Annotated in this window: 56 protein-coding genes and 2 other annotated features (2 of these 58 running past the window's edge); of the genes, 44 read left to right on the top strand and 12 right to left on the bottom strand. The window is 45.3% G+C overall.

Annotated elements, in window-relative coordinates:
• The 16 genes from sufU to ACOV1R_RS04820 all read left to right on the top strand — a co-directional run.
• Nucleotides 1–251, top strand: the 3' portion of a protein-coding gene (gene sufU, locus ACOV1R_RS04895) for a Fe-S cluster assembly sulfur transfer protein SufU (RefSeq protein WP_003640266.1). Its footprint begins 217 nt before the window's first position; 251 of the gene's 468 nt are visible here — the last part of the coding sequence; its start codon lies beyond the left edge, outside the window; it ends in the stop codon at nt 249–251.
• The gene (gene sufB / locus ACOV1R_RS04890; RefSeq protein WP_003640267.1) at nt 248–1,654 is read left to right on the top strand and encodes a Fe-S cluster assembly protein SufB; all 1,407 of its coding nucleotides are present in this window, start codon (nt 248–250) and stop codon (nt 1,652–1,654) included. Before sufU ends, sufB begins: the two co-directional genes overlap by 4 nt.
• A gap of 293 nt (nt 1,655–1,947) precedes the next feature.
• Nucleotides 1,948–2,286: a metal-sulfur cluster assembly factor gene (locus ACOV1R_RS04885; protein WP_003640268.1), complete on the top strand. Its 339-nt coding sequence runs from the start codon at nt 1,948–1,950 to the stop codon at nt 2,284–2,286.
• 23 nt (nt 2,287–2,309) lie between these two features.
• Nucleotides 2,310–3,197, top strand: coding sequence for a helix-turn-helix domain-containing protein (locus ACOV1R_RS04880; protein ID WP_015380237.1), 888 nt, complete (start codon nt 2,310–2,312; stop codon nt 3,195–3,197).
• Between the two features lie 539 nt (nt 3,198–3,736).
• Nucleotides 3,737–4,453: a Bax inhibitor-1/YccA family protein gene (locus ACOV1R_RS04875; RefSeq protein ID WP_003640270.1), complete on the top strand. Its 717-nt coding sequence runs from the start codon at nt 3,737–3,739 to the stop codon at nt 4,451–4,453.
• 262 nt (nt 4,454–4,715) lie between these two features.
• Nucleotides 4,716–7,364 carry a DNA polymerase I gene (gene polA, locus ACOV1R_RS04870; RefSeq protein WP_003645196.1) on the top strand — a complete coding sequence of 883 codons (2,649 nt, stop codon included), beginning with the start codon at nt 4,716–4,718 and terminating at the stop codon, nt 7,362–7,364.
• Between the two features lie 11 nt (nt 7,365–7,375).
• Complete coding sequence (gene mutM, locus ACOV1R_RS04865) at nt 7,376–8,200, top strand: bifunctional DNA-formamidopyrimidine glycosylase/DNA-(apurinic or apyrimidinic site) lyase (protein WP_003640272.1); 825 nt, start codon at nt 7,376–7,378, stop codon at nt 8,198–8,200.
• A gap of 9 nt (nt 8,201–8,209) precedes the next feature.
• Nucleotides 8,210–8,803 (top strand): dephospho-CoA kinase, encoded by a 594-nt coding sequence (coaE, locus tag ACOV1R_RS04860; protein ID WP_003645195.1) that lies wholly within the window; start codon nt 8,210–8,212, stop codon nt 8,801–8,803.
• Nucleotides 8,804–8,844: 41 nt separating this feature from the next.
• Nucleotides 8,845–9,360, top strand: a complete 516-nt coding sequence (gene nrdR, locus ACOV1R_RS04855) for a transcriptional regulator NrdR (protein WP_003640274.1) — start codon at nt 8,845–8,847, stop codon at nt 9,358–9,360.
• A gap of 21 nt (nt 9,361–9,381) precedes the next feature.
• The gene (locus tag ACOV1R_RS04850; RefSeq protein WP_054519084.1) at nt 9,382–10,785 is read left to right on the top strand and encodes a replication initiation and membrane attachment family protein; all 1,404 of its coding nucleotides are present in this window, start codon (nt 9,382–9,384) and stop codon (nt 10,783–10,785) included.
• Nucleotides 10,786–10,788: 3 nt separating this feature from the next.
• Nucleotides 10,789–11,724 (top strand): primosomal protein DnaI, encoded by a 936-nt coding sequence (gene dnaI / locus ACOV1R_RS04845; RefSeq protein ID WP_003645194.1) that lies wholly within the window; start codon nt 10,789–10,791, stop codon nt 11,722–11,724.
• Between the two features lie 332 nt (nt 11,725–12,056).
• Nucleotides 12,057–14,021 carry a threonine--tRNA ligase gene (thrS, locus tag ACOV1R_RS04840; protein ID WP_003645193.1) on the top strand — a complete coding sequence of 655 codons (1,965 nt, stop codon included), beginning with the start codon at nt 12,057–12,059 and terminating at the stop codon, nt 14,019–14,021.
• Between the two features lie 74 nt (nt 14,022–14,095).
• Nucleotides 14,096–14,219 (top strand) — a sequence feature (ribosomal protein L20 leader region).
• 44 nt (nt 14,220–14,263) lie between these two features.
• The gene (gene infC / locus ACOV1R_RS04835) at nt 14,264–14,764 is read left to right on the top strand and encodes a translation initiation factor IF-3 (RefSeq protein WP_003640278.1); all 501 of its coding nucleotides are present in this window, start codon (nt 14,264–14,266) and stop codon (nt 14,762–14,764) included.
• Between the two features lie 21 nt (nt 14,765–14,785).
• Nucleotides 14,786–14,980: a 50S ribosomal protein L35 gene (rpmI, locus tag ACOV1R_RS04830; RefSeq protein WP_003638526.1), complete on the top strand. Its 195-nt coding sequence runs from the start codon at nt 14,786–14,788 to the stop codon at nt 14,978–14,980.
• Nucleotides 14,981–15,016: 36 nt separating this feature from the next.
• A complete protein-coding gene (gene rplT, locus ACOV1R_RS04825) occupies nt 15,017–15,373 on the top strand; it encodes a 50S ribosomal protein L20 (protein ID WP_003640279.1) in 357 nt (118 codons plus the stop codon).
• 243 nt (nt 15,374–15,616) lie between these two features.
• A complete protein-coding gene (locus ACOV1R_RS04820; RefSeq protein WP_003645192.1) occupies nt 15,617–15,928 on the top strand; it encodes a hypothetical protein in 312 nt (103 codons plus the stop codon).
• A gap of 171 nt (nt 15,929–16,099) precedes the next feature.
• Here ACOV1R_RS04820 and ACOV1R_RS04815 read toward each other — a convergent pair whose 3' ends face one another.
• Nucleotides 16,100–17,362, bottom strand: a complete 1,263-nt coding sequence (locus ACOV1R_RS04815) for a replication-associated recombination protein A (RefSeq protein ID WP_003645191.1) — start codon at nt 17,360–17,362, stop codon at nt 16,100–16,102.
• Between the two features lie 408 nt (nt 17,363–17,770).
• Complete coding sequence (locus tag ACOV1R_RS04810; RefSeq protein WP_003645190.1) at nt 17,771–18,802, bottom strand: zinc-binding alcohol dehydrogenase family protein; 1,032 nt, start codon at nt 18,800–18,802, stop codon at nt 17,771–17,773.
• Between the two features lie 146 nt (nt 18,803–18,948).
• Between ACOV1R_RS04810 and ACOV1R_RS04805 the strand changes: the two genes are divergently transcribed.
• Both ACOV1R_RS04805 and ACOV1R_RS04800 read left to right on the top strand, forming a co-directional pair.
• Nucleotides 18,949–19,296 carry a winged helix-turn-helix transcriptional regulator gene (locus ACOV1R_RS04805; RefSeq protein WP_003644291.1) on the top strand — a complete coding sequence of 116 codons (348 nt, stop codon included), beginning with the start codon at nt 18,949–18,951 and terminating at the stop codon, nt 19,294–19,296.
• 375 nt (nt 19,297–19,671) lie between these two features.
• Entirely contained in the window at nt 19,672–20,418 is a 747-nt protein-coding gene (locus tag ACOV1R_RS04800) for an aspartate/glutamate racemase family protein (protein WP_003640284.1), read from the top strand.
• 224 nt (nt 20,419–20,642) lie between these two features.
• On the opposite strand, the gene ACOV1R_RS04795 is transcribed toward ACOV1R_RS04800, so the two are convergent.
• Both ACOV1R_RS04795 and ACOV1R_RS04790 read right to left on the bottom strand, forming a co-directional pair.
• A complete protein-coding gene (locus ACOV1R_RS04795) occupies nt 20,643–21,956 on the bottom strand; it encodes a glycosyltransferase family 2 protein (RefSeq protein ID WP_217203119.1) in 1,314 nt (437 codons plus the stop codon).
• A gap of 3 nt (nt 21,957–21,959) precedes the next feature.
• Nucleotides 21,960–22,442, bottom strand: coding sequence for a hypothetical protein (locus ACOV1R_RS04790; RefSeq protein WP_016511318.1), 483 nt, complete (start codon nt 22,440–22,442; stop codon nt 21,960–21,962).
• Nucleotides 22,443–23,134: 692 nt separating this feature from the next.
• Here ACOV1R_RS04790 and ACOV1R_RS04785 point away from each other — a divergent pair.
• From ACOV1R_RS04785 to ACOV1R_RS04735, 11 genes are all read left to right on the top strand, one after another.
• Nucleotides 23,135–23,665, top strand: a complete 531-nt coding sequence (locus ACOV1R_RS04785; protein ID WP_021357547.1) for a YqeG family HAD IIIA-type phosphatase — start codon at nt 23,135–23,137, stop codon at nt 23,663–23,665.
• A complete protein-coding gene (yqeH, locus tag ACOV1R_RS04780) occupies nt 23,662–24,798 on the top strand; it encodes a ribosome biogenesis GTPase YqeH (RefSeq protein WP_003640288.1) in 1,137 nt (378 codons plus the stop codon). Before ACOV1R_RS04785 ends, yqeH begins: the two co-directional genes overlap by 4 nt.
• 70 nt (nt 24,799–24,868) lie before the next feature.
• Complete coding sequence (yhbY, locus tag ACOV1R_RS04775) at nt 24,869–25,183, top strand: ribosome assembly RNA-binding protein YhbY (protein ID WP_003640289.1); 315 nt, start codon at nt 24,869–24,871, stop codon at nt 25,181–25,183.
• Nucleotides 25,184–25,195: 12 nt separating this feature from the next.
• Nucleotides 25,196–25,831, top strand: coding sequence for a nicotinate-nucleotide adenylyltransferase (locus ACOV1R_RS04770; RefSeq protein WP_003640290.1), 636 nt, complete (start codon nt 25,196–25,198; stop codon nt 25,829–25,831).
• The gene (gene yqeK / locus ACOV1R_RS04765; RefSeq protein WP_003640291.1) at nt 25,815–26,432 is read left to right on the top strand and encodes a bis(5'-nucleosyl)-tetraphosphatase (symmetrical) YqeK; all 618 of its coding nucleotides are present in this window, start codon (nt 25,815–25,817) and stop codon (nt 26,430–26,432) included. Before ACOV1R_RS04770 ends, yqeK begins: the two co-directional genes overlap by 17 nt.
• A 17-nt stretch (nt 26,433–26,449) precedes the next feature.
• Nucleotides 26,450–26,806 carry a ribosome silencing factor gene (gene rsfS, locus ACOV1R_RS04760; protein ID WP_003645187.1) on the top strand — a complete coding sequence of 119 codons (357 nt, stop codon included), beginning with the start codon at nt 26,450–26,452 and terminating at the stop codon, nt 26,804–26,806.
• The gene (locus ACOV1R_RS04755) at nt 26,803–27,537 is read left to right on the top strand and encodes a class I SAM-dependent DNA methyltransferase (protein WP_003645186.1); all 735 of its coding nucleotides are present in this window, start codon (nt 26,803–26,805) and stop codon (nt 27,535–27,537) included. Before rsfS ends, ACOV1R_RS04755 begins: the two co-directional genes overlap by 4 nt.
• Nucleotides 27,538–27,551: 14 nt before the next feature.
• A complete protein-coding gene (locus ACOV1R_RS04750; protein ID WP_011101458.1) occupies nt 27,552–28,703 on the top strand; it encodes a nucleotidyltransferase in 1,152 nt (383 codons plus the stop codon).
• Between the two features lie 124 nt (nt 28,704–28,827).
• A complete protein-coding gene (locus tag ACOV1R_RS04745; protein WP_003640295.1) occupies nt 28,828–29,382 on the top strand; it encodes a YceD family protein in 555 nt (184 codons plus the stop codon).
• 59 nt (nt 29,383–29,441) lie between these two features.
• Nucleotides 29,442–29,621, top strand: coding sequence for a 50S ribosomal protein L32 (gene rpmF, locus ACOV1R_RS04740; protein ID WP_003638547.1), 180 nt, complete (start codon nt 29,442–29,444; stop codon nt 29,619–29,621).
• A gap of 289 nt (nt 29,622–29,910) precedes the next feature.
• Nucleotides 29,911–30,495, top strand: a complete 585-nt coding sequence (locus tag ACOV1R_RS04735) for a PepSY domain-containing protein (protein WP_016511319.1) — start codon at nt 29,911–29,913, stop codon at nt 30,493–30,495.
• Nucleotides 30,496–30,609: 114 nt separating this feature from the next.
• Here the strand turns inward: ACOV1R_RS04735 and ACOV1R_RS04730 are convergent, their stop codons facing one another.
• Complete coding sequence (locus ACOV1R_RS04730; protein ID WP_003645184.1) at nt 30,610–31,572, bottom strand: cation diffusion facilitator family transporter; 963 nt, start codon at nt 31,570–31,572, stop codon at nt 30,610–30,612.
• A gap of 394 nt (nt 31,573–31,966) precedes the next feature.
• Between ACOV1R_RS04730 and gndA the strand changes: the two genes are divergently transcribed.
• The 5 genes from gndA to ACOV1R_RS04705 all read left to right on the top strand — a co-directional run bounded on the left by gndA (nt 31,967) and on the right by ACOV1R_RS04705 (nt 38,780).
• Complete coding sequence (gene gndA / locus ACOV1R_RS04725; protein WP_003645183.1) at nt 31,967–33,403, top strand: NADP-dependent phosphogluconate dehydrogenase; 1,437 nt, start codon at nt 31,967–31,969, stop codon at nt 33,401–33,403.
• 168 nt (nt 33,404–33,571) lie between these two features.
• The gene (locus ACOV1R_RS04720) at nt 33,572–34,921 is read left to right on the top strand and encodes a replication-associated recombination protein A (protein ID WP_003640299.1); all 1,350 of its coding nucleotides are present in this window, start codon (nt 33,572–33,574) and stop codon (nt 34,919–34,921) included.
• Nucleotides 34,922–35,111: 190 nt separating this feature from the next.
• Nucleotides 35,112–35,798 carry a response regulator transcription factor gene (locus tag ACOV1R_RS04715; protein ID WP_003638551.1) on the top strand — a complete coding sequence of 229 codons (687 nt, stop codon included), beginning with the start codon at nt 35,112–35,114 and terminating at the stop codon, nt 35,796–35,798.
• A complete protein-coding gene (locus tag ACOV1R_RS04710; RefSeq protein WP_003645182.1) occupies nt 35,798–37,441 on the top strand; it encodes a HAMP domain-containing sensor histidine kinase in 1,644 nt (547 codons plus the stop codon). The genes ACOV1R_RS04715 and ACOV1R_RS04710 overlap by 1 nt, the downstream gene beginning before the upstream one ends.
• Nucleotides 37,442–37,811: 370 nt before the next feature.
• Nucleotides 37,812–38,780 carry a UbiA family prenyltransferase gene (locus ACOV1R_RS04705; protein ID WP_003640302.1) on the top strand — a complete coding sequence of 323 codons (969 nt, stop codon included), beginning with the start codon at nt 37,812–37,814 and terminating at the stop codon, nt 38,778–38,780.
• A gap of 134 nt (nt 38,781–38,914) precedes the next feature.
• On the opposite strand, the gene ACOV1R_RS04700 is transcribed toward ACOV1R_RS04705, so the two are convergent.
• On the bottom strand, nt 38,915–42,100 hold the full coding sequence (locus tag ACOV1R_RS04700; RefSeq protein ID WP_016511349.1) for an AAA family ATPase: 3,186 nt from the start codon (nt 42,098–42,100) through the stop codon (nt 38,915–38,917).
• 2 nt (nt 42,101–42,102) lie between these two features.
• A complete protein-coding gene (locus ACOV1R_RS04695; protein WP_015380256.1) occupies nt 42,103–43,284 on the bottom strand; it encodes an exonuclease SbcCD subunit D in 1,182 nt (393 codons plus the stop codon).
• 363 nt (nt 43,285–43,647) lie between these two features.
• Between ACOV1R_RS04695 and ACOV1R_RS04690 the strand changes: the two genes are divergently transcribed.
• Nucleotides 43,648–44,226 (top strand): SdpI family protein, encoded by a 579-nt coding sequence (locus ACOV1R_RS04690; protein ID WP_015380257.1) that lies wholly within the window; start codon nt 43,648–43,650, stop codon nt 44,224–44,226.
• A 146-nt stretch (nt 44,227–44,372) separates the two neighbouring features.
• Here the strand turns inward: ACOV1R_RS04690 and yidC are convergent, their stop codons facing one another.
• The gene (gene yidC, locus ACOV1R_RS04685) at nt 44,373–45,296 is read right to left on the bottom strand and encodes a membrane protein insertase YidC (RefSeq protein ID WP_217203117.1); all 924 of its coding nucleotides are present in this window, start codon (nt 45,294–45,296) and stop codon (nt 44,373–44,375) included.
• A 64-nt stretch (nt 45,297–45,360) separates the two neighbouring features.
• Nucleotides 45,361–45,633: an acylphosphatase gene (locus tag ACOV1R_RS04680; protein WP_003640307.1), complete on the bottom strand. Its 273-nt coding sequence runs from the start codon at nt 45,631–45,633 to the stop codon at nt 45,361–45,363.
• 254 nt (nt 45,634–45,887) lie between these two features.
• Here ACOV1R_RS04680 and ACOV1R_RS04675 point away from each other — a divergent pair, with 254 nt between their 5' ends.
• The 8 genes from ACOV1R_RS04675 to greA all read left to right on the top strand — a co-directional run bounded on the left by ACOV1R_RS04675 (nt 45,888) and on the right by greA (nt 54,040).
• Nucleotides 45,888–46,655: a TrmH family RNA methyltransferase gene (locus ACOV1R_RS04675; RefSeq protein WP_054519088.1), complete on the top strand. Its 768-nt coding sequence runs from the start codon at nt 45,888–45,890 to the stop codon at nt 46,653–46,655.
• 100 nt (nt 46,656–46,755) lie between these two features.
• Nucleotides 46,756–47,265, top strand: a complete 510-nt coding sequence (locus ACOV1R_RS04670; protein ID WP_003640309.1) for an HD domain-containing protein — start codon at nt 46,756–46,758, stop codon at nt 47,263–47,265.
• Between the two features lie 22 nt (nt 47,266–47,287).
• Nucleotides 47,288–47,647: a winged helix-turn-helix transcriptional regulator gene (locus tag ACOV1R_RS04665; RefSeq protein ID WP_021357385.1), complete on the top strand. Its 360-nt coding sequence runs from the start codon at nt 47,288–47,290 to the stop codon at nt 47,645–47,647.
• Nucleotides 47,648–47,693: 46 nt separating this feature from the next.
• Nucleotides 47,694–47,921: a binding site (T-box leader), on the top strand.
• Between the two features lie 53 nt (nt 47,922–47,974).
• Complete coding sequence (locus ACOV1R_RS04660) at nt 47,975–49,021, top strand: phenylalanine--tRNA ligase subunit alpha (protein ID WP_003644299.1); 1,047 nt, start codon at nt 47,975–47,977, stop codon at nt 49,019–49,021.
• 8 nt (nt 49,022–49,029) lie between these two features.
• Nucleotides 49,030–51,447 carry a phenylalanine--tRNA ligase subunit beta gene (gene pheT / locus ACOV1R_RS04655; protein WP_003644300.1) on the top strand — a complete coding sequence of 806 codons (2,418 nt, stop codon included), beginning with the start codon at nt 49,030–49,032 and terminating at the stop codon, nt 51,445–51,447.
• Nucleotides 51,448–51,593: 146 nt separating this feature from the next.
• A complete protein-coding gene (gene mltG, locus ACOV1R_RS04650; protein ID WP_003640312.1) occupies nt 51,594–52,799 on the top strand; it encodes an endolytic transglycosylase MltG in 1,206 nt (401 codons plus the stop codon).
• 18 nt (nt 52,800–52,817) lie between these two features.
• Nucleotides 52,818–53,447 (top strand): uridine kinase, encoded by a 630-nt coding sequence (udk, locus tag ACOV1R_RS04645; RefSeq protein WP_003640313.1) that lies wholly within the window; start codon nt 52,818–52,820, stop codon nt 53,445–53,447.
• Between the two features lie 110 nt (nt 53,448–53,557).
• Nucleotides 53,558–54,040 (top strand): transcription elongation factor GreA, encoded by a 483-nt coding sequence (greA, locus tag ACOV1R_RS04640; RefSeq protein WP_003640314.1) that lies wholly within the window; start codon nt 53,558–53,560, stop codon nt 54,038–54,040.
• Nucleotides 54,041–54,682: 642 nt separating this feature from the next.
• Here the strand turns inward: greA and ACOV1R_RS04635 are convergent.
• Nucleotides 54,683–55,405, bottom strand: coding sequence for a LiaF transmembrane domain-containing protein (locus tag ACOV1R_RS04635; RefSeq protein WP_016511352.1), 723 nt, complete (start codon nt 55,403–55,405; stop codon nt 54,683–54,685).
• On the bottom strand, nt 55,406–55,861 hold the full coding sequence (locus ACOV1R_RS04630) for a LytTR family DNA-binding domain-containing protein (RefSeq protein ID WP_015380261.1): 456 nt from the start codon (nt 55,859–55,861) through the stop codon (nt 55,406–55,408). It lies immediately after the preceding gene.
• A gap of 184 nt (nt 55,862–56,045) precedes the next feature.
• Here ACOV1R_RS04630 and ACOV1R_RS04625 point away from each other — a divergent pair, with 184 nt between their 5' ends.
• The gene (locus ACOV1R_RS04625) at nt 56,046–56,348 is read left to right on the top strand and encodes a HesB/YadR/YfhF family protein (protein WP_016511353.1); all 303 of its coding nucleotides are present in this window, start codon (nt 56,046–56,048) and stop codon (nt 56,346–56,348) included.
• Between the two features lie 116 nt (nt 56,349–56,464).
• On the opposite strand, the gene ACOV1R_RS04620 is transcribed toward ACOV1R_RS04625, so the two are convergent.
• Nucleotides 56,465–57,671, bottom strand: the end of a protein-coding gene (locus ACOV1R_RS04620; protein ID WP_054519028.1) for a YfhO family protein. It continues 1,439 nt past the right edge of the window; the window shows 1,207 of its 2,646 coding nt (coding positions 1,440–2,646); its start codon lies beyond the right edge, outside the window; it ends in the stop codon at nt 56,465–56,467.

The raw sequence follows: 57,671 nt of genomic DNA, 5'->3' as shown, positions 1-57,671 counted from the left end.
CGGCCAGTATGATGACGGATGCGGTGATGGGTAAGTCGAAAGAACAGGCATTGGCAATGGCTAAGACATTTTCGGATATGGCGATTGGCAAGCAACACCCGCAGGCCGATATGGATGCCTTAGAAGACGCCGCAATTTTATCGAATATTATGCAATTTCCGGCACGAATCAAATGTGCCACGCTAGCTTGGTGGGCTTTGCAACGGGCATTGCTTGCTGAAAATGGCAATGAGGAGGAATCAGAAGTATGAGTGAAGTACCTGACGTGGTCAAAAATGACCGTGATTATGAATATGGATTTCATGACGATGTCAAACCAGCATATTCAACTGGGCGAGGATTAACGGAAGCCACGGTGCGCGAAATTTCCGCGGCAAAACATGAGCCACAATGGATGTTGGATTATCGGTTAAATGCCTATCATGAGTATTTAAAGATGCCGATGCCTAAGTTTGGCCCGGATCTCACGAAACTCGACTTGAAGGACATGCTGTATTATCAGAAGATGACCGATAAAAAGTTCCGTGACTGGAAAGAAGTCCCAGCTGACTTGAAGCGGACGTTCGACCGGTTAGGTGTGCCTGAAGCTGAACGGAAATACTTAGCCGGTTCATCGGCGCAGTATGAATCTGAAGTCGTTTATCACAATATGCGTAAAGATTTTGAAAAGTTAGGTATTATTTTTACCGATACCGATACGGCGCTTCACGATTATCCAGAACTGTTCAAGAAGTGGTTTGGGAAACTCGTCAAACCAACCGATAACAAGTTTGCGGCTTTAAACGCGGCGGTCTGGTCAGGTGGGTCCTTCATTTACGTGCCTAAGGGTGTCCAGACGAAGACGCCAATTCAGTCATATTTCCGGTTAAATGCTGAAAACTCGGGTCAGTTTGAGCGGACTTTGATTATCGTGGAAGATGGTGCCAGTGTCGACTATGTCGAAGGGTGTACGGCCCCTAATTATTCTTCAGATAGTTTGCACGCGGCCGTTGTTGAAGTCAATGTTGAGCCCAACGCTTACTGCCGTTATACAACGATTCAAAACTGGTCTGACAATGTTTATAGCCTGGAAACTAAGCGAGCTGCAGCGGCCGAAAATGCCACGATGGAATGGGTCGATGGGAATTTAGGTTCGAAGGTTACGATGAAGTACCCAAGCGTTTATTTGAATGGGGAAGGTGCCCGCGGGACCATGTTATCGATCGCGGTTGCCAGCAATGGCATCCACCAAGATTCTGGTGCTCGGATGATTCATAATGCTAAGAATACCTCCAGTTCGATTGTTTCGAAGTCCATCGCTAAGACTGGTGGTGCGACTGATTACCGTGGAACCGTGCGTTTTGCCAAGCATTCAGACGGTTCCAAAGCGCATGTTGAGTGTGATACGATCATCATGGATGACCAGTCGTCTTCCAACACGATTCCGTATAATGAAATCGACAGTGCTAACGTCGCGATGGAACACGAAGCTAAGGTGTCCAAAATCTCAGAAGAACAGCTCTACTACTTGATGAGCCGAGGGATTTCAGAAGCTAAGGCAACCGAAATGATTATCATGGGATTCGTAGAACCATTTACGAAGCAATTACCGATGGAATATGCTGTTGAATTAAACCGGTTAATCAGCTTTGAGATGGAAGGTTCAATCGGGTAGTAAGGGGGATTGGTTAAGCTGATGTTAAAATAAAACTTGAGTGGCATGCGAGATTGCGATTCGAGTTTTTTGGTTAAATGATTGTTGATGAATGTTAGCCATTATAATCGTGCCAGCTAGGATGGTTGATAATTGTAGTAATTTAAAATTGTATCTCGGTTAGTGTTTTTATCATGCTGATTCGCCTTTTCGTTAATATTGGCGACGTACTTTATTATAAATTAGGATTATTAACGTATATTCTAACAATGGTATAATTAAAAACAGTTTTAAACAGACAGGAGTGTGGCAGAATGGCAGACGAACTTGGCGAGGATAAGGCCCTCTCACCCGTTGAAGACGCGGTCATGAAGTCGTTAGAGCAGGTGATTGATCCAGAACTGGGCGTTGACATGGTTAACCTTGGTTTGATCTATGGTGTTGACGTAGACGATAATGGTAGCTGCACGGTAACGATGACGCTGACGACGATGGGGTGCCCATTAGGAAATTTATTGGCAAGTCAAATTAATCAAGCAATTATGAGTGTGGATGGTGTTAAGAATTGTGAACTTGACTTGGTCTGGGAACCTGCTTGGGGAATTGATAAAATGAGTCGTTTTGCTAAGGTTGCCCTTGGCATTCATGGCTAACGGGTGAGACAAGGTGGTGTGCGATGGATATTGAAAAGTTTATTGCCCGGCGAAAAGCTTTAAAAATTTCACAAGTCAAATTATCAAACGGAATTTGTACGCAGGCGACTTTAAGTAAGTTTGAACGGCGTGGGCGAGTACCAGCATTAGCAATTTTAAATCAGCTCTGCGCTCGTCTGGGATTGACAGTTGATGATCTAAGTGAAAACCAGGCTAATTCAGTGACCCAAATTCGACAGCAACTTGATGAGATTGAGCGACGACTGATGATGGAAGATTATCAATCAGTCCTGCAATCATTGGTAGACCTGAAAGTTGAGCAAATTGATGCGGTACCTTCACGGATGCAATATTACTATTTATGTGGCATGCTAAGTTCGTTGATTAATGGAACAGCCAGTGATATTTGTTTTTCCTTCTCGCAAATCGTTGATGATTTGGATAGGGCTCACCAAACAATTTTCACACCGCTAGCTTATGTCGGTCTGGGTGTCATGTATGGCCGGTTAGCTGAGCCTGAGAAAGCTCAATTTTATTTCAGGAGAGTACGATACTATGTCGAGCACGCTGGCTCATCAGGATATGCAAATGATTACTTACGGCTGTTAACCCTAATCTTTTATACGGCAGAGTATTACGCAATTAGTGGTGATTTCGTCACAAGTAATCGTCTAATAGATGATGGGGTAGCGCTTTGCTCAGATGAACATGTCACGTATTACTTACCAAGATTGAAATACTTAGCGACCGAGAATGCTGTTAAGCAACAACTTTCGGATAAATTGATTAAGCGGTTAATGAGTGAAACAGAAGCTTTTGCACGGATTAATCATAATCAAGTTGTTGAGGTTAAGGTAGCTGCATTGCGACAACGATATTTGCAGGGTATTGCTGCTTCAGAAAACAATTAACAAGACAATGGCTAGATTTAGTGTTTTATTGTAGTTTCCAACATGCTAAAACTAATCAATGCTTTGTACATTAAATAATAAGAAGTCCCACACTAGCAAGTCAATACTAGTGTGGGACTTCTTATTTAGAAAGTTATGTATGACGCCGCCCGCCCCTAAAAAATCTTCCCCGGATGTCCCGCAAAAAGTCCTACCGATTGAAGTTCTATTATAAACGCTTATGGTGTCCCATTCCGGAAAATCCTAATGTAGCGGTAATCCATTAAAGACAATGATTGAATGGAATTCACTTAGACATAAGAAATTCTTATTAAATTCACAGGCACAAACTATTTTACCTTCTTTGACTAATTTGATAGACTTAAGTTAAGAAAGTTGAGGTGACTGATTGAGATGGCTAGTCATAGGCAAATGATTGACAAACTAGTGTGGTGTTGTTACTAGCGCAGTCTGCGTTAGTAACGATGCACAAACTCAATTTTTAATCTTAACTCGGAAAAAGTAACGAGTAGTCAATTTTTAGGTGAAAGAGGGATTTTATGAACAATTTTCAAAATGACCCACAACCACGGACCATCAACACACAAGTTGGCCTCCGTAGTTTCCTAACTAAAATGTATGGGTTTATGACAATCGCCGTGTTAGTTTCGGCCTTTACCGTTTACTTAGCGATGACCACGTTCCAAGCACAAATTAATGCCGCCTTTTCACAACACCCATTCATCTTCTTGATGATCTTCATTGTCAGCATGTTTGTGATGATTGGTGGGATTCAAGTCAACGCGACACGCAATCCAGCGATGAGCTTCACCTTACTGATGCTCTTTGCCATCATCTTTGGGGTTGAAATGTCAGTGACCTTGTCCTTATACACGGGTGCCGTTATCACCGGTGCGTTCGTTGCAGCTGGAGCTGTATTTGCGACCATGGCGGTGATTGGGACGACGACTAAGCGTGATATTTCACGTATTGGGACGCACTTGATTGCAGCTTTAATCGGGTTGTTTGTCGCTTCACTGGTCAATATGTTCTTACAAAGTGCCATGATTAGTTACATCTTTTCATACATTGGTGTATTGATCTTCGCCGGCTTATCCATGTGGGACGCTAACCGGATGCGCAACATGTATTTACAATATGGTGACCAGGTTTCATCGACTGGTTTGGCCGTTACTGGGGCCTTACAATTATACTTGGACTTCGTTAACTTGTTCCTCTACTTCGTCCAAATCTTCGGTGGCTCAAGCCGCGACTAATCATTAAGATAATTATTAAGGATTATGACCAAGATGTCATAATCCTTTTAATTTACCGAAAATGAGTTATTTCACGGGTTTTCGGTGGACCGAACTCCCGTTTTACTTAATTGTTTGGTACAATTATAAGGGTAAATAATTAGTCGTTCAGCCTGTACTGACAGGCGCTGCGAATCAGACCGCCAATCGAGTGGTATTAATGGTCTGAGTGACGGATTTTCATAAAAATGATGATTTAAATTAAGAGATGGGGAGCAAACTAATGGCAAAAAAATTATTACTGATTGATGGTAACAGTGTGGCATTTCGGGCGTTCTTTGCGTTGCATAGTCAACTGGAACGGTTCGTAAATCCAGACGGCCTGCATACCAACGCCATTTATGGCTTCAATACAATGCTTGACCACATGATCAAGGCAGTCGAACCCACGGATATGTTAGTGGCTTTTGATGCGGGTAAGACCACGTTTCGAACAGCCATGTACGATAATTACAAGGGTGGCCGGGCTAAGACGCCTAGTGAGTTTTCTGAACAAATGCCGTATATCAAACAGCTATTAGACGCGTATGGTATCAAACATTATGAATTAAAAGACTACGAAGCCGATGACATTATTGGCACACTGGCCGGTCAAGCGGATCAAACCGGCTACACCACGACGGTCGTCACTGGTGACCGTGATTTGACGCAGTTGACGACCGAGCATACCACGGTGGCCGTGACCGTTAAAGGTGTTTCTGAAGTGGAACACTATACGCCGGCGCACGTTGAAGAAAAGCTGGGCATCACACCGGCACAAATTATTGACATGAAGGGGTTGACAGGTGATACCTCGGATAACTATCCGGGTGTCACCAAGGTTGGTGAGAAGACCGCCCTTAAATTACTCAAACAGTATGGTACGATGGAAGGCATTTATGAAAACATCGATGCCATGAAGCAGAGCAAGATGAAGGAACATCTGATTGAGGATCGCGAACAAGCGGCGCAGGCTAAGGTGCTAGCAACAATCAAGCGGGATGCGCCGATTGATGTTCAATTGGCTGATTTATCCTATGATGGCCCGGATCTTGACCAGCTGGCCGCGTTTTATCAGAAGATGGACTTTCAATCATTTTTGAAGAAATTACACCTACAGTCGGACGAACCAGCAACGCCCATTGATTATACCGTCTTGACGAAAGCTAACCTGACGGAATTGCAACAATTTACCGATCACGTGGACTTTTATTTGGAGATGCCAACGCCGAACTACCACACGTCGGCCTTTGCTGGCTTTGCCATCGGAGCGGATGATCACTGGTACATCAGTCGGGATGTGGAATTATTAATGCAACCGACTGTGGCTGATCTCTTGAGTAGCACAACGATTACCAAGGACGTTTTTGATATGAAACGCACGACGGTCGGGCTTAATCGTTTGGGTATTCAGCTAGGTAAAGTCGATTTTGATCTCTTACTCGTTTCATACTTATTAGATACAAATGATAACAGTAACGACTTGGGAAGTTTAGCTGAGCAACACGGGTACACTGACTTGCCGAGTGACGAGACCGTTTATGGTAAGGGCGTTAAGCGTGCCATTCCTGAAGATGATGATGTCTACTTTAGTCATCTCGCCCGGAAATTGGCCGCGATCGCTAGTTTGAAGCCACAGTTATTAAAGGAATTGGCAGCCAATGAGCAGGATCAACTTTACGATGATATTGAAAAACCGATGGCCAATGTCTTAGCTCAGATGGAAATCGCCGGCATTACGGTCGACAGCAGTCGACTTAAAGCCATGGGCAGTCAGTTTACAGAACGGTTGAGTGAAATTGAACAGACGATTTATCAAGAAGCCGGTGAAGAGTTCAATATTAATTCACCTAAGCAACTAGGTCACATCTTGTTTGAAGAAATGAAATTACCCGTAATCAAGAAGACCAAGACAGGGTATTCTACCGCCGTAGACGTTCTAGAAAAGTTAGCACCGGAAGCACCAATCGTCGCTAATATTTTACAATATCGTCAGATTTCGAAGATTCAATCGACCTACGTTGTCGGTTTGTTAGATGCCATTCATTCTGCTGATCAAAAAGTGCATACGCGCTACTTGCAAACGTTGACCCAAACCGGCCGGTTGTCGTCCGTTGATCCAAACTTACAAAACATTCCGGTGCGCTTGGAAGAAGGACGTAAGATTCGACAAGCCTTTGTTCCTAGTCATGAAGGTTGGCAGATTTTCTCGTCTGATTATTCGCAAATCGAATTACGGGTTCTCGCGCATATTACTGATGATGAAAATATGCAGGCCGCTTTTAAAGCGGGTGATGATATTCATGCCGCAACGGCCATGCGAATCTTTCATTTGAACTCAGCTGAAGAGGTGACGCCAAATATTCGACGGCAAGCCAAGGCGGTTAACTTTGGAATCGTCTATGGAATTAGTGATTACGGCTTGTCACAAAATATCGGCATTACGCGTAAACAGGCTCGCAGCTTTATTGACGCTTACTTCAAAGAATATCCGGGTGTCAAAAAGTATATGGATGAAATTGTCCAAACGGCGAAAAAACAAGGTTATGTGGAAACCATTTCACATCGACGCCGGTACTTGCCAGATATTAATTCCAAGAGCTTCAACCAACGCTCATTCGCTGAACGGACAGCCATGAATACCCCCATCCAAGGGAGTGCGGCTGATATTATCAAGATTGCGATGATTAAGATGCAAGATAAGTTACAGGCTGCGGGTTTGAAAGCAACCATGCTGTTACAAGTTCATGATGAATTGATTTTTGAAGCGCCAAAAGAAGAAATTCCAGTTTTAGAAAAATTAGTGCCAAGCGTGATGGATTCCGCCGTACAGTTAGCCGTACCGTTAAAGGTTGAGAGCCACTACGGTGATACTTGGTACGATGCAAAATAGGGGGAACCACCATGCCTGAATTACCTGAAGTTGAAACTGTTCGTCGCGGCTTAAATCGTCTGGTTAGCGGGGCAACGATTGCTAGTATCGAGGTTTTTTGGCCGAAAATTATTAATAATGATGTCGATAGTTTCAAACAGCGTTTAGCCAACCAAACGATCCAGACCATTGATCGGCGGGGGAAGTATTTATTGTTTCGCTTTAGCAATGGTCTGACGATGGTGTCGCATTTGCGGATGGAAGGCAAGTATAATGTTGTACCGCGTGGTGAAGATCAAGGTAAACACACGCACGTGATCTTCCATCTGACCGATGATCGTGATTTGTTGTACAACGATACGCGTAAGTTCGGGCGAATGACGCTCGTGCCGACCGGTGAAGAAAACACGGTGGCGGGATTGCGGACAATTGGCCCGGAACCCGTTGCTGAACAGTTAACACTGGCTTATATGACGGCCACTTTTGGCAAGTCGAAAAAGATGATCAAACCACTATTGTTGGATCAAAGTAAGATTGCGGGCATTGGGAACATTTATGCGGACGAAACGCTATGGATGAGTAAGATTCATCCAATGCGGCCTGCTAATTCACTAACTACTGATGAGATTGCAACATTGCGCCAAAACATTATTGATGAAATGGCGATGGCAATTAAAGGTCACGGCACCACTGTTCATTCATTTTCAACGGCATTTGGTGAGGCCGGTCAGTTTCAAAATCACTTACACGTCTATGGTCGTGAAGGGGAACCTTGCGAACGGTGTGGCACGATTATTGAGAAAATCAAAGTGGCACAGCGAGGGACCCATTTTTGTCCGTTAGAACAACGGTTGTAGGTGATCAAGATGACAAAGCTGATTGGATTGACTGGTGGCATTGCCACTGGTAAGTCGACTGTTTCTAAGCTGCTGGCAACTAAGTTACCAATCGTTGATGCGGATAAAATCGCGTGGCAGGTTGAAGGGCCAGGCCAACCGACGACCCAAAAGATTGTGGCGCACTTTGGTCAGCAAGCAGTGCTGGCAGACGGGCGGCTGAATCGGCCATGGCTTGGCCAGTTGGTTTTTAACGATGCTCAAGCTTTACAAGCCTTAACCGCAATTACACGGTTACCGATTCAGTACGCGATGTTCGAAGCGATTGTCGCGGCAAACCAGCAACAGCCCGACGCAATTATTTTAGATGTGCCGTTGTTATTTGAAAGTGGCTGGCAACATGTTTGTGATCAAGTGTTGGTTGTGACGGCACCACCAGCCGTAGTATTGCAGCGGTTAATGGCACGTAACCACTTATCGCAACAGGCGGCTCAGGCACGAATTGACAGCCAAATGCCACTTGCACAGAAGGTCGCAAGGGCTGACGTTGTCATTGATAACGGGGCCAACATTGATAAAACTAAAGCAGCCGTGTTAAAATGGCTGAAAACTATTACTAAATAAAGAAAAACTGATTGTTAGTTGTTACAAGGGGTGAGAAGTCTATGCAATGTCCACATTGTCATCATAATGGCTCCCGCGTGGTTGACAGTCGACCAACTGATGATGGTCGCGTGATTCGACGGCGCCGGGAATGCGAAAACTGTGGGTTCCGGTTCACAACATTTGAACGGGTCGAAGCCACGCCATTATTAGTCATTAAGAAAAATGGTGCCCGCGAAGAATTCAATCGTGAAAAAGTCTTGCGCGGAATTATTCGCTCGGCCGAGAAACGACCCGTTAGCATGGAAACCATGACGGGCGTCGTTGATGATGTTGAAAATAAGGTCCGGTCACTGGGCGAAAATGAAATTTCAAGCCAAGTTATCGGCGAGTATGTCATGGAGCAATTGGCAGATATTGACGAAATTTCGTACATTCGTTTTGCCAGTGTTTACCGGCAATTCAAGGATATGCACGTCTTCTTGAATGAACTCCAAGATATGATGGAGCGTGATAAGGTCAAACTGGCAAAACCGTCAGCGAAGACGACCCACGCACCTAAACGAAAAAAAGATTAGTGAAAAAGAATGGTGAACAACATGCCAAATGATGAACCCTTAACACCCAAAACTGGGTTAGTGGTCCCGCAAGCACCAGCGCTCAGTGCGGCGCAACAAGCTGTATTGGCGGAATTATACTTGCCACTGATGGGGCCATTGGCATATAGCTTGTACGCGGCGTTACGTAGCTTACAGAGTAGCGAGAATGAGCTGAGCAATCGACGCAGTCACGCGGAACTGCTTGGCATCCTAAATGTGGACTTGCCGACGGTGTTAGCGGCTCGGCGTAAACTTGAAGCAACTGGCTTGTTGCGCAGCTATTATCAACAAGATGAATTGGGTGCCATGTACATTTATCAATTACAAGCACCATTACTGGCGTTACAATTCTTTGCGGATGATCTATTGAGTGTCCTATTGTTAGATACGGTCGGTGAGTTACGTTATCAACAACTTGCTGGCGATTTTGCAGCACAGCCGATTGACTTGACGGCTGCCAAAGACGTGACGGCAAATATCTTAGATGTGTTTCACGTTGATAGTCAAAAAGTTACGACGCCACCTCTTTCAGTGCAAAAGGTGCGCGCCCAATTGGCGGCCAATGAACCGGCCGAGGATCACTCGCCCGTGCTCAGTGACGATGACTTTGACTGGCAACTGTTGGGGCAAATTTTGAAGCAGAACTATGTTGATCTCAAACAGGTTGCGAGTTCACGGCAACTGATCATTACGGAAAGTCGGGTCTACGGCATCAGTGAGATTGAGATGGCTAAGTTAATCAGTGAAGTGGCTAGTTTAACAACGGGTCAGTTTGATGAAAATCAATTGAAATTATTGATTGCGCGGCGCTATGAACGGCCCGCAGTTTCGAGTCAGCAGGTCGCTACGGAAGCAACGGTTGCAACGACGACCACTAAGGATAACAAGGCTTCAGCACAGCTCTCAACGGCTGAGCAGCAACTCGTGACGTATGCTAAGCAGACAGTGCCGTATGACTTTTTATCAGCTTTGAAGCAGGAGAAACATGGTTTTGTGACGAGCGGTGAGAACCGGCTAGTTCATGATTTAATTGGTCGGGGGGTATTACCCAATGCCGTCATCAACATGGTGATCTACTACTTATTGCAAAATCGGGAGTTAGCTGCCCTTAATCGTAATTTGCTAGAAACAGTCGCCAATGATTGGCAACAACACGGCATTACGACGCCGGAAGCGGCTTTGATGTATTTGAAGCAACGTAAACAGCCGAAATCAACACCAACACGGCGCAAGAACAATCGACCGACGCGTAAGGAGATTATGCCAAAGTGGGCCCAACAACAGCAACAGACTGAGAGTGGTAAGCAACCAGCTCAGACCGGTAAACAAATTACTGCTGCCCAACGCAAACAGCTTGCTGATCGACTAGCAAAGCTTGAGACAAATTCGGAAAAGGAGGACTAAAACATGGAGAATATCTCAGAAACACTCCGGACGTTAATGAATCGGAAAAACTTGAATCATCGGTATGAGGCGTTAATGACAACTGTGTACCAAGATCCAGATGTTCGCCAGTTTTTAGCTGCTCATCAAAACGAATTATCTTCGGATGCGCTAGAACGTTCAGCGGCTAAATTATATGAATTTTGTGAAGAGAAACGTAAAATTGCGCGGCACGAGCCAACTCAAGCACCTGGGTATCAGCCGACATTAGTGATGAGTAATCACTTGATTGACATTGCTTATCAGCCAACACCACAAATGCAAGAACAGCAAGCTGCTCACGCATTGCAACAGCGGGTTCGATCAATCAGCATGCCGAAAAATATTCAGACGGCGGACTTAAAGACGTATGATCAAGATGGTGACCGGGCGACAGCATTAATGGCAGCACTTGATTTTATTGATGCCTATACACAAGCGCCCAAGCGTTTTCACCGGGGCTTATATCTCTACGGCTCATTTGGTGTCGGTAAAACTTATTTACTCGGTGGGATGGCGAACGCGTTGGCTGCTAAGGGTTTCAATACGACCTTGATTCATTTTCCGAGTTTTGCGGTCGAGATGAAGCGCTCAATTAGTAACAATACGTCGGCGGATAAGGTCGATGCGATTAAACGGGCACCGATTCTCATGATTGATGATATCGGTGCGGATGCTTCGTCGACTTGGATTCGGGACGATGTGCTCGGGGTTATTCTGGAGTATCGAATGCAGGAGGAACTGCCAACTTGTTTTTCGTCTAATTTTTCGATGCAAGAATTGCAAGATGGTTATTTGACGCTCTCACAAAAGGGTGATGAAGAACCAGTCAAAGCGCAGCGAATCATGCAACGGGTACGTTACCTTGCGAGTGAGATTGAGATGGTCGGTCGTAATCGACGACTCAATCCCGATGCTTAAAATCAAGAGTTGACTTTTAGTTTAAAAGTGGTTTAATGAAAACAGATGCAAAAGACACGCTTTGTTTACCATGGATTGCAGAGACCAAGACCTTGTTCTGGAAGTCTTGGACCGGGTTTACGAAGATACCACTTTTGTGAACATGCTCAATTGAGCCGGAACGCTTCCGTTATTAGCGCTAATGAGTCAGTGTCTTTGATGACACTGAAAAATCGGGTGGAACCACGTCAATGACGTCCCTAATGCTAGTTCAGTCTGGCATTAGGGACTTTTTTGTCGTCCCGGCGCGGTGTTTTGGTGAGTGGGTAAATTTTAAGGAGAGTGTCAAGTATATGGCAAGTATTAATGTTAAGTTCCCAGATGGTGCTGAAAAGCAATTTGATGCCGGCGTAACGACGGAAGCAATTGCAAAGTCAATTAGTCCTTCATTGGCTAAACGGTCGGTTGCTGGTAAGTTCAACGATCAGATCGTAGACTATCGCCAACCACTGACAACCGATGGTAGTATCGAAATTATCGCTGCTGATAGTGAAGACGGCCTCAATGTTTTACGGCAAACGGCTGCCCAAGTATTAGCTAACGCGGTTAAACAATTATTCCCTAACATTCATTTTGGGAGTGGTGAAGGGAATGCCAACGGTTTCTTCTTTGATACCGACAATCCTGACGAAGACGGTAAACAAGTCAGTGAAGATGATTTGGAAGCCATCAGTGATAAGATGGCTGCAATTATCAAACAAGATTTACCAATCGAACGCGAAGTCTTATCAAAGGCTGACGCTTTAGCTTTAGTTGGTGACAACCCTTACCAACAAGACTTAGTTAACGAACGTGCCGCTGCCAACAATGATCAAGTCGTTGTTTACAAGCAAGGGGACTTCGTTGATTTATCTGACGGTGCCCAATTAGCTTCAACGGGGAAAGTCAAGGTCTTCAAGTTATTATCCGTTGCTGGTGCATACTGGCAAGGTAAGTCCAGCAATCCAATGTTACAACGAATCTACGGGACGGCCTTCTTAAAGCAAAAAGACTTAGATGCTGACCTCAAGCGGCGTCAAGAAGCCCGCGAACGTGATCACCGGGTCATTGGTAACGAATTAGACTTATTCTTCGTTGATCCTAAGGTCGGGAATGGCTTGCCTTACTGGATGCCAAATGGTGCAACGATTCGTCGCCAAATCGAACGTTACATTATCGACAAGGAAGTTGCAAATGGCTACCAACATGTATACACGCCAGTTTTAGCTAACTTGGACGTTTACAAGCAATCTGGTCACTGGGACCACTACCGTGAGGACATGTTCCCACCAATGGACATGGGTGACGGCGAACAATTGGAATTACGGCCGATGAACTGCCCATCACATATCCAGATTTACAACCATCACATTCGCTCATACCGTGAATTACCATTGCGGATCGCTGAACTCGGCATGATGCACCGTTACGAAAAGTCTGGCGCCTTAACTGGATTATCACGGGTTCGTGAAATGACTTTGAACGATGGTCATACCTTCGTTGCGTTGGATCAAATTGAAGAAGAATTCAAAAAAATCTTGAGTTTGATGGTTGAAGTATACGAAGACTTTGACATTTCTGATTACCGGTTCCGTTTGAGCTACCGTGATCCTGAAAACAAGGAAAAGTACTTCGATGATGACGCTATGTGGGAACGCAGTCAAAAGATGTTGAAGTCCGCTATGGATGATATGGGCTTGGATTACTTCGAAGCTGAAGGTGAAGCTGCTTTCTATGGTCCTAAGTTGGATGTTCAAACTAAGACGGCCCTTGGTGGTGAAGAAACCTTATCAACTATCCAATTGGACTTCTTGTTACCAGAACGCTTTGACTTGAAGTACGTTGGTACTGATGGTGAAGAACATCGTCCAGTTATGATTCACCGTGGTCTTGTTTCAACGATGGAACGGTTCGTCGCTTACTTAACTGAAATTTACAAGGGTGCTTTCCCAACCTGGTTAGCACCTAAGCAAGTAACAATCATCCCAGTTAACAATGGTGCGCACGGTGCCTACGCTGAAACCGTTCGTCGTCGTTTGGCAGCTGAAGGTGTTCGGGTAAGTATCGATGACCGTAACGAAAAGATGGGTTACAAGATTCGCGAATCACAAACGAAGAAGGTTCCATACTTGTTAGTTGTCGGTGACCAAGAAGTTGCTAACGGGAGTGTTTCAGTTCGGAAGTACGGTGAAGAACGGACTGAATCCGAAGCCGTTGACATGTTCATTGGTGCCATCACGCAAGAAATCAAGCATTACAGTCGTGGTGCAAGCAAATAATTAACAGCCAATGGCATCAATATTGATTGATGGGTTGACAAGGGCCGTGGTTCTTGTTAATATATTGGAGTTGAGAAAAAAAGCAGAAGCACCCGCTTCTCGCCTTGGTGACCAGAGTCATCGGGCAGATGAACGATGAATTGATTCCCATTAACGGGGTTGAGCGGGCGTACTATGCGCCCGCTCTTTTTGTGAATTTCTCTAAAATATTTCGGAGGTGAATTACCATAGCTAAAGATTCAATGGTTAATGACGGCATCCGTGCTCGCGAAGTACGTTTGATCGCCAGCGATGGTGAACAATTAGGTGTCAAGTCACGACAAGAAGCAATGCAGATTGCTGAAGACGCTAGTTTAGATCTAGTATTGGTTGCGCCGAAAGCGAAACCACCCGTGGCCAGAATTATGGATTATGGGAAGTACCGTTTCGAGCAACAAAAGAAGGATCGGGAAGCCCGTAAGAAGCAAAAAGTGGTCAGCATCAAAGAGGTCCGCTTGAGCCCAGCTATCGACACCAATGACTTTAACACGAAGCTGAAACATGCTGAAAAGTTCTTGTCAAAAGGTGACAAGGTTCGCGTCTCCATCCGGTTTAAGGGCCGCGCTATTACCCATAAGGATATTGGTCGCCAAGTCTTAAATCGAATGATTGAAGCTACTAAGGAATTTTCTACGGTCGAAGCCTATCCTAAGATGGATGGTCGGAGTATGTTCCTAGTACTAGCACCAAAAACAGATAAGTAATTTCTAGGAGGATTATTGATTATGCCAAAACAAAAGACAAACCGCGCTGCTGCAAAGCGTTTCAAGGTAACTGCTAAGGGTAAGATTAAGAGCGCCAACGCTTTTACTAGTCATCGTTTCCATGGTAAGACTAAGAAACAACGTCGCCAATTACGTGGTACGGCTATTATCGAAAAGCCAATGGTCAAGACATACCACAAGTTATTACAAAAATAATTCACAACGTTTTAGTTAAATCTAGGAGGAAATAACATGGCTCGAGTAAAAGGTGGAACTGTAACACGTAAACGTCGCAAACGGATTTTAAAATTAGCTAAAGGTTACCGTGGTGCTAAGCACATCCAATTTAAGGTTGCTAAGGACCAAGTAATGAAGTCATACCTATACGCCTTCCGCGATCGTCGCCGGCGTAAGAGTGACTTCCGTCGTCTTTGGATTGCCCGGATCAACGCGGCAGCCCGGATCAACGACATCAGCTACAGTCAATTAATGCACGGTTTAAAGTTAGCTAACGTTGACGTTAACCGTAAGATGTTAGCTGATTTAGCTGTTAACGATGCTGATGCTTTCAAGGCATTGGTTGACACTGCTAAAAAGGCACTTGCTTAATTTAAAACTTAATTAGGGCTTGCTCTAATGTTTGAACGACCGTCATCCTGTATGGGTGGCGGTCGTTTTGTTTTGACGCTTGATTAAGGGGCACGATTCCTGGACAAGATGGTTCGGTGTGTTGACGTCCTTACTGAATCTTGAGATTGATTTGACACATTATTGTGATATAGTAATGACGTAAGCGCTTACTTATGTGTTGATTAATTATTTAGCTGGGAGCTTTGGAGAAGGGGTGTCACCATGGCAACAGTTTTACCTAAAGCAGTTAAGGTCTGGATGGGCGCCAACATCTTGCAGATTGAGTTTGATAATGGGGAGTTTCGATACATGCGTACACATTTCATTGATGACTATGTTTCTGCGTGGTCACCCAAAAAGGGTAAGGGAAAGCGGCGCAATTTGTGGTTAATGCCATCTTGGGAATGGTTGGGTGCCAATGCTCGGATTGAATCGGATGGCACTGTCGTGTTGTTCGAAAAGGATGTTTATACGGCCCAAGAACTTTGGCATAATAGTGTGACGCGAATTGACTTGGTCTCTGGCGTGCACTGATTCATAAAAGATGATGCCAAATAAAAATGGACTTGGTCATTTGACTGAGTCCATTTTTTGATGCCGCTTGGAGTATACGTGGATAACGGCCTAAGTGAGCCATTTAGTGCGCGACTCTGATTTATGAAAATCGAGTGTGATTTCTGATTGGTTAAGCCAGTCTGCCATTGTCTATTCGTGATAATCTTCGTTATAAATAAAGCGATGCAGTTTTAGGTATTGTGCACCGAGTTTGCGTTCATTTTCATTATCTTTAGGGTAATAATAACGACGACCAGCCAATCCTTTAGGCATGTAGTTTTGTTGGGCAATCTGATGTGGCATTTGGAATGGATTATCGATCAGACCACCACCTGTAATTTCCTCGGAGTGTTTGTAGTGCATATCGCGCAATCCACGGGGCATGGGGTGCTGACTTGGATTTTGTGTGTCCTGGTCTAGTTTTTCCCAAGATTGGTCAAACGAACCAGACTTGGGTGAAATGCACATCAGCATGGTGGCAAACATTAGTGGATATTTTGCTTTGGGCATGCCAATCTTTTCGGCTTGATTGGCAGCGACCACAATTTGTGTGACCTGTTCGGGGTTAGCTAAGCCGATATAAGTGTATGGAATTTCACGTAGCCGGCGGACCACTGAGGGTAAGTCATCATTTTTTAACAAAATGGTTAAGTAGTAGAGCGCCGCGTCAGTATCTGAGCCAGCCATCGAATCCGAATAAGCCGACAGATAGTCATAATGCTTAGTTGCCTTCCGGTCGTAGCTAAAATGCTGTTGCTGGGCAAAGTGTTGTACCGCAGCAACAGTGATTTGCTTCTGGTCAATAGCGTGGAGCGTTTCCAAGATATTTAACGCAATTCGCAGATCCCCTTCGGCCGAAATAGCGATCAGGTTGAGGGCTTTAGCATCTACCTGATCGTCGGTTAGGTTGTAAATGTCGGTTACCGCACGGCGTAAAGCAATCTCGATATCTGTATCGCTCAGTGGTTGAAACTCAAAAATTTGACAGCGCGAACGAATGGCCGGAACGATTGACATAATCGGATTTTCGGTCGTTGAGCCAATTAGCATCACGTGCCCATTCTCTAAGTAGGGCAACAAAAAATCCTGCAATGTTTTAGTCATTCGGTGAATTTCGTCAATTAATAGAACAAACGATTGCTCTGGGTATTGTGCGATGGCTTTCGTCAGCTGTGCCTTATTTTCGGTCGAAGCATTAAAAGCCACGAATGGATAATCGTCTTGACTCGCAATAATCTGCGCCAAACTAGTTTTGCCAGTTCCCGGCGGCCCCCACAGAATGAGGGGAATATTAACATGTTGATCAATAATCTGGCGTAATGGCTGGCCTGCCTTCAACAGATCCTGTTGCCCGACCATCTGTTCCAGTGATTGCGGGCGCATTTGATCAGCCAGTGGTGTTTTAAATGCCAATTTCAAAGTCCTTTCTGATTAAGTGTTTTAGTCAAATTGATGCTATCATCATAGCACTAATATTTTGGAAACTGAAAAAGAAAGTTTGGCAGGTTAGCGGGGAACGATGCTGAAATGAGTGAGTCTGATACCATAGGTTTGACGTTGGCTCGAGTGATGGGTTGAAGGTGTATTGATTTAAGTTTTCATGCTTGTTGATGAATGAGAAAGGCGATATTGTTTCGTAGATGGTATTGAGTCAGCTTGGGGAGATTAATAGCTTGGAATTACCCCCCGTGTATACGGAAAACAGATTAAACGAATCCCGGGGAGTGCAACATCAGTTGTAAGCACTAAAAGACAGAAAAGGACAGCGTATTTGGCGAGTTAAAGTTGATCATTATCGCGCGAGCCGTAATACCCGTCAACTCATTTCCATCCTTCAATAACTACCTTGCCAATCATATGATGTTGCTCGATAAGTTGATGGGCCTGCCGCAAGTTAAGCGCGTTGATTGGCCGTAGTGTCTGCGATAGCGTGCTTTGAAGCAAGCCACGGTCAAGTAAATCCGCAATGGTTTCTAAGATATCGTGCTGACTAATCATGTCGGCCGTGTGGTAGTAGGATTTTGAGTACATCCATTCCCAAGCAAATGTCCCGCGTTTCTTGGTTAGTTTTTTAAGGTCGATTGGACGCCGATTTTCGGTAATTGATGCGATGTGGCCACCGGGTTTAATGAGCGTACATATCTCATTCCAGTGACTGTCAAGATCGCTTAATCCGAGGATGTAATCGACATCTTTAATACCTAAAGCATGTACTTCACTAACCAAATCATGATGATGATCGACGACTAAATCGGCGCCGTGTTGCTGCGTCCAAGCGATACTTTCAGGTCGTGAAGCACTACTAATAACTGTGAGCCCCGCTAATTTTGCTAACTGAGTAGCAATTGAACCGACACCACCAGCGCCATTGATGATGAGAATGGTTTGATTGCATTTTTCGGAATTAGGTTTAGCTGGGTCAAAAGGAATGTGAAGTTGTTCAAATAATGCCTCGTATGCGGTCAGCGAAGTAAGTGGCATGGCCGCACGGGCAGCGGTTGTTAATGTCGCGGGGGCGTGACCGACAAGGCGTTCATCAACCAGGTGATAAGCACTGTCGCAGCCGGGACGTCTAAATGAGCCAGCATAAAAGACGTAGTCGCCGGGTTGAAACAGGGTGACAGCTTCTCCAACAGCGGTCACAATACCAGTGGCGTCCCAACCGAGGATCTTGGGTCGCATGAGGTGCTCATGCCCCGTTTTACGAACGCTAACGTCAACAGGATTGACAGCGACGGCTTGAACTTGAACAAGTAAGTCATGACCTTGAGCGCTAGGTTTTGCAATCGTCACGTCTCGTAGACTAGCAGGATCTTCAATAGGTAAGTGGTCGGTAAAACCAATTGCATGCATTATTAATCAAACCCCTTTCATGACATTACTATAGGTTACCAGTGAGGAATAAACAAGACGTGAATTATTTGCCACATAGGGACATATTTGTCACGCCTATTAGTTGTGCTACAATCAAGACACTTAATTAAGGTAGGGGAAGTTAGATGCAGCGACAAGTATACGATTGTACGCCGGGTTGTCCGGTTGAAAGTACCTTGCAAGTTATTGCCGGCAAGTGGAAGAGCGTGATTTTGTATCATTTATTTACGGCAGGAACATGCCGGTTCAGCATTTTGCAAAAACGACTGCCGGGTTGTTCGCGGCGGATGCTAGCTCGCCAGTTACAAGAATTGGTTCAAGACGGGGTGATTGCAAAACGAGTTTATCCGGTCGTGCCACCGAAAACGGAATATTGGATCACGCCATTTGGTCAGACCTTGAAACCGGTGATTATGGCTATGGAGACGTGGGGCCGACAGTATAATTCAGTGAATGGAAAACCTCGTCAATAGGAATGTGAGAACGGGCATAGTGTGAGTTTCAAGGAATTGTTGTCGGTTTTGTTAGGGGCGATTGTGCTTGGTGCCTTGCTCGCATTAATAGTGACTGTTTAACTAGGCTAGTAAAGAATTGATGTGATTCTTTACTAGCCTAGTTGTTTTCTAATCTAATAAAACGGGAGTCTGACGTAAAAAGTACACCGATAGATCACTGTTTGGCAGCATTTCTTGAATAATCATGGGTTTGCAGTAAGCAATGATACCGTATTAAGTCTGAGATAGGTTGTGGATTAGTTGCTTGTTAGGAGGTGCATGTTAGATAATTATTAACAACTTAATGAAGTGCAGCATGGCCGTGAATCTCGTTCGCTAAATGGGGGTGCCATTATGAAAAATTGCTTTGGAATCATTGGTGGGATGGGAACAATGGCGACGGAGGACTTTGTGCATACCGTGAACCGGCTGACCGTTACCCATCGTGACCAGGATTATTTAAACTACGTCATTTTAAATGATGCTGAGATACCAGATCGCACCGCATATATTTTGGATCATAACTGTGCCAACCCGTTACCATCATTGGAAGCGGATGTGCAGCTACTTAATCAATTAGGGGTCATGTTTATTGTGATGACGTGTAACACAGCACATTACTTCATTCCCGCATTGACGGCGCTTTCTAACGTGCCAATTTTGAATATGCCGGCCTTAGCGGTAACAGCAGCCTGTCGATCACAGCAACCGCGACCGTTACGAATCGGTATTTTAGCGACAACGGGGACACTAGAGTCGCAACTTTATCAACAACTTATTCGGTCTAATGGACATATTCCTGTGATACCCAATAAGCAGCAGCAAGCTCAAGTGATGACCTTAATTTATGACGACATCAAGCAACGTGATTTTGTAGATCGGGTCAAATTTCATGGCTTAATTGATCAATTATTGAATGCTGCTGATTGTGACGCCGTCATTCTCGGCTGCACCGAATTGTCGGTGGCTCAGGATGCTGCGCCATATGATTCTGAACGAATTATTGACGCACAGTATGAACTAGCTCGAGCAACCGTCCAACGCGCACAGGCAACTAAGCCAGCGTTGATACTTCGTCGGCGGCCATCGATTAGGCGGTAGGAGGGTGCAGGTAACTGGATAAAAATGATTTTTGATCTATTTAGTACGTGTGATTGTAGCTGTTATAACACCACTTTCGTATACATGAAGAATAGTAAAATTGTAAGCGCTCAAATCGTTGCTAACTAGCCTATTCTCGCACATGCAAGGTTGGGTCCGTCTCCACACAGTCCCGCACAACAAAAAAGCGAGCCTTCAATTGAAGGCTCACTTTGTGTTCTCGATTATTCAATGTGGTGCTTCCGAACTGGGCTGACCCAGGTGCCGCTGCCGTAACCCAGGATGGTTTTAACGGCTGGAATCAGCGTAGTGACCAGAGCGAGGGCGTTAACCTGCCAGTAAATCAGCATGTAGAGTGGCATGAAAATCAGATATTTAAACTTGCGGCCACGGTCGTCAACGATCAATGCGGACAATAGCTGCAAGACGCCGGCGAACATTTCGAAGGTCACGAAGATGAAGGCCATGCAGAACATATGATAGACGCGCTCGTAATTGCCAGTAAAGAAGAAGGTGACGAGCGAGATCAGGAAGATCAGTGTTGAGACAAAGAAGAATAGGGACCAGATGATGCTCAGCGTTTGATCAGTAATAAAAGCCCATTGCTTCAAATACTTACCGGGATGACTGACAACCCGTTTAAAGTTGGTCAACAGCACTTCGGTACCACCTTTGGCCCAACGTTTGCGTTGATGATAAAGGGCGTCTAGATTCTCGGGGACGTTCATATAGAATAGAATGTCTGGCGAGAAAACGGTCGTCCAACCATTCAACTGGTGATCCCAAGCAATACTGATATCTTCGGTCGCGCGATCTTGCCGGAATAAGCCGACGTCAATCAGAGCGTCACGACGGTACATTGTATTGGCACCACTATAGGCATACATGTTACCTAAAGCACTGACTTGGCTCCGCTTGATAACACCAACGATACTTGAAAATTCTACGGTTTGCGACTTAGCGATGATCGTGCTTCGGTTCTGAACGTCCATGTTGGCCGTGACCGCTGCCGTATTGGCGTGTTCTTCGCCCATGAAGTAACTCATATATTTCCACAGTGCATCGGGTTCTGGAATGGAATCAGCGTCATTACTTAAAATGAATTCACCACGGGCAAAGCCGACACCGACGTTGAACGCGTGGGCCTTACCCTGATTTTTCTTGATTGTTACCACGCGTAGGTTGTCGTACACGCTCTGGAGACGTTCTAAAATAGCTGGGGTCTCATCAGTCGAACCATCGTCTGTGACCAGCACTTCATATTTTTCATAATTTAAATTGTTCATTAAATAGTTGATTGTGTGTTCAATCATGACTTCTTCGTTATGCGCTGGAATCATGATCGTGATAAAGGGTTGTTCTTCAGGCGTTAGCGGTTGAAATTCAATATCGTCTTTGTGGCGATGGCGGTAAATCAGCTGGTAGCAGAGTACACCGATAAACCAGGCAAATGCACCGAGAATTGGGTAGGAGACTAATAGTAATAGAACAAAGTTCCAGATACTTTCAAAGGGCTTAAGTGTTTGCATTATTTCCATTGGCTAGTCCTCATACAATCTGTGGATTTCGTTAACATCGAGATTTTGTTCGGGGTCAACCGTGTAGTGCTTGACGTGTTGCCGGAAAGTGGCCTGCCCGAATCGTTGGGTATAAAAGTTATTTAGTTGCCGCTTCCGAATATCTAACTGGTCTTCGTTGTATTGCCGTTCTTTACTGATATGCTGCTTGACCCGGTGATTATTGTGAATCGTGGAGACAATGACCACAATGGCGATTAAGTTAAACGCAATAATAAAGAACCGGTCAAAAAAGTAGAACAGCGTCTTACCTTCTTCGTATTTCCAGGCGTGAATGAACTGGGGATTATTCGCAAGTAACGTTGACGAGATAGTCCAGTAGACAGGTACGGCAACGCAGATCCAAGTAATAATTGCGACTAGGGTTTGCCAAAGTTTCGTCCACCAGTGCCCCTTGGAAAAATATTTATCGGTAACGTATTGTTTCATAACATCTTTTTTCTCCATAAACGAACCTCCGAGATGACATATTGTTTAGTGATCGTGCGGATCATATAGTTTATATCATTACTGATATTGTCAGTTTATCGACATAGAACAACACCAGGGCGCCTAACATTAACTGCGATGAACAGTTTTAGAACAATCTGAACATTTAACCATGTCAATAAGCTTACATGAGGATTGCATTGATGTGCAATCAATATACATATCAGTATCATGATATAAGTAAAAGCCACGTATCTTTAATTAATATACACTTAATGGGATACTTTGTTAATCTAATTTGACAAAACGGTCAGTGCGACAATTGAATGTCAACTTGTGGTTTAGCCATTGCAAATAAACTGGCGAGAAAAGGGCAACCGGCAAAACATCGCTGAATTTACTGGCGACTTTTAGTGCTATTTTCAATGTCTTACTCGGGCCCCAACCTATCAAATAAATGCGGGTGCGATCAACTTAGTCAAATTTGATCCAGGTGGTGTCATCAAGTTACGACAACTTGGAAGGATTTTCGTTGCTTATTTTCAAAAAACAAATTATTATATAATGATGACTAAAATTTAGCACAATTGCCTAGTGAAATCCGGCTCCAGACCTGATTTAGTCCGGTATTTCACCAATAGTATGATAAAATGGGCTAGTGGGGTTATGCCAATAACCAAAAAATCCAGCGAGAAGCGAAGGGGATAACGATGATTAAGCAATTTAAACCAACTTGGATGATACCAGCAATCTACAATGTGACACCGGCGCAGTTACGAGCGCAGGGCATTAAGGCGGTATTTACCGACCTTGATAACACGTTGATCGCATGGGACAATCCGGATGGCACCCCGGAACTGAAAAAGTGGCTGCACGCGTTACAAGACGCGTGCATTCCGTTAGTGGTGGTGTCGAACAATTCCGAAGCGCGAATTGCTAAGGCGCTGCAAAGCCTGGAACTGCCATTTGTTTCGCGGTCACTGAAACCACTACCGCTGGGGATCAGTAAGGCGCGTCATGACCTGGGCTTACACAAAAATGAAGTGGTCATGGTTGGCGATCAGTATATCACCGACATGTGGGCGGCCCATCTTGCGGGCGTGCCCAGTATCTTAGTCCAGCCAATCGTGAAGACGGACGCGTGGAATACCCGGATAAACCGTTTCTTTGAACGATTTATCAAATTACGATTAGCACATGTTTATCCAGAAATGCATTTTCAGGAGGACCTTAATAAGTGAGTGAAACATCAGAAGAAACTTTATACTGTATTGGGTGTGGTGCGGCGATTCAAACGACCGATCCTAAGGCGGCCGGCTACACACCGAACAGTGCGTTACAAAAATCATTAGCTAGTGACGCACAGGATTTATACTGTCAACGTTGTTTTCGGCTTCGGCACTATAACGAAATCGTGCCGGTTGGCTTAACGGATGATGATTTTCGTCATTTGTTAGCCACGATTCGAGATGCGAACGCACTGGTTGTGTACGTTGTCGACATTTTTGATTTGAATGGAAGCATCATTCCTGGTCTCCAGCGCTTTGTTGGGGATAATCCCGTTTTGTTAGTCGGTAATAAGGAAGACGTGTTGCCACGTCAGTTACGCCGGACGAAATTGCGGGAATGGATGAATCAACAAGTTCGTGCACAGGGAATCAAACCGGTCGACGTTGCGTTAACGAGTGCCAAGAAGGGGCATTCCATTGATGAGCTCTTGGCGATGATTGAAAAATATCGTCGTGGCCGCGATGTTTATGTCGTAGGGGTCACGAACGTTGGTAAGTCAACGTTGATCAATCGGATTATTGCCAACAATACTGGTTTGAAGGACTTGATCACGACATCCCGGTTCCCAGGGACCACGTTAGACAAGATTGAAATTCCGTTGGATGATGGTCATATGATGGTTGATACACCCGGAATTATTCATCCTGAACAGATGGCCCACGTGTTATCAGGCGATGACCTGAAGTTAGTCTCACCACAACGCGAGATTCGCCCAAAGGGTTTCCAATTAGGCAACGGTCAAACTTTGTTCTTAGGTGGGGTGGCACGGTTAGATATTGTTGATACGTTAAAAGCAACTGGGACGGTCTACGTTGATAATAACTTGACCTTGCACCGAACCCGGACCGAGAATGCGGACAACTTTTATACCAAGCATGTGGGTGAACTGATTACCCCCCCAACTGGCGATGCTGTCGCTGACTTTCCACCACTAGTTCGCCACGAATTCAAAGTGACGGAAATCAGTGATATTGTCTTTGAAGGCCTCGGATGGGTCACGGTGGCTGCGGATACGCGTGTAGCGGCCTGGGCACCAAAGGGTGTTGCAGTCTTGACGCGCCCAGCTATGATCAACAAGCGTTGATGAGTTGTGGTCGGAGTAGAATCTGATTCGCGATTATCAAACAGAAAATTATAGGAGTAAATCAAACTTAATGGAAAACTTACGTGGAAAACAAAAACACTATTTACGTGGTGAAGCCCACCACATGCGGCCACTATTTGCTGTCGGGAAAAACGGCTTGACTGACGAATGGTTGACCCAACTAACGGGTGCGCTGGATAAGCGAGAATTAATTAAAGTCAACATTTTACAAAATGCTGATGTGACAACGGCTGAAGTTAAAGCTGCAATTGAACAGAAAACCGCGATTACGGTCGTTCAAACAATTGGCCGGGTGTTAGTCTTATACTTGCCAGCTAGTCATGAAGAAGACCAGCACTATTCATTGGAAGTTGCTAAGTTATAGGAGGAATGACGGGTGCAGACGGTTAATCAAACAGCGACAAAAGTTCTGACGGAAACGGTGACGGCAATTCCGCATCGCCGTGTTGGTATTTTAGGTGGCACGTTTAACCCACCGCATTTGGGACATTTGATCATGGCCCAGCAAGTTGGTGATCAACTGGGTTTGGATGAAGTTCGCTTTATGCCGGACGCTCAACCACCGCATGTCGACGAAAAGAAGACGATTGCGGTGGAAGATCGTGCGAATATGGTCCAAGAAGCCATTGTTGATAATCCACTATTTCGGTTGGAGACGGCGGAAATCGAGCGGGGTGGCAAAAGCTATACTTACGAAACGATGAAGTTTTTGAAAGCTAAGCATCCGGACACGCAGTACTATTTCATCATTGGCGGCGACATGGTCGATTATTTGCATACTTGGTATCACATTGACGAGCTAGTTAAATTAGTCACCTTTGTTGGTATCAAACGAACCGGGTACCCAACGACGAGTCAATATCCGGTTATTTGGGTCGACGCACCGTTGATCGATATTAGTTCCACTCAGATTCGTCAAAAAATCAGCCATGGGCATTCGGTCCGTTATCTGGTTCCAGAAGCCGTGGCCGCTTATATTAAGGAGCATCATTTGTATGAGCAAAACGATTGAGTATACTGAAGCGATTGTTCCATATCGTCACGAGGAGCTAATGGCAAAAGTTGCCGCCCAGTTGACTGACAAACGCTATCAACACTGCTTACGGGTCGAGGAGACTGCGCGGCAGTTAGCTGCTGACAACGGTGTTGATGTCGAGTTAGCTGGAATTGCGGGGTTATTACACGACTACGCCAAGCAACGCGATGATCAAACATTTATTCAGCTCATTAAGACGCATGGCATGGACCCCAACCTGGTTTCGTATGGGAACGGGGTCTGGCATGGCTATGTTGGCGCTGAACTGATCAAAGATGAGTTGCACATCTACAATGAGCCAATTTTGAATGCGGTGCGGTTACACACGGTCGGTGCGCCTTATATGACTAAACTGGACCAAATCATCTTTATGGCCGATTTTATTGAACCAGCCCGGGACTTCCCCGGTGTTGAAGCGGCTCGTGAAGCGACGGCCAAGTCGTTGGCTGACGGTGTTCGTTTCCAGATTCAACATACACTAGATTATCTGATTCAGAAGGGTGCGCCAGTCTACCCACAAACGTTAGCAACCTATAACGCGTGGGTCGGCGGTGTGGCCCCTCAATTTGCCAATTAAATTTAAGGGAGAGTTTTATGGATAGCAAGGAACTTTTACAATTAACTGTTGAGGCCGCTGACGATAAGCGTGCCGACGATATCGTGGCCTTAGACGTCGCGGAAGTCAGTTTGATGGCGGACTATTTTGTCATCTTATCCGCGGATTCCAAGCGCCAAGTTCAAGCGATTGCTGATAATATCGTGGACTTTGTGCGCAAGGCCGGTTCGGACGTTAAGAGCGTCGAAGGTCGGACTGCGGGCGAATGGGTCTTGATCGATGCCGGTGACGTCATCGTGCACGTCTTCCAAAAGGATGCGCGGGCACACTATAATTTGGAAAAATTATGGTCTGATGCGCCCATCGTCGACGTTGCACAATGGGTAAATGCATGATTTATCAGACGTTTGCCGAACTTTATGACGAACTTTTTGATCCAGCCATGTACCAGCAATGGCTGGATTTTGTCCGTCGTGAGTATCCTAACCAAGATGGTCAGTTGCTCGAATTAGCTTGTGGGACGGGACGCTTAGGGGTGTTGTTAGCCCAAGCCGGCTATCAGGTCACCGGTTTAGATTTGTCGGAGAACATGTTAGCACTGGCACAGCGCCATGCGGACGAGGCAGCCGTGACCTTACCGCTATTACAAGGGGATATGCTCGATTTATCTGAAATTGGGACCTTTGATGCGGTTACCTGTTTTGCTGATTCGTTCTGCTATTTGCCCGATATTACGACAGTCCAACGTGCATTTGAACAAGTGGCTCAACATTTGACAGCGGCCGGCGAATTTTTATTCGACGTCATTACACCTTATCAGACGGATGAGGTCTATCCTGGTTATATGTACAATTATCGCGATGAGGATCGGGCTTTTATGTGGACAAGCTATGCCGGTGAACAGCCGCACAGTGCTGAGCACGATTTAACGTTCTTTATTTATAATGATGATAAGCAGGCCTTCGACGAGGTCAGTGAATTACATCAAGAACAAACTTATGTGTTGGCTGATTATCAACAAGCTCTGCAGGCAGCCGGTTTTAATCATGTCACGGTCAGCGCCGATTTTGGCCGCCAACAACCGGATGATCAGACCACGCGGTGGTTCTTCAAGTGTCGTAAGTAGTAGGAGGAACAAGAATGCAAGCAGTCGGGTTAATAACTGAATACAATCCGTTGCATAATGGGCATCGCTACCATTTGCGGCAAGCACAACAGTTGACCAATGCCGACTGTGTTATTGTTGTGATGAGTGGTGATTGGCTGCAACGCGGTGAACCGGCCATTTTAGACAAGTGGACACGTGCGAAGCTGGCTTTGGAAAATGGGGCGGATCTAGTAATTGAACTGCCCGTGTTTTTTGCAACCCAACCTGCCCATTTATTTGCACGGGGTGGTATTGAACTACTCAGTGCACTGGACTGTACGAGTGTTGTTTTTGGTGCGGAACATCCTGAGCTGGACTTTCAACGGTTGGCCACGGCAATTGCGGCGCGGCAGGGCAGCTTTACCCACTATAATGCGACTTTTGCCACTCAGTTTAACGCGGCCTTGCAAGCTGCCACGGGCGTGACGTTGACGGCAGCCAATGATATGCTGAGCTTCTGTTATTACGCTGCCAATCAGACCCTGGCACATCCGATGCAGTTACTGCCGATCAAGCGTCGCCAAGCGGATCACGCGACGACGACAATTGCGGCCGATAGTCGCTACGCCAGTGGGACAGCGGTGCGCCAAGCGGCACTTGCACAGGATTGGGCGGCGCTGAAACCAGTTGTCCCGGCCGACACGTTCACGGCGCTGACTACGCAACGACTGCAGCGCTGGAGCGACTTTTGGCCGTTTTTACAGTATCAATTGCTGACCGTTGACGTTGCCCGTAGTGGACAGTATGATCAGATGGCGGAAGGCTTGGAATACCGGATGCAGGCGATGGCCCAACACGCCACGACTTTTGATGACTTTATTCATCAGGTCAAGTCAAAACGCTATACGTATACACGATTGCAGCGGGTGGCGACAGCCGCACTACTACAACTTACTCAGGCAGAAGTCCAGAAAGCACAGGCACATAATTATCTGCGCGTCTTAGGCTTCACACCTAAGGGGCAGGCTTATTTGCATCAAGTGAAGAAACAGCTCCCGTTGCCGCTGTATACGAAAATCAATCAAGACTTACGCCAGCATGCTCTGAATCTCGATTATCGGGCGGGGCGCGTCTATCAATTAATTAATGGGCAATCGCAAGATTTATATCGACAACCATGGCGGTTACCGGTAACAATTGGTTGACCGCGGCGGGCTTTCTTGATATGGTTAGGTCTAATGACGGGCATTTTGGACTGTCAAGGAAAAAACATTGACAAAGGATTTTTACACAGGTATAATTTATCACGTTGCATTAGGAGGTTTTTAAATGAAATGGTCACTTTCACAGCTTAAAACATACCGTGAAACGCCACTTCAGTTTGATGAAGCATTGGATTTAAAACACTCCTTGATGAGCCGTTATCCAGAAATTATCGATGTTAAGTCAGTTCACGCAACTGGGTTAGCGAGTTATGATAAGGATAATGTGTTAATCACGGCGAAGATTGACGCAATGTTAACATTGCCGTCTAGTCGCTCGCTGACGCCAGTGGATGTCCCATTGGCTTTTCAAATGACGGAATATTATGTTCCTCAGGGAACCGATCTGAGTCGTTTTGATGAAGAAACTGATACGGTAATTATTTTACCTGAAGATGATATTTTAGATTTTGATGTCGCTGTGGAGGATAATATTTTAATTCACATCCCCATGCAGATTCTTTCTGAAGCTGAACAAGACGGCGCCCCAATGCCAACTGGTAAGGGCTGGGAAGTTCTCTCCGAGGACGACCAAGCGTTGCAAGCTGCAGAACTTAAAACTGTTGATCCGCGTTTAGCTAAGTTAAAAAACCTGTTCCCTGATCAGGAAGACAAGGATTAAGTTAGCTAGGCGTATCAAAACACACATTATGTGAATTCACTTGAAGGAGGTGTAGGTTGATGGCTGTACCAGCAAGAAGAACATCTAAGATGCGTAAACGCAACCGTCGTGGTCATATTAAATTGGCTACACCAAATTTGGCACCATGCCCAAATTGTGGCGAATTACGTGTATCACACCGTGTTTGCCCAAGTTGTGGATACTACAACGGCAAGCAAGTCGTAAAAGTAAACAACTAATTGTTAGTTGGTGAAAAGTTGCATTGCGGCCATGGCGCATGAAACTTTTTGTTACCATAATACGATCAAAAAGCCCGCTTAGGTGGGCTTTTTTTGTTGTCTTCAATTAAGTTTGAGTTGGGACCAGCACTTCTTGAAATAAGGTTTGACTGAACTGCCAGCGCGGTCAAGCGAGTGGCTTTGCATATTGATTGCGATGAGGCGTCTCCCTTCCGTATACTAAGACTATCAAATATGAGTACGGCTTCATAATAAGTGTTACTGACGCAGCGACAAGGGGGTTATGGAGATGATGAGCAAAAAATATGGGATCGGGTTAGCACTACTCACCGTGGTTCTGCTAGCTGGATGTGGCACCCAACAGTCGACGCAAAATAAGGCGACAAGCCAATCGACTAGCAGTCAAAGTAGTTCGACCAAAAGTGTGACAGCCAAAACGAAAGTGTCATTAGCCGCAGCCATCAAAAAGTTTCAGCAACAATATCCGGACGCCAGTGTGACGAGTATTGAGTTAGAAGACCAACTCGGTCGACCGGTTTACACGCTGGAAGGCGTTGGCGGCACCCAGGAACATGAATTACAACTCAATGGGCGAACCGGGAAGGTCATCAGTAAGCAGTCTGAGATGCTGGATCAAGATGATCAAGCTGACGCTGAGGGTGACCGGCTGAATCTTAACAAGGTAATCAGTCCTAGTAAAGCGGTGGCGATTGCCATCCATGACCGTAACGGTGGCTATGCTAGCGAGCTCAAGCTCGATAAGGACAATGGCACCACTTACTGGGAGGTCCAGGTACATCAAGGAAAGCAGCAAGTCGATATTAAGATTGATGCCTATGAAGGTCATATTTTGGAAACTGAGCACGACGATTAGTACCACGTGGTTGCTGGTGAAAAGGGGCGGTATGTAGCCTCATTTTGTCAGCAACTAGTCTTGAAATGGTCAGCCGGCTAAACGTATCGCCTATTTTGTAAATCACTGATTTGATCAATAGCTAGTCGTAATCATCACGTCCGTTTCCATCACACCGAATTCTTGCCACATGATTTGATTGATGGTTTCAATCAGACGTGTGATTTCAATCGCCGTCATCCGAGGTGGCACAACGATCGTGGCTCGCAGCATGATGAGATTACCATCATAATGAGCCTTGAGAAAAATGACTTTGCGGACACTAGTTAAATCAGCAATTCGCCGTTGATAGCGATCTTCAAGGTAAGGGTCGAAATAGTCAACTAGGTTCAGACTACTTTCTCGAAAAATTTTGGTGCCAGTATTGAGGATGTATAGCCCTAAGCCGATACTAATCAGGTTATCGAACCACTGAAGGTGGAGCTTGACCGTGACAAGGATCGTAAGAACGGTAGTCAGACTGGTCAACGCGTCCGTGAAGGTATCACGGCTCGCTGCGGTCAGGGCAGCATTGTTAAGTTTGCGACTCCAATAATGATTGAAGGCCCATAAGACCAGTAGCACCACGAAGGAAAACCCGGCGGCCAAGCCGGCGATACTGCTGAGGTTTTTGAAGGGGGTACGGGTGGCGAATGTCATTACGCCTTTGATAATAATGTCGATTCCAATGGCAGCCATGATGGTGCCGGCTAGTAAATTAAAAATCGTCTCAAAACGAAAGCGGGATTGCTGGATTCGGGGTCCTAATTGCTGCTGCTCCGCGGGTGCGATGGGTGCGCCAAATAAATCGTCATCGTGCGTGCGACTGGCGATGAATAGACCAGTCATGAGTAGCCCGGTCGAAAAAATTCCAGATAAATTATTAAAGGCATCCGCACGTAGGGCCTGTGAGTGGCCCCAGCGTGCCCCTAGAAGCTCGATAATAAATAAGCCCAAATAAACGGTCACGTTGCCCCAGAGATGGTGACGGGCCGTTTTAAGCGAAATGACAACGGGCTGTTCAATTTGATGCCAATCTGGCAGTCGTTGGATCGACATGATTAGGGGCCTCCTTACGCATCTTGAATTGGACTGCTGGTCAGGATTAGTGGTGCTAGGGTGTCTCTCTGGTAAAAGTGGCCACCAGCGGGCATGTACGAATAAAAAAAGTGCGGAACGTCAGAATAACAATGAGGACACTAGCCTAAACACCACGAACCGATCTATGAAGGTTATCCGTTTATTTTACTGTAAGCCTAGCACGGTGTTTTTAACTTTGTCAGTTGGTGCTGTTTGAAAGGTAAGTAACCTTTTTGGATGGTCCTATGAAAATTAATTTCTTTCCAAGATAAATTATATGAAATTAATTTTAAAATTTGCGGTCATTTACTTTATTAACAGCGTGTTTTTTGGTACGATAGTTGCGTATTAAAAATTGGGAGGCAATAAACTAATGAGTAATGAAAAACCACAAATTGGTGTCATTGGGATGGCCGTCATGGGTAAGAACCTGGCGTTGAACATCGAAAGCCGCGGCTACAAGGTTGCGATTTTTAATCGGACTGGTGCCAAAACTGAAAAGGTCGTTAAGGACCATGCTGACAAGCAATTAGTACCAAGTTATAAGATCGAAGACTTCGTGGCTTCACTTGAAACGCCACGGCGGATTATCATGATGGTTAAGGCTGGTAAGCCAACCGATGCCGTTATCGATGAATTATTACCACTATTAGATAAAGGCGACGTCTTGATTGATGGTGGGAACACCAACTTTAATGACACGATGGCGCGTAACGCCCGCTTAGATAAATCCGGAATCAACTTTATTGGTATGGGTGTTTCCGGTGGTGAATTAGGTGCCTTACAAGGCCCTTCATTGATGCCTGGTGGTCAAAAGGAAGCTTATGATTTAGTTGCCCCAATCTTGGAAAAGATTTCTGCTAAAGCGCCTCAAGACGGTGCACCATGTGTGACTTACATCGGCCCGAACGGTGCTGGTCACTACGTTAAGATGGTCCACAACGGGATTGAATACGGTGATGAAGAGTTAATCGATGAATCATACAATATCATGCGCAACGTCGCGGGCTTGTCCGTTGATGAAATGTCCGATATTTTTACGGACTGGAACAAAGGCGAATTGAGCAGTTACTTGATCGAAATCACCGCTGACATTTTGTCACGTAAGGATGATTTAGGTGCGGATAAGACTAAGCCAATCGTTGACATGATCTTAGACCGTGGGAACAACAAAGGAACTGGTAAGTGGAGTTCCGAAGATGCCTTGAACGTTCAAGTGCCACAATCCGTTATTACGGAAGCGGTCTATGCGCGTTACATCTCAATGATGAAGAACGAACGGGTTGCCGCTTCTAAGAAATTAGCTGGCCCAACCGCTGACGTTGACTTGCCAGCCAAGGAAGAATTGGTTGAGAAGATTCGTCAAGCCCTCTACTTCAGCAAGATTATGAGTTATGCGCAAGGCTTCGAACAACTTCGTTTCGCTTCTGAACATTATGGTTGGGACTTGAAGTTCGGTGAACTTGCCCAAATCTGGCGTGCTGGTTGTATCATCCGGGCCCAATTCTTACAAAACATCACGGATGCTTTTGATAAGAAGCCTGATTTAAATAACTTATTGATGGACGACTACTTTGCCGACATCGCCGCCAAGTATCAACAATCAACACGTGAAGTGCTTAGCTTAGCGATCCAAGCTGGTGTACCGGTACCATCATTTAGTGCGGCATTGTCATACTACGACTCATACCGGGCCGAAGTGCTACCTGCTAACTTGTTGCAAGCGCAACGGGACTACTTTGGTGCGCATACGTATGAACGGACTGACCGTGAAGGGTTATACCATTACAGTTGGTACGAAGAACAATAAAATCATTTTGAATGAACTAAACTGTGGCTAATGACGTTACGCGTGATTAGGCGCAGTTTTTTTGTGCTGTGGGTGGCTGTGCGGTAATGATCGTTGGTTTGAGTGGATTAGAACGTACGTTTGCGTTAAAATTGAGAGTAATGAATAAACGCGAAAGTGGGGGTCGCCATGCGACAAGAATCATTATTTAACCCGGATAAATCTAGTAGTAGTCCGTTGGCTTACCGGGTCCGGCCAGTGACGCTGGCGGATTTCAAGGGCCAAGAGCATCTACTTGGCCCGGGTAAACTATTACGACAATTAATCGCAGAAGATCAGTTACCATCCCTGATTTTTTGGGGACCACCGGGAGTCGGCAAGACCACGCTAGCCGAAATTATTGCGCAACAGACCCAGTCGCACTTTATTACGTTTAGCGCGGTGACGAGTGGCATTAAAGAAATTCGGCAAATCATGGATGAAGCGGAGGCTAATCGAGATTTTGGTGAAAAGACCATTGTTTTTATTGATGAAATTCACCGGTTTAATAAAGCCCAACAAGATGCCTTTTTGCCATATGTTGAGCGCGGCAGTATCACGTTAATTGGTGCGACGACGGAAAATCCCTCATTTGAAATTAACGCGGCCCTATTATCACGGTGCAAAGTATTGGTCTTAAAGGCATTGACGCCTGACGCATTAGAAGCTGTCTTACAGGGCGCTTTGCAGAATCCGAAGGGGTTTCCGGATCTTGAGATTACGATGCAGCCTGATACACTACGGTTGATCGCAGAATTTGCTAATGGTGATGCTCGTATGGCGCTCAATACGTTAGAAATGGCTGTTTTGAACGGTGACCGCGATGGCAAGCACGTTACGATTACTACGGCCGGGTTATCGCAACTGATCAATACTAAGTCGTTGCGCTACGATAAGCATGGCGAGGAGCATTATAATATTATCTCCGCGTTACATAAATCAATGCGTAATAGTGATGTTGACGCGGCGATTTACTGGTTGATGCGGATGCTAGCCGGCGGTGAAGATCCGCTGTATATCGCTCGGCGTTTGATTCGGTTTGCGAGTGAGGACATTGGGCTAGCTGACCGGCAGGCATTGCCACTGACGGTAGCAGTCTTTCAGGCGTGCCAGTTGATCGGTATGCCTGAGTGTGACGTGAATTTGACGGAAGCAGTGACTTATTTAGCCTTAGCACCGAAGTCCAATGCATTATACGCGGCTAAATCGGCAGCGCAAGCAGATATCAAAGCGACGGGTAATTTACCGGTCCCCTTACAGATTCGCAACGCACCGACAAAATTAATGAAAGATTTAGGTTATGGTTCTGATTACAAATATGCCCATGATACAGCGGCCAAATTAACCACGATGACGACGATGCCACCTGAGTTAAAACAGCACCGGTACTATGAGCCGACTAGCCAGGGACAGGAGAAAGCCTGGCAACAGCGCCTAGCTGCTATTCGCCAGTGGCACCAGCAACATCCGCAAACCGAACCGTCAGATGATGAGACATAAAGATTGCAATTTAATGAGAATTCACTAAAATTAGATTTGGGTGAGGAGCAGACCCTGGTTGGGGTGTAGGAAATTCAGCGTTTTCATGTTAAAATAACATGTTGTACTAGCTTAATGCAGGTTAGTGGTGATAAATCACTGATTCGTACGGTTTTTAGATAAGTTGAATATTAGGAGTGACTAAAAGTAAATGAGTCGAATATTAATTATTGAGGATGAAAAAAACCTCGCACGCTTCGTTGAATTAGAATTAAAACACGAAGGCTATGATATTCAAGTCGAATATAACGGCCGTAAAGGGTTAGACGCAGCGTTAGCTGAAGATTTTGATGCCATCCTATTAGACCTGATGTTACCGGAACTGAACGGTTTGGAAGTCTGCCGGCGGGTTCGTGAAGTCAAGAATACGCCGATTATTATGATGACGGCCCGTGACTCCGTGATTGATCGAGTTTCCGGCCTGGATCATGGGGCAGATGATTACATTGTTAAGCCATTTGCTATCGAAGAATTACTTGCCCGCTTACGAGCACTATTGCGGCGAATCGATTTGGAAAGTGAACAACAAAGCACTAAACAAACGACCGTCACTTATAAAGACTTGACGATTGAAAAGGAAAACTTAGTCGTTAAACGCGGCGACGAAGTCATCAACTTGACGAAGCGTGAATATGAACTGTTATTAACTTTAATGGAAAATATTAACGTTGTCCTCGCTCGTGATGTCTTACTAAACAAAGTATGGGGTTACGAATCAGAAGTTGAAACGAATGTCGTCGACGTTTATATCCGTTACTTACGGAACAAGATTGACCGACCAGGAGAAAAGAGTTACATCCAAACTGTTCGTGGGACTGGATACGTGATTCGTTCTTAATGACTGACGCTGATACGAATCAAGTGACGCCTAAACCACGGCGCCGTTGGTCATTAAAATGGAAATGGGCGCTCGGGACCGCAATTGGGTCCGCGCTCATTTTTATTTGTTTTTCATTATTGGTCTATAAGAGTTTCACGAACCTCTTATTGCGCCAAGAACAACGGAACGTGGCTAGTGCTGTTACAACGGTGCAACAATCGTTACGAACGGAGTCGAAGGGACTGACCATTAAATCGGTGGCCGCTAAATTGCAACCCGAAGCGAGCGTTGAACCGGCAACTACCATGAGTGAACGTAAGCATGGTGTGCTGCAAAGTAAAATCTTTTCAGATTCTGATTTAACAGCCTTATCCCGTACAAACTTAGCTGTGACGGTTTATGATCCACACGGGAACACACTCTATCTATCCCGCAAGGATGCACATGAGTTCTCTAAGAATAAGACGCGTCAGGTGGTGGTGATTGGCCGAGGAAGTGATGCTGAATTAGTTGGGCGGGCGCCCATTTATGCGGCTAGCAATCACCGTTTGATTGGTTACACCCAGGTCACCGATAATTTGGCGGAATACCATTCAACGACTCAGAATTTGATCTGGATCTTTATTGTGATGACAATGATCACTATTTTTGGTGCCACGCTACTGGGCTATTTCTTAGCTGCGTTTCTATTACGGCCAATGCGTAAAATCAAACAGACGATTAATGCGGTCAATGATGATCCGCAAACTGACTCGCGAGTGCCCGATCTTAAACGCAATGATGAATTGTCGGATTTAGCAGTCGTATTCAATGATATGCTTGATCAGATGCAACGCTATATTAATCAACAGCAGCAATTTGTTGAAGACGTTTCCCATGAATTACGGACCCCGGTGGCAATTATCCAGGGCCATATGGAGTTGCTGAATCGATGGGGCAAGGATGATCCGCAAGTGTTGTCGGAATCATTGGCGGCTAGTTTGTCAGAAACCAAGCGAATGCAGAGCTTAGTTCAAGAAATGTTGGACTTATCGCGTGCTGAACAATTGGAAATCAATTTTAGCCATGAGACGTCGGACGTTCAGAAGTTAGTGACGCAAGCATTTAACGATTTTACGATGATTCACCCCGACTTTCATTTTACGTTTGATGATGATGTTAAAAAGCCGGTGTATGCTCAGATTTACCGTAATCACCTTGAGCAAATTCTGATTATTTTATTGGATAATGCGGTCAAGTACTCGACACGACGTAAAGAAATCCATTTATCATTATCCACGGATTATCGCTACATTGAAGTCGCCGTCCAAGACTTTGGCGAGGGTATTTCTAAGGACAATCTCGATCGAGTTTTCAACCGTTTTTATCGGGTTGATAAGGCGCGTAGCCGTGATAAGGGTGGTAACGGGTTAGGATTATCCATTGCGCAACGGTTAGTTGAAGGTTACCATGGTCATATTAGTGTTGAATCTGTGGTGGGCCAGGGCTCGATCTTTCGGTTCCAGTTACCGATTCTACGGGACGCGAAGCTCTTAGCTAAGGCCGAGGCTGAAACGAATGATGTTGAAAAGATTGCCAAGTCGGAACTGCCAGCCGGAATCCGACCAGCTACTCGTGATGAAGATGAAGCGCCCTTGGATGATCATGAGCACGACCACTAGGTAATCGAATCATTGATGAATTTAAAACGCACATTCAAGTTAATTTAACTTGAATGTGCGTTTTCAGTATGGATAATTGCGCTGTAATGAATTTTAAAGCCGCGGCCTATGGGATCATATCGTGATTTTGAGGGAGGCCTGGATCAATATTGAGCATCGACTGACAGTTCGATAGGGCGCAGTAAGATGCTGATTAAACGACGAATAGGTTGTACACCAGCAGGCTGGGTTTAATCCTGATTCAGATTGATCCGACTCGAAATATATTTAAGCTGACCGATATTTGTTGGTATGTTCATCATGAAACCATTTTCACAAGTAACCTTTTTTGGTATAGTGGAAGAGTAGTTAATTTAATCAGGGGGCGAAGTTGTTGACGAACGAACCAACTTATCGGCCAATGACGTTCAAAATTTTTTTGGAATTCATTCGGCTAAATGCCAAGGCAGCTAGTGTGGTGCCGTATTTTATTGGTATTTTATTTTCAATCTATTATTTTCATGCGTTTAATTGGATCAATTCGTTAATTTACTTAGTTGCACAAGTAGCGATTGCATTGTTTGTGACGGGGTTTAATAACGTGCAGGATTACTACTTGGCTAAGGATTTACATTATCGGGATACTTATAACATTGTTGGCCGTGAGCACCTATCACCACGACGATCATTGAATTTGATGCTAGCGATGTTAGCAACTGCAATTATTTTAGGATTAGTGCTAGTCGTCAGAACAAACCTATTGTTACTGTTCATGGGCGCTGCAGCGATTGGTGTGGCTATCTTCTATACCTATGGCCCGGTACCGTTTTCGCGCTTCCCGTTGGGTGAATTACTGTCGGGATGTGTCGAAGGATTTGGCGTTTTCTTTCTGAGTGTTTATATGAACGTCGCGACCCCCGTACTGGCGGGCTTTAAGTTTGCTTGGCCGCAGTTTGCGATTGTGGGGAATTTAGAGAACATATTGGTCATGATTTTGGTGGGGCTACCAGGGATTTTCTTGGTTGCGAATATCATGTTAGCTGATAATATTTCAGATTTACAACAGGATATTCGCAATGAACGTTATACGGTTCCGTACTATATTGGTCATCGTTGGTCACTACGGGTCTACGATACGCTGGCGCTGTTAGGTTATTTGCCAGTGCTGATGAGTGTTGTTTTACAAATACTACCGATTTATCAGCTGGCAGTGTTGCTCGTTTTACCAAAAATTTTGAAGAATATTCGGGCCTTTAACGCGGTGCAGGTGAAAGAAACCACCTTTAATACGGCACCACAAAATTTGATGATGTTTCAAGGCATGCAATTACTTGGACTGATCCTGGGTATTTTCTTTTAATCCGGTCTGATTAATTGGGATGGTTCACAAAAACAGCGGCCGTCATCCAGCATAATTGCTGAATGACGGCCGCCGTTTTTTGTGTCGCTGTTTTTCAGACCTTGTGAGTCATGTACTGCGGTTGTTTTCGGCGGCTATTTACTGATCAACCGCACGGTACTGCGGCCATCCCCCATCTTTTTGATGAGAACTTGTTGGCCAATCGTTCGTTTCATTGATTCAATGTGACTGATAACACCGACCATTCGGTTTTCACCAATTGTTTCGAGTGCCTGCATCGCTTTTTCCAAAGTTTCATCATCCAGGGAGCCGAAGCCTTCGTCGACAAATAGTGCGTCGATTTGGACGCCATTAGCCGAAGATTGAACGACCTCACTGAGCGAGAGTGCAATCGACAGAGCAGCAATGAAGGTTTCACCACCGGACAACGTGTTAGATGAACGCGAGTTGCCGGTCTCATTATCGTAAACATTGATATCGAGGCCGTGGTCACTGCGGTTATCACTCGCTTCGGCAGCTAGTTCAAATGTGTAGCGGTTATTGGAAAGCAGGTTGATAAAGTGATCATTGGCGTAGTTTAAGACGCGTTGCAAGTAGTTTTGGACAACGTAGGTCTCTAACTTGAGCTTGTGATCGTTGCCATCTTTACCAGTCATGATATTATACAGGCTTGTAATTTCGGCGAACCGCTTTGCAAATGTGCCTTGCTGGTGCATGATTTGTTGGACTTTTTCGAGACAACTTTGCGCGTCGGTTAAGGTTTGTTCCGCCACGGTTTGGGATTGCAGTGCTCGATCCTTATGAGCTTGCAGGTCGGCCAGCTGAGCTTGGATGCCCGCAATATTCGGTCGTTCAACGTTCGTTAAGGCGGTTTGCAGTTGCTTGATTTCGGTTGTCAGACGCTCCTTGTCTTGCCGATAGGTGGCAATTTGGACTTGCAGGTCGGTCAGTCGACCATTGGCGAGTTCTTCTAACCAATTTTCAAGTACAGTTTGGTCATGAGTCGGTGCTTCTGGGTCAGCTAAGGCCTGTGCGATTGTTTGCTCAAGCTGCGTGCGCGTGGCCTGTGTTGTCTTCAACCGGTCGTTTAAATCATCGAGCTTAGTTTGATGATTTGATAAAGTAAGTTGACTGGTTTGAACGGTGGCTTGGGCGGCCTCTAGGCGTTGTTGGTAGGTCGCGACGATCTGATTGAGATGCGCTTTTTCGGCCAGCAGGTCAGCGCTTGTGACTTGTAAGTCCGTACCAATGGCTGCCTGAGCTACCGTCAAATCGGCTATTTTATTGTGCAATAAGGCCCGTTGTTCGCCTAACTGTAACTCCGTTTGTTGGGCCTGTTTTTGTTGTGCTTCCAGTTCAGCAGTATATTTCTCAATAGCTTGAACCACTCGTTGGGCTGCCTCAAGCTTCTTCGTAATTGTGGCGAGTTGCTCAGCGAAAAAAGCCCTGACTGCGGTCAAATCGTAGGGTGACTTTAGTGCTAGTCCGTTGGTTTCAATCAACTGTTGGTAAGTTGAAGTTAGTTGCGTTTGGGCGGTGGTTACTTGCTGCGTAGCCTGGTCAACTTCTTTTTCAGCCTGTTCGACACGTTGTTGAGTTGCTTCCACTTGCTTGTTGGCTGCCGCCAGCGCGTTTTGAGCGTCGTCAACGGCTTGCATGGATTGTCGTAAGTCAGCTTCATTTGCAACGATGGTTGTGACCGGCATCTGTGAATGATCGGTTGATCCACAGACCACGCAGGGCTGGCCGTCAACGAGTTCTTGTTGTAATTGGGCAATCATTAAGCTTTGGCGTTGACCACGTTGTTGTTCAAATTGGACTTGCGCATTGTGCTGATTCTGTTCATCGCGGGCAAGCTGCGCCCGTAAATCAGTCAGTTGCTTGGTGACGCGCTGCTGTTCTTGTTGCGCACCTCGCCATTGACTATCAAGTGGTGTCAGGGTGTCGACGAACTGTTCTCGTTGTTTAATCAGCAAATCTTTAGTGGCGTGTAAGTCATCAATAGATGGCAAGTTCGCTTGTTGGGTGGTGATTTTGGCTGTTAATGTCTTTATTACGGTTTGGTGCTGTTCAAAAGTCGCCTTCAGATCAGCGACACTCGGCTTGAGCTTTGCGAGCTGTGCGATGAGACTTTCAACGCGTTGCGCTTGTGGAATCAACGTGGCCAATTGTTCCAAGCGCTGCTGGTGCTGATGGTTAGCTTCACTTTGGTCATGTAATTGTTGAACTGCAGCTTGCGCTTGGCGATAGTCGTCCTGCGCTTGTTGCACGTTATCCATAGCTGCTTGCTGGTCAAGCGTCAATTGCTTTTGGTCACGTGTTTGTTGAGTGAGGGCTTGCATGGTGGCTTGTAGGGGCTGGGCCCAAGTTAACGCGTGCAACTGTTGCTTGGCTATGGTAATTGCCGGTGTTTGTTCTTCAACTTTAGTTTGATAATCAGCTTGCGCCTGTGTGAGCCGGTCAAATTGTTGTTGGCGATCGCGTGCTTGCTGGTAGGTCGTTTCGGCCGCTTTAACAGACCGATTGATTTTACTAGTCGTTTGCTGTGCTTGGTCAAAAGCACTTTGACGCGTCGTAACAAATGCTCGTAGTAGTGGAATTTTTTGATCGTCCGGAACTGCTTGAAGTTGAGCCTGTTCCGCATCATTCCAAGTTGCTGAGGCTAGTGCGACCCGCAAATCGGCGACAAACTGATCACCAGTCTTGCTGGCGGTTTGATACTCCGCTTTAAGTTCCGCAGTAAAGTCTGAATAAAGTTGCGTTCCAAAAATCTTTTTAAGAATTTTTTCCTTGTCAGTCGTTTTTGACTTTAAGAATTCCGAGAAGTCATTTTGGGGGAGTAGAATGATTTTTTTAAATTGATCAGCAGTCAAATTCAAGATGGTCGTGATCTCGGGACCAACGTCGGCCGGCTTGGTTGCAATGCTCTCAATCTCCACGCCACCAACGTGATCAACGACAGCTAATTTGGCCGTACTATTCTTTTTTGTCAGTCCAGATCCTTTTTTCTTAGCTAAGTATTGTTCAGGGGAGCGCGCAATCTTATAGAGTTGATTGCCTTGCTCAAAGTAGAAGGTGACGCTTGTCGGTTGGTCAGCGGGGGCGAACTGACTGCGCATCTCTTTGGCTGCCCGACCATCCGTCCCATCATTCGTCGTACTGCCAAAGAGGGCAAAAGTCATGGCATCGAAAATAGTTGATTTACCGGCCCCAGTATCACCACTAATCAGAAAAATCGGGGTACTTTCTAGCTTGCTAAAATCAATAATTGAATGTTCGTGGGGGCCAAAATAGTTCATGGCTAAATAAACGGGTTTCACGGCTAATCCTCTTTTCTTAAGTTGACGAAAATCTGGTCAACGAGTTGTTGTTGTGTCGTTGAGAGCTGGTTACCAGTAATCGCGTGGAAAAATTGCCCAACAATTGCATCAGGACTCAGTTCGTTCATGTTTTTGGGGCCACTAATGGCGGTGGCTTGGTGGTTCGATTCGTAGTCCAGTTCGACAATGGTGCCGTAGATTTGTTCGAGTTGCGCCCGGACGTTCAGATGCTTACTACGGTCGAATTCCTGGACGGTGATCGCAAACCAAGCCTGCTTTAACGGCTGTTGCTGATAAAAGTTGGGATCAAGTAACGTTTCCCAAGGCGCACGCAACGTAACCAAGTCAGTTTGCGGCTGAATTGGCTTGAATTCATGGGTGATCGCAGTGGGTGTGATTGTCACAATTTCAACACCTTTGCCATGGAACTTAGGGTTGGCTTCCTTGACGTTAAATTTGACGGGGCTACCGGCATAACGAATTCGATCTTTGTCGGGTGAGGCTAACCGAGTGTGAATGTGGCCCAGCATCACGTAGTCGAAGTCTGCGAATAAATCGGTGGTCAGCGTCGCCAAACCGCCCACTTTGGAAGTTGTTTCACTTGTTAATTCCAAGTCGTCATCTGCTTTGGGTGTAACGGTAAAATGAGTAATCAACAAGTGCCGTTTTTCAGGATCAAAGGTGGCAACGAGGTCACTAACCACGCGTTGCATCGCATCGTGAATGGTGTGAATCGCCTTGACTTGTTTTTCGGGCAAACCTTGTTGCTGATAGTAGACCCGCGCGTCAATGGGGTCAAAAAACGGTAACATAAAGATTTGTGCCGTTGGGGTCTCGATGGGCGTGAAGGCCTCGGCTAGTAACGTATTGATATGAAAATTATTATAGGCTAGCCATTCACGACCGTAGTTGAGACGTTTGGCGCCATCATGGTTGCCAGCAATGGCATAGATTGGTAGGTGATGCTCGATATTAATAGCCTGCAGCATGTGGTCAAGTGAAGTGACCGCATCGGTACTCGGAACGGCCCGGTCGTAGATGTCCCCAGCAATCACGATACCATCAACTTTTTCAGCCAATGCAATCGTTAGAATTTGCTTGAACGCTGCTTCCTGTTCATCTAACAAAGAATAACCGTTAAGCGTCCGGCCGATGTGCCAATCCGCTGTATGTAGTAACTTCATGGGAGTTCCTCCTTGAGTTTGAATTGTTAATTTCCATTATCGCATATTTACATAAAATTTCAGGTCTCGAAGTGTCGTCTGCCCAAAGTTGATTAATTTTGACGAAATACGTTTGATTTAGTTTGGAATGTTGGCGGACAAACTTGAAAGTGGGCAAGTTCTACCCCTTATTATGCAATTCAGCTATAATTGCGCTTAACTAGTTGAGCAATTATTGATTGCAACATACGGGTGAGTAATTTGCTGGTCATCCTTGCTTTCAGCGATTGCGTGTTTTAGTCACGCATAACGTAGGACTCGGTATTGGAATAATTATGGCGCTGCAACCTTATCTGGCTAGCAGTTTAGAATGGGGGCTTACTCATGATTCCAGAAAAATGGCAACAGACGCTTGGGGTTAAATTGCTTATCATGGTAAATTTAATCAATTTGGTCATCTTAGTAGTGATTAAACTGGCCAGTGGTGGGCCCATGTGGCAAATTCGTAATGCACCGTTGGCCGTGGTTGGTGGGTTATTTTTAATTGGGATTAGTTTAATTTTGATCTGTAAACAGAATTCCAACTGGCGCAAGGGAACGTATCTCGGTGCTGATATTAACTTGACCGTTTTATTTTATTTGTTACTTATTGATTTCAACCGGATTTCCACGATTGGCTTTGCGCTGATCGCGATAATCATCTCGATTGTCGCATTACCGATGGCATATACTTCTCGTAATCGCTTGGTTGGAATCCGGATTCCGTGGACCTATTTGTCAGAAGAAAACTGGCATCGGACTAATGTGCTAGCAGGCAGATTATTTGGAATCTCAGGACCGCTGTTAGTAGCGATGGGAAAGATGTCAACAGACTCATTTCTCAATGTCTTTGTTACGATTATCGTGTTGGTCGTGATTTTGACCGTGGGTTATTCCTACCAGCTAAGTAAGAAATTGATCTGATCGGCCTGGCAGCGTTAATTGGCATCTCGTGGTAATGTTTGCGAAATCAGTTAAGGGGACGGCTGCGTGCCGGTTAGGTGCAACGTAAAAAGCACCGCCATGAGAATTTTCATGACGGTGCTTTAGTGTTGATTAAGCTTCAGTGGTTATTTACGGTGTCGTTGTTGTTTACCGGCATTCCGACCACCCCCCGCATTATTTTGCGGACGAGGATGACTAGGCTTGGATTCAGTTGCATTAATCGGCTTTGGTTGCGTCGGTGTTGGTGTTTTGATGGGGTGCTTTTTGAGTTCTGCTTCAACTTCACGCCGAATACGTGGCCGGAAGAAGTTGATGATCAGTGTTTGCAAGCAGGCAAACAAACCACCAACGAAGAAGTAAAGTCCTAAACCTGCGGGAGCGGACATGGAAACAAATAAAATCATGACCGGACTCATAATGAGCATGAGACGCATCGTCTTCTTCTGTTCTTCAGGTAAACCAATCATGGATAGGTAACCCTGTGCCAAGTAGGATAAAAAGGCTAAAATGGCTAGAATCAGACTGGATTTCCCAAGGGAGATCCCCATAAAGGTCGCCTTAGATAATTCAGGCGAATAGCGAATAGCGTAGTACAAGGCGGAGAAAATTGGCAGTTGAATCAGTAGTGGTAAACAGCCAATACCACCAGTCATGCTAATACCGTTGTCACGGTAAAGTTGCATGAGCTCATTACTGATTGCGGCTTTTTCTTCCTGAGTCGTCGCTGCTTTTTGCCGTGCCTGGATTTTTTCCATCTGTGGCCGAACCGCGGACATTTTTTCTTGTTGGTAGGTTGATTTACGTTGTTGATTAATCATCATTGGCAGTAAAACGAGTCGCACAATGACCGTCAAGCCGATGATTGCCCAACCGTAGTTGTTACCGAATAGTTGTGACAACCATTCCATCACGTTTTGCCCTGGCTTTGCAAGGTACTCGTAAACAAACCCGTATGGTTTACCAGCTTTGGTCGTTTGCACACAACCGCTTAGAAACAGTGCTAACGTTCCTAAGGTGATGGTGAGCGTAAGGCCTTTTTTTGATTTCACTAGTTAATAATCCCCCTTTGTTAAAGTCATATAATGATGATGATACTAAAGATGTCGGGGGAATTCAATTGGTTATCCGAAAATCGTGATAGTTTTGTGGTTCAACTTCATGCACTTCGAGGTGCTTGACCTTGCCAAAATCGGTTGGCGACTGCCGAACAACGTCGATAAAGACTTGCACTCGTTGATCTTCGCCTTCGGCTTCAATAAAGACTGAGCCGTCCATCAGGTTACGAACGATTCCGTTCACGCCGCATTTGTCAGCGGCAACTTTAGTGGCCCAACGGAAGCCCACCCCCTGGACCCGGCCGATTGCTTTTAATGTTACTGCACGCATTGTGTCACTTCCTTACTTAACTTGTTCAGCTAGTCTAACCTGTGACTAGCATCTTGATTGTACTGATTGCTGATTGCTGATTGTATTGTGTTAGCATAATTAGTACAATCTGTATTACTTATATAATAGCATGGAAATGTTCAACGGGCGATATGCTATACTTGGGATAAAACGGACACTTTCGAATGATACAGGGTGCCCCGAATTGACAAGACCGGCTGATGTTTCAACCGATTAATTAAAGGAAGTTGACGATGGAAAAAATTAATTCATTACAAAATGCGCACGTCAAGGCGTGGAAAAAGCTCCAAACAAAGAAGGGACGCAAACAACAGGGACAATACTTGCTAGATGGTTGGCATTTAGTCAACGAAGCAGTTAAAGCACACGTCGCGATTCAGACCTTGCTCATTACTGCCAAGCAACTGGCGACCGAACCGGACTTGACTCATTTTCCAGCGGTCATTGAAATCTCTGATGAAGTCGCCAAACATATCAGTGCGACGGTGACGCCGCAGGGGGTGTTTGCGCTGGCGACCCTGCCTGCTGCAATTGAAGATCTATCACAATTAGATTTAATGCGGCCTTGGTTACTGCTCGATAATGTTCAAGATCCCGGAAATATTGGAACCATGGTACGGACTGCGGATGCTGCGGGTTTTGCCGGCGTCGCTTTCGGTACCGGGACGGTGGACATCCATCAACCCAAAGTTGAACGAGCTATGCAGGGGAGTCAGTTTCATTTACAACTGATTAGTACTGATCTCGACAAGTTGGTTGACCAATTGCAGGCGCAGGGTTCACCAGTCTACGGTTCAGAATTAAATCCACAGGCAGCCCGGTATTTAGATATTGACGCGCCGGCTAGTTTTGGCTTGATCATGGGAAACGAAGGTAATGGAATGAGTCGGGAATTATTGGCACGGACAGACCAAAACTTATACATTCCCATCAAGGGGCAAGCAGAATCGTTAAATGTAGCCGTGGCTGCTGGCGTTTTAATGTTCGGTTTATATCGCTAACTTACAATTAGTAAGAAAATGCTAAAATCCAGGTAAAATACTTTCAAAATGACTGACTTTTTAGTAGAATAGCCGTAGATATTAGCAAAGGGAGCTTTAGATGAAAACTAATAATGCGTGGCAACAAGATTCTGAATACGTGGCGATCGTCGAAGATTTATTAGCACAGCCGGCCGTTCAGCGGCTTGCTGAGTTTACACAGCACCACCATTCAAATCGATTGGATCATTCGATTGCAGTTTCATATGATAGTTATGTTTTAGCGAAGAAATGGCATCTAAATACGACGGCAGTGGCGCGTGGTGGATTATTGCATGATTTGTTTTATTATGACTGGCGTGAAACCAAGTTTGATCTCGGCTCGCACGCATTTATTCATCCGCGGGTAGCGTTACGTAACGCTGAAAAGTTAACGAAATTAACGCCGATGGAAAAAGATATCATTTTGAAGCATATGTTTGGTGCAACTTTAGCTGTGCCTAAATATCGTGAAAGTTTGCTCGTCTCTTTAGTTGATGATTATGAAGCAGAACATGAATTTTTTGGACCATTACGTATGAAAGTGGCCAAACAACTAGATCGGTTCCGAGGCAAGGTCTCCGCCGGTTAATTCAATAATTGGGGGTCATTGCATGTCAGAAATGCTAGCTGACACGGTAACAGAATCCAACGTGGATTTCGAACTGTGTCCAAAATTTGAAAAGACGTTCTCAATTCTAGGGAAAAAGTGGAACGGTTTAATTATCGATGTTTTACTGGAAGACGGTCCCCAACGCTTTAAGAATCTGGCACGCCGGATTCCTAAGTGCAGTGATCGGGTGCTGGTCGTTCGTCTCAAGGAATTGGAAGAAAACGGCATTGTGAGTCGGGTAACCCATTGTGACTCTGCCCTGATTGAGTATCGCTTGACTACGAAGGGGCAAGATTTACGACAGGTCATGGATACGGTCCATAACTGGTCTGATAAGTGGTTCAGCCCGGCCAAATCCTAATACGGGGTTGACGTGCAGGGCACTTTGCCATAAACTGACAATGTAGATAAAAGCCTTGACGAGAAATAGTAGTTAGTTACGGCGTCGTAGGGACGGGTGTCACCGATTGAAAGCACCCTGGCGACCAAGATTGACGAATTCACTCTCTGAGCTGAAATTGGGCGTTTGTGTAAACAAATAATTTTCCGGTATCCCGACCGTTATGACGGGTAGTGAGTGTGCATAGTGACTACTATGCAAACAAGGGTGGTACCGCGATGACCTCGTCCCTTTTCAGGGATGGGGTCTTTTTTTGTCCGCAACGCAACTAAAAATTGGAGGCAGCATATGAGTTTACAAGATCGATTAACCGAATTACGCGATCAAGGCTTGGCCGATATTAAATCCGCCGATGTTTTGAAAAAGGTTAACCAAGTCAAAGTTGATTTGCTTGGTAAAAAGGGTCCGATTACAGAAGTATTGCGCGGAATGCGCGACTTAAGCCCGGAAGAACGGCCAAAGGTGGGCGCTTATGCCAACGAAGTTCGTGACCGGATTCAGGCTGCGATTGATGAACGCCGTGAAGAACTGGAACAAGCAGCCGTTAATGAGCAATTGGCTGCCGAAAAACTGGACGTGACGTTACCGGGTCGGGAAGTTCCACAAGGTCAGCCTCACGTGATTACCCAGATTATTACTGAATTGGAAGATCTATTTATGGGAATGGGCTATCAAATTGTTGATGGTGATGAAGTTGAAGAAGATTACTACAACTTTGAACGGTTGAACTTACCGAAGGACCATCCCGCCCGTGACATGCAAGACACGTTCTATATTACCAAAGACGTGCTACTACGCACGCAGACGTCTGCTGATCAGCCGCGGTCACTTGAAAATCACGATTTTTCTAAAGGACCGCTGAAGGTCTTGTCACCTGGCCGCGTTTATCGGCGTGATACGGATGATGCAACCCATTCCCATCAATTTCATCAAATTGAAGGGTTAGTCGTGGACAAGCATATTACGATGGCTGATTTGAAGGGCACCTTAATTCTGGTTGCCAAGACTTTGTTTGGCGATCAATTCGATGTTCGGCTACGGCCAAGCTTCTTTCCATTCACGGAACCATCCGTAGAAGCTGATGTAACTTGCTTTAATTGCAATGGCAAGGGCTGTGCAATCTGTAAGCAAACGGGTTGGATCGAAGTACTGGGTGCCGGCATGGTTCACCCCCACGTGTTAGAAATGTCTGGCATTGATCCAGAAGAATATGGTGGTTTTGCCTTTGGGTTAGGACCAGACCGCTTTGCAATGTTGAAATACGGTGTTGACGATATCCGCAACTTCTACTTGAATGACGTGCGGTTCTTGTCACAGTTCTATAAGAAAGGTTAGGCGTCCACATGAGAATTTCTACGACATGGTTACGCGATTATTTGAAGCTGGACATTCCGGCCGATGAATTAGCAGAAAAGATTGAACGGACGGCCGTTGAAGTTGACGGTGTTATTCGTCCCAGTGAAGGATTGAAAAAAGTTGTAGTGGGGCACGTCTTAACGTGTGAGCCACATCCAGATTCTGATCATCTCCACGTTTGTCAAGTGGACGTAGGCGAATCAGAACCCTTGCAAATCGTTTGTGGGGCACCTAACGTTGCGGCTGGCGAAAAGGTGATCGTGGCGTTACCGAATTCATGGATTGGTGGTCACACTAAGATCAAGAAGAGTAAGATGCGGGGAGTTCCATCAAATGGGATGCTGTGCGCCTTAGACGAACTTGGTTTTGATGAAAAGTTAGTTCCAAAAGAAGTTGCGGATGGTATTTTCATTCTGCCTGACGATGCCACGCCAGGTGATCCGGTCTTTTCATACCTAGGGATGGATGATGAAATTATTGACATGTCCGTTACCCCTAACCGTGGTGACATGCTTAGTATGAATGGTACGGCGCATGAACTTGCTGCCATTTACGACCAACAACCAACGATGCCGAAAGTTGATTTGCATGAAGATGCTACGACGGTGGCTGCGGATGATCTACATGTGGCTGTCGCTGCCGACGAACATGATGTCCCAATGTACAAAATGCGTCTAATTAAAAACGTTACGATTAAGCCAAGTCCGTTATGGCTCCAAATTCGAATTTGGAATGCTGGTATGCGGCCAATCAATAACGTCGTTGACGCAACGAACTACATTTTGATGCAATATGGACAACCGCTACATGCTTTTGACTTTGATCAATTGAATGACGGTCAAATTAACGTCCGGTTGGCGAAAGCTGGCGAGCATTTAACGACGTTAGATGGTGAAGATCGCGAATTACTAACGAGTGATCTGTTGATTTGTAGTGGCGATCAACCAATTTGTTTGGCTGGGACGATGGGTGGCCTAGCGACCGAAGTCACTGATCAGACTACGACCATTGCGTTGGAAGGTGCGGTTTTTGATGCAGTTAAGATTCGTAAAACTGCCCATAATCATGACTTACACAGCGAAGCTTCAATGCGCTACGAACGGGGCATTGACCACGGCATGACCGCAACGGCCTTAGACGCTGCCGCAGCCATGATTGCAGAACTTGGTGATGGTCAAGTTGCTAGTGGTATGGTCATCGGTCGTGATGAGGATGTGCAACCAACGACAGTAACCATTGACTTAGCACGGATCAACCACGTCTTAGGAACTGAGTTGTCATTGGACACGGTCAGTGATATTTTTAAACGATTGGACTTTCCAACGGTCGTTGCTAATGAAACGTTCACGGTTACGGTGCCATCACGGCGTTGGGATATCCATATTCCGGCTGACCTTATCGAAGAAATCGCCCGGCTATACGGTTATGATAACTTACCAGCGACCCTACCAACGGGCCAACCAACAATCGGTAAGCTTAATGAGACCCAACAGGTGATTCGTGACTCACGTAAGTTAATGGAAAGTGCTGGCCTCACGCAAGCCATCAGTTACTCATTGACCACGGAGACTAAGTCGAAGGCCTTTGCGCTTCATGCTAGTGACGTCACTAAATTAGACTTTCCAATGAGTTCAGAACGGACCACGCTACGCTTGAGTCTAGTTTCTGGTTTGCTGGATGATTTAGCTTATAACAATGCTCGTAAGGAACACAATGTGGCATTGTATGAAGAAGGACGGGTCTTTTACAGTCAACCTGAACAAGTCCGGCCGAAGGAAATTGAACACATTGCCGGAGCTATTACGGGTTCCATGGTTCCCAAGAGCTGGGGCGTTGCCGAACAACCCGTTGATTTCTTCCAGATTAAGGGTATCGTGGCTGGTTATCTGAAGAGTCTGGCGTTGCAAGATGCCGTTAGTTACGTTGCCACGGCCGAACATCCAGAGATGCATCCTGGTCGGACAGCTGATATTTACGTTGGTGACCAGTTAGTCGGTTTCGTCGGTGAAGTTCATCCAACGACTGCCAAAGCCTACAAGATTCGGGAAACTTATGTCTTTGAACTGGATTTAACGGCGTTGATTGCCTTACCAAAAGCGCGTCAACAGTATCAACCGATTTCCAAGTTCCCAAGTATCACCCGGGACGTGGCGATGTTGATTGATGACGATGTGACCAACGCAACCGTGGTTGCCTTGATCAACAAGAAGGGCGGCGCGCATTTACGGCACGTTCAACTCTTTGATGTTTATAATGGGAGTCACGTGCCAGCGGGTAAAAAGTCGCTAGCTTATACGTTAACGTATCAAGACCAAAACGCAACGTTAGTCGATGATGATGTTACGACAGCATTTGAAAAAGTACTGACAGCCTTAACGGATGAATTAGGTGCTGAAATTCGTTAGTTTGTTGATAGTCTTGTTAAACGCCGAATGATTTGAAGTCATTCGGCGTTTAATGTGTGTCCAAGATCCTAAAAAACCATAAAACTAATGGCGAACTAGTGCAAACTGGGCAACAGTTTTGTATAATTGATAAGATTAATCAATAAATGGAGGGGCGAGTCTTGAATAACAACCAGGATAACCAAGATCAGAAGGATCAAAACGATTCACAAGATCGTGGGGTAAATGAACCTAATCGTTCAGAACAAAAACAGCGGAAATCATTTTCGAAACACGTTATTGGTGGCGTTGTTGGTATTTTAGTCGTACTTTTAATTATTGTGGGGGTATTGGGTTATCGATATTTTGATAATGCGACGCAACCATATGACAGTAGCGACAATCGCGTCGTTCAAGTTGATATCCCGTACGGTGCTAATGGTAAGAAAATTGCCGATATTTTACAGCGCGAAAAGGTGATCAAGAGTGGTTTTGTCTTTGAATACTGGACGAAAGCACACAACTTATCAAACTTTCACGCGGGCTACTATCAGTTGAAGCCTTCGATGTCACTTGCTCAAATTGCGAAGGCCTTGAATAAAGGTGGTTCATCGGAACCGGTTCAGAGTTCTAGTGGTAAAGTCCTAATCGTTGAAGGTAGTCAGATTAAGACGATTGCGAAGACGGTTCAAAAACAAACTGATTTCACGTCGGCAGAATTTCTAGCCTTAATGAAGGATCAAACATTCATCAAATCATTGGCCAAGAAGTATCCACAATTGTTGAATTCAGCGATGAGTGCTAAGCAAGTTCGCTATCGTTTAGAAGGCTATTTGTTCCCGGCAACTTATGTTGTTGGTAAGAAAACAACTTTGAAACAATTAGTAACGCAGATGGTTTCGAAGACTAATGATGAGCTTGAACCATACTACGCGCAAATTAAGAAGTCGAAGATGTCCGTGCAAGAAGTAATGACCTTAGCGTCCTTAGTTGAACGTGAAGGCAGTACGACGAAAGATCGGCGGTTGATTGCTGGCGTCTTCTTGAATCGGTTAGATGCTAAGTGGCGCTTGGATTCTGATATTTCAGTGTTCTATGCGATCAATTCTAACAAGTCAACGTTAACGAATAAAGATTTGCAGACTGATTCACCGTATAACTTACGGTTGAACTTAGGCTACGGCCCCGGACCGTTCAACAGTCCTAGTTTAACATCGATCAAGGCAGTCTTAGATCCTGCACAACGGAGCAAGGGTTACATGTATTTCGTAGCAGATTTGAAGACTGGTGATGTCTATTATGCAAAGGATGCTGCGGGTCACGCGGCAAACATCAAGAAGGTTTCGAAGCACAACGAAGCCGCTGAAAAATAAGAATGAGGCGTAACTTAAATGACTGAAAATAAACATCGCCGACCAGTAGTCATCGGGGTAACTGGTGGTTCCGGTAGTGGTAAAACTACGGTCAGCAATGCAATTTACAACCAATTATCTGGTCAATCATTGTTGATCTTACAACAGGATTCCTATTACAATGATCAAAGTGAAATGACAATGGCTGAGCGCCATGCCGTTAATTACGACCACCCACTGGCTTTCGATACAGATTTGATGATTAAGCAAATCAAGCAGTTGCTGGCCTATCAACCAATTGAAAAGCCGGTCTATGATTACGAGCAGTATACGCGTAGCGACAAGACCATTCATCAAGAACCGCGTGATGTGATCATTGTCGAAGGGGTATTGATCCTAGATGATCAGCGTTTACGCGACCTGATGGATATTAAGGTGTTCGTCGATACCGACGATGATATTCGAATCATTCGGCGCATTCAGCGTGATATCAAAGAGCGGGGCCGGACACTAGACTCTGTGATTGGTCAATATTTGGCGACGGTCAAACCAATGTATCATCAGTTTGTGGAACCAACGAAACGTTATGCCGATCTAATTGTGCCAGAAGGTGGCGAAAATGAAGTTGCCATTGATTTATTGACAACTAAAGTTCGTTCAATTTTATAAAAAATAACGTCTTAACCAGCGCTATTTTAGATTTAAGAGTTTACTTTTAAAATCTGAAATGGTAGGCTGGTTTTTGATAACTATATTGCGTATTTGAGGAGTGAAACACATTGGCTGAAGATAAGACATATCCAATGACAGAAGAAGGCAAGGTCAAGCTGGAAAAAGAGCTTGAAGACCTTCGAATTAATCAACGTCCAGAAATTATTAATCGTATTAAGATCGCACGTAGCTACGGTGATTTATCAGAAAACTCTGAGTATGAATCAGCAAAGAATGAACAAAGCTTGCTAGAAAACCGGATTAAGACGGTTGAACACATGCTTCAATATGCTGAAATCATCGATAGTGACAAGATTGACGAAACGGAAGTCTCCGTTGGTAAAATCGTGACGTTCAAAGAATTACCTGATGAAGAACCAGAAAGCTACACCATTGTTGGTGCTGCCGAAGCTGATCCAATGGTTGGCAAGATTTCTAATGATTCCCCGATCGCCAAGGGCTTGATTGGGCATCACGTTGATGAAGAAGTTGCCATCAACATTCCAGCCGGTACCATGACGGTTAAAATTTTGAAGGTTGAAAACGCGTAATTTTATGCTTAAGACTGTTTTGAGGTAGCGGATACCTTGAAACAGTCTTTTTTGGTGGTTTAGAAGCGCGATTACTGATTACCAGCCACTATTTAACGAACGTTACTGAACAAGCACGTTTGCGTGTGAGTTCGGAATTCAAGCAAAACACCCGCTTATCTGCACAAAGCAGGTAAACGGGTGAGTAAATCGGACACGTTACAATTTTGTTGAGCATTTACTATGATGAAAACATGCCAGTTGGTTGGGTTACTGTTCATCAGCACTTGCACGTCCTATTCCGACCTCCGGGGCTGAGGATTAGCCTAGCTAGGGCGTTAAGCGGTGAATTTCCGCTTGGCGTCATAGCGTAGCTAACCGGAAGTCTCAGCCTGACCCGAACACGTTTCACCAATATGGCATTAAAGCGTGGAAGACCAGTATTTAAGACGTGGTTTGTGGCTTAAATCTTTGTCCACCACGTTTCAGCAATTGGCAGAGATGCCTGGAAGTCGGTGTAGGAAGCGCTCAACCAAGCAAGTCTATACGAACTCGACTTTTTCCAGTGGGTCCATAGCTGGCCCTTTTTGAACTTAAAAACTGGTATGTTTTAATCATGATTCATGACAGATTGATCAGGATATGGCCGACAGTAAAGTAGGATTAGATATAGATAATTCGTAATTCACCAAGCGAGACGCTGCCGGTTAGTATGACACCCGGGCCAGCAGTGGTCGGTGTACCTGTCGATGAGATGTGGCCCATTGAGTTGCTGAGATTTTCCTGTAGCTGCCAAGTTTGAGGGAGGTATAACTCAAGGCTACCTAATGAAACGTCGACATTGATGGTTACTCGGCCTTCTTTGATGTCAGCGTCATCGAAGTAGATTTTGGCACCAGCCATTGATACGTTCAGATCCGCAGAACGAAAATTTTCGCTGTGAACGTAGCGGATACTGTTGCCTAGTGAGAGATCTAAATTAACATGGTCATCGTTGATTGTGCTCGTTGATTCATGGACGTCATCGTGGTTATGATGATTGTAATGAGCATGATCATGGTTGTGATAGCGATAATGATATTGATAACGGGGATGAATCAAAAGACCCAAACCAATGCTGAGTAATACGGCAGCCCCTAAAATTGTCCATGGTACGAGCTTAGTGATTCCAAGTGGTTGCGCATAGATCATGGCTAAGAATGCGATAGCGAAGACGACGCCCGGCATATTCAAGTAACGAAGGCTACTAATTAAAGCCGCAACTAGAATCAATGTTAACAAGAGACTCCAGATGCTGACGTGGAGCGTGAAGAGACTGAGTTGACTAACGATAAGAACGACGGCGCTGGCAATTAAGAAGACGGGCCAAAACCAATTTTTATGCATTTATAACAGTCCTTTCTGTTCAAGACTTATTTTGAGTTGGCGATAGTAGCGTCTTGAAGCGTACAGTTGTTTAGGTGAGTGGTGAAACGCAATCAAGTTCCCGGTCAATGTCTTGGTCAAGGAATAGACTTGTTTGGTATTGACAATGGCAGATTTGGAGACGCGAAGAAAGTAAGCAGGTAAGCCTGTGCCCACAGCGGTCAGCGACTTGGGAACACGATAAACATTATCCAGCGTATGGGCGGCGACCTGGTGACCAGTTGCTTCGATGAATAGGATCGAAGTAAGCGGTAACTGTACGAGTTGACCACGTTGTGAAACGGTTAACGTAGCGGCCTCAATTGAAAGATTTTTGAGAGCAGCAGTGAGGGCGGCCGTTTCGGGGTAGTCGACTGGAACATGCAGTGTGACGGTTGGAATTGAGGTGCCGGGATCCGTTTCAATGTTCACTTGCATGGGTTTCACCTCCTTAAGTAGTTTAAGTACACCACAAAACAATGACGCTGTAAATAAAGACTCCCTTAGCGGTCATTTCAGGAACGCAACTGGTCATTGGCTTGCTCATCGACTGTCAATGTTGCGTTTTATGGGCAAAAAGGGCACAATTACTGTAAACGATTTCAATGATGAGGTGTTAGTAATGAAAATAACAATTACAGATTTGGCCAGTAAGTGGTTTCATGATGACATGGGTGTAACCACTGGTAATGGGGTGCGCTTTTACGGCAAAACTTATGGCAAGACAGCAGTTCACAGTGGCTTCTCAATCGGGATCATGCGTGATGACGAACCCCATCAACCGATTGCCATGGTTGAAAAGGATGGTGTCAATTACTATGTCAACGACCGTGATGAATGGTTCTTTAAGGGCTATGATCTCACAGTTGATTATGATGAACAAAGTGACGGCCCGAAGTATGACTACACGCCCAATAACGAGTAGTTCTGGTGAGTGCTTGCCAATAGCGATTAATATTTGGACAAAAAATCAGCGTTGCCTGAATTAACAATTCAGGTAACGCTGATTTTTGCTGACCACATCTTTGACTGTGAACTGGGCTAGGCGTGGTGGCGTCGACGCCGGACGATAAACCAACCAGCCGTTGCGAGTGCACTAATCCCAGTAATCAGACTACCAGTGATTAAGAATGGCGGTCGATACGTCAAGGTGACCGTATGCTTGCCCTTACTTAATGGGACAGCAACAAAGGTATTAATCACTTTCTTAGTTGCGACGGATTTTCCATCAACAGTGGCATGCCAACCCTTGGAGTAAGGAATGGTCGTCATCAAAACTTGGTGACGATGCTTGATGTTGATTGTACCAGTAATCTTACGACTTGAGTGGGCCGTGATGTTCCAAGGGGATTGCTGGAGTTTCTGCGCCGACTTCTTGAATTGGGTATTATCCAACTTGTAGAGGGTGAAGTTTTGTAACCAGAGAGAAGTCTTCTTCATCTGAATCCCGAATGTCACGGTCTTGCTCTTGCTATTCGATGCAACGTTAACAGCGATCGTGTGCCGGTAAGTTGGGTACTGCTTGAGTTCCTTACCGTTAATGTAGTAACTCGCATTCGAAGTAGTTAGGTTTTGCCCGAGCGTGATGTAGTAGGAATCATTGGTTGTCGGCGTGAACTTAAAGTAAACCGATCCCGTTTTCGCTAAATTTTGTTTGTTCAAGACGGCGCCAGTTAACGTCGTGACCTTCTTAACGTTTTGGAAGACCACTTCGTTAAAGTTTTCGGCACTGATCAAGCCGCTGGTTGAACGATTTGCCAAGGTTTGGTAAATCAACTCTTGCCGGGCAATCGGATCGCCAGTTGTTTTGGAGACTTTCAAGCTAGTAATCTTGTCAGACGCTGCGAAACCAAGACCCAGGGCGTATGGATTTTTGTAGGTCGTGACTTTGTTAGTGCTGAGCTTTGCCGATTTTTGGTAATTCGTCAGATCTTTCTTGGTACTGGTGACCGGAATGTAGCTACGATAGTTCGCGTTATCAGTCTGGGATGTCGGTACTGTTTTATCCATAAAGTACTGCATGTCCAGTAACGAATCGGTAATCATGGTCCCGTTGGTGTAGGCGACCACACCGTCCCCATCCGGCTGACCAATTGAACCGAAAAAGTTAGGGATAATACTTTCGAAGGTCGAACTGAAATGATCAGCACCGTTATAGGCCGCCTGCATCGGATCGTCTTTAGTTCGTGTAAACGTCTTACCAATTCGATAAAAACGATTGTTGCTAGCTTTAATTTTGTTGACGGCA

This window comes from Lactiplantibacillus sp. YT640, assembly GCF_049745435.1.
In the GTDB taxonomy this organism is placed as follows: Bacteria; Bacillota; Bacilli; order Lactobacillales; family Lactobacillaceae; genus Lactiplantibacillus; species Lactiplantibacillus plantarum.
The sequence above is the reverse complement of the archived record's forward strand: the minus strand, read 5'-3'. Positions and strand labels throughout refer to the sequence as shown.

Excerpts from the sequence above, each read along its gene's own strand:
- yqeK (WP_003640291.1), top strand. The coding sequence starts at position 25,815 with ATGAGCAAAACGATTGAGTATACTGAAGCGATTGTTCCATATCGTCAC.
- ACOV1R_RS04660 (WP_003644299.1), top strand. The coding sequence starts at position 47,975 with ATGAGTTTACAAGATCGATTAACCGAATTACGCGATCAAGGCTTGGCC.
- ACOV1R_RS04680 (WP_003640307.1), bottom strand. The coding sequence starts at position 45,633 with ATGCGTGCAGTAACATTAAAAGCAATCGGCCGGGTCCAGGGGGTGGGC.
- ACOV1R_RS04735 (WP_016511319.1), top strand. The coding sequence starts at position 29,911 with ATGATGAGCAAAAAATATGGGATCGGGTTAGCACTACTCACCGTGGTT.
- ACOV1R_RS04750 (WP_011101458.1), top strand. The coding sequence starts at position 27,552 with ATGCAAGCAGTCGGGTTAATAACTGAATACAATCCGTTGCATAATGGG.
- sufB (WP_003640267.1), top strand. The coding sequence starts at position 248 with ATGAGTGAAGTACCTGACGTGGTCAAAAATGACCGTGATTATGAATAT.
- ACOV1R_RS04885 (WP_003640268.1), top strand. The coding sequence starts at position 1,948 with ATGGCAGACGAACTTGGCGAGGATAAGGCCCTCTCACCCGTTGAAGAC.
- ACOV1R_RS04710 (WP_003645182.1), top strand. The coding sequence starts at position 35,798 with ATGACTGACGCTGATACGAATCAAGTGACGCCTAAACCACGGCGCCGT.
- ACOV1R_RS04625 (WP_016511353.1), top strand. The coding sequence starts at position 56,046 with ATGAAAATAACAATTACAGATTTGGCCAGTAAGTGGTTTCATGATGAC.
- ACOV1R_RS04805 (WP_003644291.1), top strand. The coding sequence starts at position 18,949 with ATGCAGCGACAAGTATACGATTGTACGCCGGGTTGTCCGGTTGAAAGT.
- udk (WP_003640313.1), top strand. The coding sequence starts at position 52,818 with ATGACTGAAAATAAACATCGCCGACCAGTAGTCATCGGGGTAACTGGT.
- ACOV1R_RS04795 (WP_217203119.1), bottom strand. The coding sequence starts at position 21,956 with ATGGAAATAATGCAAACACTTAAGCCCTTTGAAAGTATCTGGAACTTT.
- ACOV1R_RS04720 (WP_003640299.1), top strand. The coding sequence starts at position 33,572 with ATGCGACAAGAATCATTATTTAACCCGGATAAATCTAGTAGTAGTCCG.
- polA (WP_003645196.1), top strand. The coding sequence starts at position 4,716 with ATGGCAAAAAAATTATTACTGATTGATGGTAACAGTGTGGCATTTCGG.
- ACOV1R_RS04850 (WP_054519084.1), top strand. The coding sequence starts at position 9,382 with ATGCCAAATGATGAACCCTTAACACCCAAAACTGGGTTAGTGGTCCCG.
- dnaI (WP_003645194.1), top strand. The coding sequence starts at position 10,789 with ATGGAGAATATCTCAGAAACACTCCGGACGTTAATGAATCGGAAAAAC.
- ACOV1R_RS04675 (WP_054519088.1), top strand. The coding sequence starts at position 45,888 with ATGGAAAAAATTAATTCATTACAAAATGCGCACGTCAAGGCGTGGAAA.
- ACOV1R_RS04785 (WP_021357547.1), top strand. The coding sequence starts at position 23,135 with ATGATTAAGCAATTTAAACCAACTTGGATGATACCAGCAATCTACAAT.
- infC (WP_003640278.1), top strand. The coding sequence starts at position 14,264 with ATGGTTAATGACGGCATCCGTGCTCGCGAAGTACGTTTGATCGCCAGC.
- ACOV1R_RS04810 (WP_003645190.1), bottom strand. The coding sequence starts at position 18,802 with ATGCATGCAATTGGTTTTACCGACCACTTACCTATTGAAGATCCTGCT.
- ACOV1R_RS04635 (WP_016511352.1), bottom strand. The coding sequence starts at position 55,405 with ATGCATAAAAATTGGTTTTGGCCCGTCTTCTTAATTGCCAGCGCCGTC.
- ACOV1R_RS04800 (WP_003640284.1), top strand. The coding sequence starts at position 19,672 with ATGAAAAATTGCTTTGGAATCATTGGTGGGATGGGAACAATGGCGACG.
- ACOV1R_RS04715 (WP_003638551.1), top strand. The coding sequence starts at position 35,112 with ATGAGTCGAATATTAATTATTGAGGATGAAAAAAACCTCGCACGCTTC.
- mltG (WP_003640312.1), top strand. The coding sequence starts at position 51,594 with ATGGAGGGGCGAGTCTTGAATAACAACCAGGATAACCAAGATCAGAAG.
- ACOV1R_RS04790 (WP_016511318.1), bottom strand. The coding sequence starts at position 22,442 with ATGGAGAAAAAAGATGTTATGAAACAATACGTTACCGATAAATATTTT.
- ACOV1R_RS04695 (WP_015380256.1), bottom strand. The coding sequence starts at position 43,284 with ATGAAGTTACTACATACAGCGGATTGGCACATCGGCCGGACGCTTAAC.
- rplT (WP_003640279.1), top strand. The coding sequence starts at position 15,017 with ATGGCTCGAGTAAAAGGTGGAACTGTAACACGTAAACGTCGCAAACGG.
- ACOV1R_RS04880 (WP_015380237.1), top strand. The coding sequence starts at position 2,310 with ATGGATATTGAAAAGTTTATTGCCCGGCGAAAAGCTTTAAAAATTTCA.
- ACOV1R_RS04630 (WP_015380261.1), bottom strand. The coding sequence starts at position 55,861 with ATGCAAGTGAACATTGAAACGGATCCCGGCACCTCAATTCCAACCGTC.
- ACOV1R_RS04730 (WP_003645184.1), bottom strand. The coding sequence starts at position 31,572 with ATGTCGATCCAACGACTGCCAGATTGGCATCAAATTGAACAGCCCGTT.
- thrS (WP_003645193.1), top strand. The coding sequence starts at position 12,057 with ATGGCAAGTATTAATGTTAAGTTCCCAGATGGTGCTGAAAAGCAATTT.
- mutM (WP_003640272.1), top strand. The coding sequence starts at position 7,376 with ATGCCTGAATTACCTGAAGTTGAAACTGTTCGTCGCGGCTTAAATCGT.
- pheT (WP_003644300.1), top strand. The coding sequence starts at position 49,030 with ATGAGAATTTCTACGACATGGTTACGCGATTATTTGAAGCTGGACATT.
- rpmF (WP_003638547.1), top strand. The coding sequence starts at position 29,442 with ATGGCTGTACCAGCAAGAAGAACATCTAAGATGCGTAAACGCAACCGT.
- ACOV1R_RS04875 (WP_003640270.1), top strand. The coding sequence starts at position 3,737 with ATGAACAATTTTCAAAATGACCCACAACCACGGACCATCAACACACAA.
- rpmI (WP_003638526.1), top strand. The coding sequence starts at position 14,786 with ATGCCAAAACAAAAGACAAACCGCGCTGCTGCAAAGCGTTTCAAGGTA.
- rsfS (WP_003645187.1), top strand. The coding sequence starts at position 26,450 with ATGGATAGCAAGGAACTTTTACAATTAACTGTTGAGGCCGCTGACGAT.
- gndA (WP_003645183.1), top strand. The coding sequence starts at position 31,967 with ATGAGTAATGAAAAACCACAAATTGGTGTCATTGGGATGGCCGTCATG.
- ACOV1R_RS04755 (WP_003645186.1), top strand. The coding sequence starts at position 26,803 with ATGATTTATCAGACGTTTGCCGAACTTTATGACGAACTTTTTGATCCA.
- nrdR (WP_003640274.1), top strand. The coding sequence starts at position 8,845 with ATGCAATGTCCACATTGTCATCATAATGGCTCCCGCGTGGTTGACAGT.
- ACOV1R_RS04690 (WP_015380257.1), top strand. The coding sequence starts at position 43,648 with ATGATTCCAGAAAAATGGCAACAGACGCTTGGGGTTAAATTGCTTATC.
- coaE (WP_003645195.1), top strand. The coding sequence starts at position 8,210 with ATGACAAAGCTGATTGGATTGACTGGTGGCATTGCCACTGGTAAGTCG.
- ACOV1R_RS04745 (WP_003640295.1), top strand. The coding sequence starts at position 28,828 with ATGAAATGGTCACTTTCACAGCTTAAAACATACCGTGAAACGCCACTT.
- ACOV1R_RS04670 (WP_003640309.1), top strand. The coding sequence starts at position 46,756 with ATGAAAACTAATAATGCGTGGCAACAAGATTCTGAATACGTGGCGATC.
- ACOV1R_RS04820 (WP_003645192.1), top strand. The coding sequence starts at position 15,617 with ATGGCAACAGTTTTACCTAAAGCAGTTAAGGTCTGGATGGGCGCCAAC.
- yhbY (WP_003640289.1), top strand. The coding sequence starts at position 24,869 with ATGGAAAACTTACGTGGAAAACAAAAACACTATTTACGTGGTGAAGCC.
- ACOV1R_RS04665 (WP_021357385.1), top strand. The coding sequence starts at position 47,288 with ATGTCAGAAATGCTAGCTGACACGGTAACAGAATCCAACGTGGATTTC.